At 40.0% G+C, this 43,143-nt stretch carries 42 protein-coding genes and 2 tRNA genes (1 of these 44 cut by a window edge); 15 read left to right on the plus strand and 29 right to left on the minus strand.

The annotated features are described in order from the left end of the window. Positions 1 to 484: the end of an electron transfer flavoprotein-ubiquinone oxidoreductase gene (locus H3T84_RS02515; RefSeq protein WP_198217666.1), read on the plus strand. The gene continues 1,172 nt to the left of window position 1, outside the view; only the last 484 of its 1,656 coding nucleotides appear in the window; the start codon falls outside the window, past its left edge; the stop codon is at positions 482 to 484. A 77-nt stretch (positions 485 to 561) separates the two neighbouring features. Here H3T84_RS02515 and H3T84_RS02520 read toward each other — a convergent pair whose 3' ends face one another. Beyond that, entirely contained in the window at positions 562 to 813 is a 252-nt protein-coding gene (locus tag H3T84_RS02520) for a hypothetical protein (RefSeq protein ID WP_198217669.1), read from the minus strand. A 142-nt stretch (positions 814 to 955) separates the two neighbouring features. Between H3T84_RS02520 and H3T84_RS02525 the strand changes: the two genes are divergently transcribed. Continuing rightward, positions 956 to 1,891, plus strand: coding sequence for a hypothetical protein (locus tag H3T84_RS02525; protein ID WP_198217671.1), 936 nt, complete (start codon positions 956 to 958; stop codon positions 1,889 to 1,891). Between the two features lie 167 nt (positions 1,892 to 2,058). On the opposite strand, the gene H3T84_RS02530 is transcribed toward H3T84_RS02525, so the two are convergent. Together H3T84_RS02530 and H3T84_RS02535 are read right to left on the minus strand one after the other, a co-directional pair. After that, entirely contained in the window at positions 2,059 to 2,391 is a 333-nt protein-coding gene (locus tag H3T84_RS02530) for a carboxymuconolactone decarboxylase family protein (RefSeq protein ID WP_198217673.1), read from the minus strand. Between the two features lie 99 nt (positions 2,392 to 2,490). Continuing rightward, a complete protein-coding gene (locus H3T84_RS02535) occupies positions 2,491 to 3,006 on the minus strand; it encodes an RNA polymerase sigma factor (protein WP_198217675.1) in 516 nt (171 codons plus the stop codon). Positions 3,007 to 3,575: 569 nt separating this feature from the next. Here H3T84_RS02535 and H3T84_RS02540 point away from each other — a divergent pair. After that, positions 3,576 to 3,651 (plus strand) — tRNA-Thr (locus tag H3T84_RS02540). Between the two features lie 290 nt (positions 3,652 to 3,941). On the opposite strand, the gene H3T84_RS02545 is transcribed toward H3T84_RS02540, so the two are convergent. Further along, positions 3,942 to 4,919, minus strand: coding sequence for a bile acid:sodium symporter family protein (locus H3T84_RS02545; protein ID WP_025330957.1), 978 nt, complete (start codon positions 4,917 to 4,919; stop codon positions 3,942 to 3,944). A 301-nt stretch (positions 4,920 to 5,220) separates the two neighbouring features. Then, on the minus strand, positions 5,221 to 6,816 hold the full coding sequence (locus tag H3T84_RS02550) for an inorganic phosphate transporter (protein ID WP_198217676.1): 1,596 nt from the start codon (positions 6,814 to 6,816) through the stop codon (positions 5,221 to 5,223). Positions 6,817 to 6,933: 117 nt separating this feature from the next. Here H3T84_RS02550 and thiE point away from each other — a divergent pair, with 117 nt between their 5' ends. After that, a complete protein-coding gene (gene thiE, locus H3T84_RS02555; protein ID WP_198217678.1) occupies positions 6,934 to 7,560 on the plus strand; it encodes a thiamine phosphate synthase in 627 nt (208 codons plus the stop codon). 214 nt (positions 7,561 to 7,774) lie between these two features. Continuing rightward, a complete protein-coding gene (gene hemH / locus H3T84_RS02560; protein WP_198217680.1) occupies positions 7,775 to 8,782 on the plus strand; it encodes a ferrochelatase in 1,008 nt (335 codons plus the stop codon). A gap of 72 nt (positions 8,783 to 8,854) precedes the next feature. On the opposite strand, the gene yegQ is transcribed toward hemH, so the two are convergent. After that, a complete protein-coding gene (yegQ, locus tag H3T84_RS02565) occupies positions 8,855 to 10,222 on the minus strand; it encodes a tRNA 5-hydroxyuridine modification protein YegQ (RefSeq protein WP_037392134.1) in 1,368 nt (455 codons plus the stop codon). Between the two features lie 179 nt (positions 10,223 to 10,401). Here yegQ and recO point away from each other — a divergent pair, with 179 nt between their 5' ends. From recO to H3T84_RS02580, 3 genes are all read left to right on the plus strand, one after another. Next, on the plus strand, positions 10,402 to 11,133 hold the full coding sequence (gene recO, locus H3T84_RS02570) for a DNA repair protein RecO (RefSeq protein ID WP_198217682.1): 732 nt from the start codon (positions 10,402 to 10,404) through the stop codon (positions 11,131 to 11,133). A 471-nt stretch (positions 11,134 to 11,604) separates the two neighbouring features. Beyond that, positions 11,605 to 12,180: a hypothetical protein gene (locus tag H3T84_RS02575; protein ID WP_198217684.1), complete on the plus strand. Its 576-nt coding sequence runs from the start codon at positions 11,605 to 11,607 to the stop codon at positions 12,178 to 12,180. Positions 12,181 to 12,231: 51 nt separating this feature from the next. Continuing rightward, positions 12,232 to 13,098 (plus strand): reverse transcriptase domain-containing protein, encoded by an 867-nt coding sequence (locus H3T84_RS02580; protein ID WP_198217686.1) that lies wholly within the window; start codon positions 12,232 to 12,234, stop codon positions 13,096 to 13,098. 120 nt (positions 13,099 to 13,218) lie between these two features. On the opposite strand, the gene H3T84_RS02585 is transcribed toward H3T84_RS02580, so the two are convergent. From H3T84_RS02585 to thrS, 9 genes are all read right to left on the minus strand, one after another. Beyond that, positions 13,219 to 13,295: transfer RNA gene (locus H3T84_RS02585), tRNA-Pro, on the minus strand. A gap of 35 nt (positions 13,296 to 13,330) precedes the next feature. Beyond that, positions 13,331 to 13,636: a hypothetical protein gene (locus H3T84_RS02590; protein ID WP_198217688.1), complete on the minus strand. Its 306-nt coding sequence runs from the start codon at positions 13,634 to 13,636 to the stop codon at positions 13,331 to 13,333. A 4-nt stretch (positions 13,637 to 13,640) separates the two neighbouring features. Further along, complete coding sequence (locus tag H3T84_RS02595; protein WP_025330518.1) at positions 13,641 to 13,943, minus strand: integration host factor subunit alpha; 303 nt, start codon at positions 13,941 to 13,943, stop codon at positions 13,641 to 13,643. A gap of 103 nt (positions 13,944 to 14,046) precedes the next feature. Next, positions 14,047 to 16,404 carry a phenylalanine--tRNA ligase subunit beta gene (pheT, locus tag H3T84_RS02600; RefSeq protein WP_198217696.1) on the minus strand — a complete coding sequence of 786 codons (2,358 nt, stop codon included), beginning with the start codon at positions 16,402 to 16,404 and terminating at the stop codon, positions 14,047 to 14,049. Positions 16,405 to 16,745: 341 nt separating this feature from the next. After that, positions 16,746 to 17,735 (minus strand): phenylalanine--tRNA ligase subunit alpha, encoded by a 990-nt coding sequence (gene pheS / locus H3T84_RS02605; RefSeq protein ID WP_037392933.1) that lies wholly within the window; start codon positions 17,733 to 17,735, stop codon positions 16,746 to 16,748. Between the two features lie 276 nt (positions 17,736 to 18,011). Further along, positions 18,012 to 18,368 (minus strand): 50S ribosomal protein L20, encoded by a 357-nt coding sequence (gene rplT / locus H3T84_RS02610; protein WP_025330521.1) that lies wholly within the window; start codon positions 18,366 to 18,368, stop codon positions 18,012 to 18,014. Positions 18,369 to 18,380: 12 nt separating this feature from the next. Next, positions 18,381 to 18,578 carry a 50S ribosomal protein L35 gene (rpmI, locus tag H3T84_RS02615; protein ID WP_025330522.1) on the minus strand — a complete coding sequence of 66 codons (198 nt, stop codon included), beginning with the start codon at positions 18,576 to 18,578 and terminating at the stop codon, positions 18,381 to 18,383. A 287-nt stretch (positions 18,579 to 18,865) separates the two neighbouring features. Further along, complete coding sequence (gene infC / locus H3T84_RS02620; RefSeq protein ID WP_100116503.1) at positions 18,866 to 19,384, minus strand: translation initiation factor IF-3; 519 nt, start codon at positions 19,382 to 19,384, stop codon at positions 18,866 to 18,868. 22 nt (positions 19,385 to 19,406) lie between these two features. Next, positions 19,407 to 21,314 carry a threonine--tRNA ligase gene (gene thrS / locus H3T84_RS02625; RefSeq protein ID WP_198217703.1) on the minus strand — a complete coding sequence of 636 codons (1,908 nt, stop codon included), beginning with the start codon at positions 21,312 to 21,314 and terminating at the stop codon, positions 19,407 to 19,409. A gap of 240 nt (positions 21,315 to 21,554) precedes the next feature. On the opposite strand from thrS, the gene tgt reads away from it, so the two are divergent. Continuing rightward, positions 21,555 to 22,670, plus strand: coding sequence for a tRNA guanosine(34) transglycosylase Tgt (gene tgt, locus H3T84_RS02630; protein ID WP_198217710.1), 1,116 nt, complete (start codon positions 21,555 to 21,557; stop codon positions 22,668 to 22,670). A gap of 123 nt (positions 22,671 to 22,793) precedes the next feature. Further along, positions 22,794 to 24,176: an argininosuccinate lyase gene (argH, locus tag H3T84_RS02635; protein ID WP_174831898.1), complete on the plus strand. Its 1,383-nt coding sequence runs from the start codon at positions 22,794 to 22,796 to the stop codon at positions 24,174 to 24,176. 171 nt (positions 24,177 to 24,347) lie between these two features. Here argH and H3T84_RS02640 read toward each other — a convergent pair whose 3' ends face one another. The 3 genes from H3T84_RS02640 to H3T84_RS02650 all read right to left on the minus strand — a co-directional run bounded on the left by H3T84_RS02640 (position 24,348) and on the right by H3T84_RS02650 (position 28,103). Beyond that, positions 24,348 to 25,079 carry a hypothetical protein gene (locus H3T84_RS02640; protein WP_198217712.1) on the minus strand — a complete coding sequence of 244 codons (732 nt, stop codon included), beginning with the start codon at positions 25,077 to 25,079 and terminating at the stop codon, positions 24,348 to 24,350. A 290-nt stretch (positions 25,080 to 25,369) separates the two neighbouring features. After that, entirely contained in the window at positions 25,370 to 26,596 is a 1,227-nt protein-coding gene (locus tag H3T84_RS02645; RefSeq protein WP_198217714.1) for a hypothetical protein, read from the minus strand. Positions 26,597 to 26,900: 304 nt separating this feature from the next. After that, the gene (locus H3T84_RS02650; protein WP_198217716.1) at positions 26,901 to 28,103 is read right to left on the minus strand and encodes a hypothetical protein; all 1,203 of its coding nucleotides are present in this window, start codon (positions 28,101 to 28,103) and stop codon (positions 26,901 to 26,903) included. 394 nt (positions 28,104 to 28,497) lie between these two features. Between H3T84_RS02650 and H3T84_RS02655 the strand changes: the two genes are divergently transcribed. After that, positions 28,498 to 28,713 (plus strand): DUF4177 domain-containing protein, encoded by a 216-nt coding sequence (locus H3T84_RS02655; protein ID WP_174833649.1) that lies wholly within the window; start codon positions 28,498 to 28,500, stop codon positions 28,711 to 28,713. Next, entirely contained in the window at positions 28,706 to 28,921 is a 216-nt protein-coding gene (locus H3T84_RS02660) for a hypothetical protein (RefSeq protein ID WP_037473124.1), read from the plus strand. Before H3T84_RS02655 ends, H3T84_RS02660 begins: the two co-directional genes overlap by 8 nt. Positions 28,922 to 29,259: 338 nt before the next feature. Here H3T84_RS02660 and xerD read toward each other — a convergent pair whose 3' ends face one another. The 8 genes from xerD to rph form a co-directional block, all read right to left on the minus strand. Next, positions 29,260 to 30,159 (minus strand): site-specific tyrosine recombinase XerD, encoded by a 900-nt coding sequence (gene xerD, locus H3T84_RS02665; RefSeq protein ID WP_198217718.1) that lies wholly within the window; start codon positions 30,157 to 30,159, stop codon positions 29,260 to 29,262. Then, positions 30,153 to 30,611 (minus strand): methylated-DNA--[protein]-cysteine S-methyltransferase, encoded by a 459-nt coding sequence (locus tag H3T84_RS02670; RefSeq protein ID WP_198217720.1) that lies wholly within the window; start codon positions 30,609 to 30,611, stop codon positions 30,153 to 30,155. Before H3T84_RS02670 ends, xerD begins: the two co-directional genes overlap by 7 nt. Then, entirely contained in the window at positions 30,604 to 31,050 is a 447-nt protein-coding gene (locus tag H3T84_RS02675) for a peroxiredoxin (RefSeq protein WP_084550013.1), read from the minus strand. Before H3T84_RS02675 ends, H3T84_RS02670 begins: the two co-directional genes overlap by 8 nt. Before the next feature lie 38 nt (positions 31,051 to 31,088). Then, positions 31,089 to 31,472: a hypothetical protein gene (locus H3T84_RS02680; RefSeq protein ID WP_198217722.1), complete on the minus strand. Its 384-nt coding sequence runs from the start codon at positions 31,470 to 31,472 to the stop codon at positions 31,089 to 31,091. A 70-nt stretch (positions 31,473 to 31,542) separates the two neighbouring features. Continuing rightward, a complete protein-coding gene (locus tag H3T84_RS02685; RefSeq protein ID WP_025330935.1) occupies positions 31,543 to 32,781 on the minus strand; it encodes an MFS transporter in 1,239 nt (412 codons plus the stop codon). Positions 32,782 to 32,792: 11 nt separating this feature from the next. Beyond that, positions 32,793 to 33,722 (minus strand): tRNA 2-thiocytidine(32) synthetase TtcA, encoded by a 930-nt coding sequence (ttcA, locus tag H3T84_RS02690; RefSeq protein WP_198217730.1) that lies wholly within the window; start codon positions 33,720 to 33,722, stop codon positions 32,793 to 32,795. A 109-nt stretch (positions 33,723 to 33,831) separates the two neighbouring features. Beyond that, positions 33,832 to 35,073, minus strand: a complete 1,242-nt coding sequence (locus tag H3T84_RS02695) for an aspartate kinase (protein ID WP_025330933.1) — start codon at positions 35,071 to 35,073, stop codon at positions 33,832 to 33,834. Between the two features lie 203 nt (positions 35,074 to 35,276). Further along, positions 35,277 to 36,014 (minus strand): ribonuclease PH, encoded by a 738-nt coding sequence (gene rph, locus H3T84_RS02700; RefSeq protein WP_198217732.1) that lies wholly within the window; start codon positions 36,012 to 36,014, stop codon positions 35,277 to 35,279. 162 nt (positions 36,015 to 36,176) lie between these two features. On the opposite strand from rph, the gene H3T84_RS02705 reads away from it, so the two are divergent. Next, entirely contained in the window at positions 36,177 to 37,049 is an 873-nt protein-coding gene (locus H3T84_RS02705) for a YicC/YloC family endoribonuclease (RefSeq protein WP_198217739.1), read from the plus strand. A gap of 104 nt (positions 37,050 to 37,153) precedes the next feature. On the opposite strand, the gene dapC is transcribed toward H3T84_RS02705, so the two are convergent. Then, on the minus strand, positions 37,154 to 38,341 hold the full coding sequence (gene dapC, locus H3T84_RS02710) for a succinyldiaminopimelate transaminase (protein ID WP_198217741.1): 1,188 nt from the start codon (positions 38,339 to 38,341) through the stop codon (positions 37,154 to 37,156). A gap of 153 nt (positions 38,342 to 38,494) precedes the next feature. Beyond that, complete coding sequence (locus tag H3T84_RS02715; RefSeq protein WP_025330929.1) at positions 38,495 to 39,664, minus strand: nitronate monooxygenase family protein; 1,170 nt, start codon at positions 39,662 to 39,664, stop codon at positions 38,495 to 38,497. Positions 39,665 to 40,004: 340 nt separating this feature from the next. Here H3T84_RS02715 and H3T84_RS02720 point away from each other — a divergent pair, with 340 nt between their 5' ends. Together H3T84_RS02720 and H3T84_RS02725 are read left to right on the plus strand one after the other, a co-directional pair. After that, on the plus strand, positions 40,005 to 40,535 hold the full coding sequence (locus H3T84_RS02720; protein WP_174833642.1) for a C40 family peptidase: 531 nt from the start codon (positions 40,005 to 40,007) through the stop codon (positions 40,533 to 40,535). Between the two features lie 55 nt (positions 40,536 to 40,590). Further along, positions 40,591 to 41,796, plus strand: a complete 1,206-nt coding sequence (locus tag H3T84_RS02725) for an acetate kinase (RefSeq protein ID WP_025330927.1) — start codon at positions 40,591 to 40,593, stop codon at positions 41,794 to 41,796. 127 nt (positions 41,797 to 41,923) lie between these two features. Here the strand turns inward: H3T84_RS02725 and H3T84_RS02730 are convergent. Continuing rightward, positions 41,924 to 43,143, minus strand: a 1,220-nt coding sequence (locus H3T84_RS02730; RefSeq protein ID WP_304944961.1) for a calcium-binding protein, incomplete at its 5' end; no start/stop codon positions are given.

Here is a 43,143-nt window from a genome sequence, read left to right on the forward strand (position 1 = left end):
CATCCGGCCGTCATTTAAATGGGGGCTGTTTGGTGGTCTGGCCTATAGTGGACTTGAAGAGTATATTTTCAGAGGCAAGGCACCGTGGACGCTACGTCATCAAAGTCCGGATTATGCATCTTTACGCAAAGCGCAAGCATGCCGGCCTATTGATTATCCCAAAGCCGATGGTAAATTAACCTTTGATCGTACGAGTAGTGTTTATCTTGCCAGTATCAGCCATGATGAGAATCAGCCCGTACATTTAAAATTGAATAATCCTGAGCTGGCAATATCCGTTAATTATCGTGAATATGCCAGTCCGGAAACACGCTATTGTCCGGCTGGTGTTTATGAAATTGTAGATCAGGCCGGTGAACCGCATTTACAGATCAATGCGCAAAACTGCGTGCATTGCAAAACCTGTGATATTAAAGACCCTGAGCAGAATATTAACTGGGTTTGTCCTGAGGGTGGATGCGGGCCCAATTATGCAGAGATGTAAGAAAATAATAATTTATTTTATCTGAATCTATCTAATTAAACAGGCTGGCAATTATATTATTGCCAGCCTGTTTAGGTTTAATGTTCACGTTCGTGAAAAAAAGTATAAGTGGCATCGTGAAATAATTCTACTTGCGGATTTTCCTCATACTGTAATTCCGCAATTTCATTATCAAAAGCCGCGCGTATGGATTCAGTAGCCAACTCAGCTATGTCTGCAGGCAGCGCACGCAGCAGACCTTTAATTGCGGTGGCCAGCACCCGGTTTTGCATCATCAGAACCTCGTTGCTTTCTTCCAGAAACTCTATTCGCTGCTCAATGGTACTCATGTGTTATTCCTAATTTAATTGAACACTATGTAGTTTATTTTAGCATTTTAACCTATAAAAGTTGCTATAATTACTCAGATATGGCTTACATAAAAATATGCACAGCCAGTTAAAATATACCGGACTGATCAGAAGTGGGGGCATGGTGAAAAATCAGTATGAACAACAAAATCAATTTGTTTTTACTTTGAGTGATGATCTGCCTGAACAGCAATCTGTCGCTAATTCAACTGTCAGCCCTGCAAAAATGGCTACAGAGACTATGCCCGAATGGGAGCGAAGTCTTGAGCAGTTGCGCCAGCACAAAAAAAAGCAAGATAGCCGGTCAAACAGTCAGGAAGAAGTCATATCAGATGCACCGCCGTTATCTATACCTAAAACCAGAAGACGCTCGCATGATTTCAATGTGCCTCCGATAGTTACCAATACGATAAAAAATCGCAGCAGACAACCTGAGCCAGAGCCTAAAATGGTATCTACATCCCAGCCTGCTGAAGTTTTACTGGATCCAGTACAGCGTGAGCGGGTTTATCGGGCTTATCTGAAACAATGGCAGCAGCAAAGTACACTAGAAGCGCAAAAGCAGGAATCTGCATTAAATGATACAGCCTTGCTTATTCAAGAAGACTGGCTGGCCGCACAAAACTGTTTACAAAGCGCTCCTGTTGATGAAAATCTGCCCTCAAACTATACTATCCAGCTAAAAGGCAAACAGTCTACTGTTATACCAACAGATGTAAGCCGGCAAAATACAGAAGATGAGCTTTCTGCTACCAGCGATAATGGCCAGCCGATCATTCATGTACATATGCATGTCATAGAACCGCGTGGTACAGCTAACAGGGCAGTAACCTGTATTTCCGAGCAGGCTTTACTGCAACAGTTAACTGAAAAATTACGTCCGCATCTTACTGATGTATTAGCCGGTATGGTTCGTGTTGCAATACAAAAGCATACAGCTGGTTTAGTAACCACATTACAGCGTGAATTAATGGCCGAAGTACCCGGAGCAGTAGAGGATGTACTGCAGCATAATCTGACACAGGTTATGAATAATTTTAAGAAAAAACAGCGCTAAATCAGGTCTTGCTTTAATGTAATATTTATAGATAATGCAACTGAGTACACTAGCCATTCGAGTGTACTCAGTTTTATATGCTAGTTAGAAATCCAGAAAATTTAAATAGCTGCACCTACAAAAATATATATATAAATATTTATTACTGTTTTACTATATCAACTATTTTATTGCTCAAATAAACGCATTGCCAGCAAACCATGTGCCATGGTTGCGCCTGCTTTTACAGAAGCTGAAATTGAAATTAATTCTGCTAATTCTTCTTCACTTACTCCTGCTTGTTTTGCTCCTTTAATATGGACATCAATACAATATGAGCATTGTGTAGTGAGTGCTACGGCTAAAGCAATTAACTCTCTTGTTTTTATCGGAATATTTCCTTCTCTGCGTTTGATGGTTTTATGGTCAAAATCTATAAATGCCTGTGTTTCTTCGGGTGCATATTTTAATAATGCAGCCGTGTATTTAAAATCATTGCTTGATTGATATTGATTAGTCATTTTATCTCCCAGTTTAAATTTAAAACTAACATTCCTGATAAATTCTCTGCGAAAAGAACAAAGCTATTATGTTGTCTATAAATTATTGAATTTAAATTTTTATAAATTAATTTTTTCTTTTACCATTAATCTGGCACGGTGTAAGCGACTTTTAACTGTCTCAACTGTGATGCCAAGCTTTTCAGCAACTTCCGGCGTGGAGTACTCCTGAATATCTCGCAAAATCAACACCTGCCGGTAAATCAAAGGTAAAGAAATAATTGCATTAGTTAGATCTATTTTAAGATCGATATCTGCAGAAGATGCAGACAGCTTATCAATATCTGCCCGGGCTTCAATGTTTTTGGATTGTCTGACTTTAAATAAACGATAACATTCTCGTTCTATAATTCGAAATAACCAACTTGTAAAAGAAGAGATAGTTTTCAGCGTACCGATTTTTTTATGTAACTGCCATAATGTGAATTGCACAGCATCTTCAACATCTTCTGTTGTGGAACAAGTTTGTCTGGCAAATCTTCTGATGTCAGGTTGACATACTAACAATAACTGATTAAGTGTATGTGTATCACCCAGACAGGCACATTTAATGAGTTGCTCTCTGTTTTGTTTCATTTTTTATCCACTGTATCCTGCTTAAAATTAATGCTGAATAAGCCTGAATAAATATCTATTTTTATCAACATATCTGTATAGAGTGCTAAATATACAGAATGGATTCAAAAATTTTGATTAAATTTTTAGAACGAAGTTTATTATTCAGACTGAATTGGAAAAATCTAATATTGAATGAACATTGATTATTAAAATTTTTTTATAAATATCTGATTAAAAATAAATCTGAGAGAAGATAATTGATTATGTGGTTTGACCGAAATGCGGCTAATATCAATTTTTAAATATTCTATTAATTTATTGAGATAAAAAAATTAATCTCGAAGAAGAAAATAAAATATAAATTATTTTAGATAAAATCTGAATATTTTTAATATTCAATTCAATTATTAAAAGCCCGATTAAAAATTTCAGGTATAAAGCGCAGAAATAACTTGGGGCTCAATTAAACAGATATTATATTTATGGTCAAAACTATTATATTAACAAATAAATAAAATTGGATAGCAATGGTGAGTATAGAGCGATTATGCTATACTGCGTGCCATTCAGAGTATTCTTAATCGGAAGCCAGTATAGCTCAGTTGGTAGAGCAGCGCACTCGTAACGCGAAGGTCGTAGGTTCGATTCCTATTACTGGCACCATAAGATAAAATTAAATCAATTAGTTACAAATATTTCGTCCCTAATCCGTGACTATTAGTCTATTCACAGCAGCTACTTTTAAACCTAATTGTTCAGCTTATAGTATATCTATATTTTTGATTTATGCCATTGTATCAAAATCAAGTAAATACGATATTTGCAGCATTATTGAGTGATTTGATGCAAATAGATTAAGTGCCAGCAAATCTTATTTCTGGCACTATGATGCAGATATTATAAAAAACAAATAGCAAGCTTTATTAGAAATAAAACCTAAACTCGAAGGTAATCTATTCCGTTTTATTCAAACGTGCATAGCGTTGCGCCAGTACTGCACAGATCATTAGTTGTAACTGATGAAAAATCATCAGTGGTAATAACATAATGCCTACTATGCTGGCAGGAAAGAGTACATTGGCCATGGGTACGCCATTTGCCAGACTTTTCTTAGAGCCACAAAATACAATAGTAATTTCATCAGCACGGTTAAAGCCCAATGAACGGGCAACCAGTGTATTAATGCTGATAACCAGAAACAGAATCAACAGACTCAGAATCACAATCATACCAATTGAGCCTAGATTAACTTTGTGCCATAGTCCTTCAACAACAGCATCACTGAATGCTACATAAACGACTAAAAGAATCGAACCGCGATCAGTCCGGTTTATCCATACTTTATGTTTATGAATCCAATTTGCAATTAATGGTCTGGCCAGATGGCCTAAAACGAACGGCAGCATTAGCTGTAATAAAATCGATTCGATAGCAGCTGTTGTGTCCACGCTGTTGCCACTGGTGGGCATCATTAGACCAACCAGTACAGGTGACAGGAAAACGCCCAGAATACTGGAAGCAGATGCACTGCATACTGCTGCTGCAACATTTCCGCCGGCAACAGAAGTAAAAGCAATTGCGGACTGTACTGTAGCCGGTAATGCGCACAAATACAGAAAGCCCAGATACAGTTCGGGAGAGAGCCAATGGGGAACCAGTATACGCAAACCTAAACCGATTAGCGGAAATAAGATAAATGTGCTGCAAAATACAACTAAATGTAATCGCCAGTGTCTGATACCTTCTGTAATTGCCTGCCGTGACAGCTTTGCGCCATGCATAAAAAATAGTAATGCAATGGCAACTGTGGTCAGATAACTAAAAAATGTTTTTGTGCTGCCTTGACAAGGCAAAACAGTAGCTGTACCTACAACCGTTAACATTGCCAGCAAAAAGGGATCTATATAAAATTTTTTAAGCAGGTTATTCATTGGCAACAACCAGTTTGTGCTGAGTTTGTGACAAAAGTCATCATTTTAGCTTAAATGGTTGAATAAAAAACAGCCGGTGATTAAGTTAAAAAATTTAATTTGATTTTAAAATTACTTTTTAAATTTAAGAAATCTGGAAAAAAGTATTAAACGAAATTTAATAACGACTATTTGTAGTGTCATTCAAAACAGAGTTAAATTTATTCTATAAAATCCGGGAAAATTTACTTTAGACAATCGCTTTAATCATAATAAAACCGGATAAACATACTTATCCGGTTTTATTATGATAACTGTTAATTTAAAAAAATGAGTTAAGTCCCAAAAATATCAATACAGATAAAACTGCAGCAGAGGGCAGGGTAATCACCCAGGCCAGTGCAATTGGTTTCATCAATTTCCAGTTGGCATTACGATTAACCAGTCCGATACCCAGAACGGCACCAACCAAAATATGTGTACTGGATACCGGTAGCCCCATCAGTGTCGCCAGCATTACAATAGCTGCAGAGGAAAGCTCTGCTGTAAAGCCGGATGCTGGATGCATTTTGGCCAGATTTGTACCAACAGTCTGGATGACTTCTTTGCCGATAAACCATAAACCAACAATCAGTGCCACACCAAATGTTATCATCACTGGAGCCGGAATCATGGCATTGGCATCTATACCAATATCACCGGTACGGATAATATCCATAATGGCGGCAAACGGGCCAACCGCATTGGAAATATCATTAGCGCCGTGACTAAAAGCAAAGCCGGCAGCCGTAAATACCTGCATCCAGCTGAACATCAGAAAAGTTGATTTGCTTAAATCTTTGCGCCTTAAGGTTTTGGCGTAAATGAATGTGGCCATCCAGATTAGTGCGCCGATCATGATGATTAACAGGAAATTGGTAATCACAGATAAACCAAGATGCAGATTAGTCAGCCCTTTAAATAACATCATAGCGGTAATCATCATGCCGCCACAGGCCGAAATTAAAGGTACCCAGCTATGCAGTGCTTTAAATGCGTCGATGTTGTTTTTACGGCTTTCGATATTTGCCAGGCCTTTATAGTAATCTGATTCTAGCTCTTCGACACCATAATCAGGATCACTGTAATTTTCGGCATCACGGGCTATAGCAGAGGAAATGCGAATTTTCTCGGTTTCGCTTAGCTTTTCAAACCAGATTTTGTGTTTTTCTTTATATGCTTTTTTTTCCTGCTTAATTTCTTTCAGTGCTATAACCATCCGGTCGTTGTAGTCCAGTACATGCTTTTTTATCTGGCTGAACAGGATATAAGAAAACGCACCTCCTAAAACAGGTGAGATAACCCAGGACAGACCAATTTCTGCCATTTTGTTCCATTGGATTAAATCTAAAGCGCTGCCATTACCCGTTATCAGATATCCTAGACATAATCCGCCACCTACCAGTCCGCCTATCAGAGAGTGCGTCGTTGAAACCGGTAAACCTTTTTTGGAGGCAATTAACAGCCAGATTGCCGCAGCCAGTAATGCTGCCAGCATGACATTAATACATTGTGAAGGTGTTAAATGCATGGCACCAAGGTCTATAATACCGTGACGAATTGTTTTTGTTACTTCGCCACCGGCAATGACTGCACCAGAAACCTCAAAAACAGCCGCTATACCCAATGCTTGCGGTATTGTAAGGGTTCCGGCACCTACACTGGTACCAAAGGAGTTGGCAACGTCATTGCCACCAATGTTAAATGCCATGAAGGCACCAAACAAAGTGGCAATAACAAATAATAATGGAGAATGATGGTTGGTATACCCAAGCCCCCAATAAATAAAGTATGCAATTGTGCCGAATAATAATGCAGCAAAAGTATAATTAACCTGAGTGATCAGGGGAGAGCGAACAGAGGATGTGTCTGAGGCCATAATATATTTTTAAAAGTGGAAAATTCAGTACAGACACTTGCAAACGTTATTGTGTGTATGCAGTGCTGCGTGAAAAAACTATCATTATAAAGATTTTTATTTCAAAAGGAATATTTTATGTATGCAAAATCGTTTTTACCTATAGTTGCTCCGCTGAAATTCTATACTGTTGTTCCTACTGCGGATTGGGTGGCGCGGATGGTCGATGCAGGAGTCAATACTGTACAGCTGCGTAATAAAACTCAGATTGGTTCAGCATTGTACCGTGAAATTCAACGCAGTGTCGCTTATGCAAAAGATACGCATACGCAACTATTTATCAATGATTTCTGGTGGGAAGCTGTAGATTGCGGTGCGTACGGGGTGCATCTTGGACAGGAAGATTTGGACAGTGCTGATTTAGTAATGATTCAGAATTCAGGCTTAAGGCTGGGGGTAAGTACACATTCATCAGCAGAGCTGAGTAAAGCATTAGCAGTAAAGCCAAGCTATGTAGCCTGCGGGGCAATTTTTCCTACTACAACCAAAACTATGCCTACTGAACCTCAGGGACTGGACAAATTAAAGCAATACGTTATTCAAGCCGGAAATACACCTACAGTTGCTATTGGTGGAATTGATTTAAATAATGCACGCGATGTACTGGCTACCGGTGTAAGCTCTCTCGCTGTAGTTCGTGCTGTTACTGAATCATCTGATCCTGAAAAAGTAGTAAAAGCCTTTCAGGCGCTTTGGGATAAATAAAGATTTACCAGTCGGTCTGTAAACTAAAGTAGTTTTATCTGGGTGAGCAGGGATTAGTTAGAGCACAGATAATCGCTGTATTAGGTCTGTTTGTAGAGGTAATGCCTGATGTCAGTAAAGTATTAACTGCCGAAATTGCTAACAAGCAGAGGATATAGGCTATACTCGCAGCACTTTTATCTGATTGACTGATAATCGATTGCTGCCAAAAATTATGTCAAAAATTTTTCTTTCTGAACCAAAAACTTCTAAACCGGCAATTGGTGTTTTATTGCTGAATCTTGGTACACCTGCTGCACCAGAACCTCAGGCTGTACGCCCGTATTTACGCGAATTTTTATCCGACCAGCGTGTAGTCGAATTACCGCGTTTTTTATGGCAGTTAATATTACGCGGGATTATTTTGCCTGTTCGCGGACGTAAAAGTGCCCACGCGTACAGCACCATCTGGCAGGAAGCCGGTTCCCCTTTATTGACTGGAACACAACTACTTAGCGCTTCTTTAGCCAGTACTATGCCAGACGGTGTTATTACTCGTTTTGCTATGACCTACGGACAGCCCAGCGTAATTGATGTTATGCAAGAAATGAAGCAGCTTGGCGTGCAGAATTTACTGGTGTTGCCGTTGTATCCGCAATATGCGGGTTCCAGTAGTGGTGCTGCACTGGATCAGGTTTGGCGGGTAATGCTTAAGCAACGTGTACAAATGGCAGTACGAAGTATCACCGGCTTTTATGCAGATAACAATTATATAAAAACACTGGCCAGACATATTCAGACATACTGGCAAAAGCATGGCAGAGGACAGTGTTTATTAATAAGCTTTCATGGTATACCAGAGGCTCAGCATCAGGCTGGCGATAGTTATGTTGAGCATTGTAAAACCACGACCCGTTTACTTACTGAAGAGCTTGGGCTGCAATCAGATGAATACCGGCTGGCATTTCAGAGCCGTTTTGGCTATGCGCCCTGGGTCGGACCAAGTACTCAGGATTTGCTTATCCAGCTTCCTCAGGCCGGAATCAGCAGACTTGATGTCGTATGTCCGGGTTTTGTTACCGATTGTCTGGAAACACTTGAAGAAATCAATATTCGCGGTAAAGCAGACTTTCTGGCGCATGGCGGAAAACAGTTTCAGTATATTCCCTGTATGAATAGTGAGCATGAATGGGTTGAAATACTGGCTGCGCTTGTGAAGCAGCATTTACAAGGCTGGCTGTAAATTACACAAATATAGAAACGGATAATAAAAAAGCCATAGTGTAGTATCACTATGGCTTTTTCAGCAGCTTATTTAATTGGCCTCTGCCTGGGGAATAATGCGTGCAATCAGTGCATTATCTTTGCCAAGCATCTGTGGAATTTTTACTTCAATTCCGTTTCCGGAAGCCACTTCTACCGGATAGCCCTTACGTGTCATTGCTTCAAGGCGGATAATCTGATTACCGCCCGGATGAATAATTTCCAGCTGGTCACCAAGGCTGAATTTATTTTTTACCTCAATGGTTGCCCATCCTTCAGAATCAACAGCTGTAACTTTGCCTACATACTGACTTTGTTTTGATAAAGAATGTCCGGAAAGGTAATTCTGGTACTCTTGTGTCTGATGCCGTTCCAGAAAACCAGTGGTATAACCCCGGTTGGCCAATCCTTCGAGTTCTGCCAGTAGGCTATAATCAAAAGGTTTACCTGCAACTGCATCATCAATAGCACGTCGGTATACCTGTGCTGCCCGCGCTACATAATAGACTGATTTAGTCCGTCCTTCTACTTTTAAAGAATCTACACCGATTTCTGCCAGTTTGGCGACTTGTTCTACCGCGCGTAAGTCTTTGGAATTCATGATATAGGTGCCATGCTCATCTTCCATTATAGGCATCATATCACCAGGCCGGTTTGCTTCTTCAATCAGATAGACTTTATTTGCCAGCGGGTGACGTTGCTGGTCATTTAAGCCATATAATGCATTATCAGCCAGACTTTTCGCCTGATTAAAGTTAAAATCGGGTAATAATTGAGCATCGCCGCTGTCGCTATCAGCCGTATTGTGTACTTTATAATCCCAGCGGCAAGCATTAGTACAAGTACCCTGATTAGGATCACGATGATTAAAATAACCGGAAAGGAGGCAGCGACCTGAATAGGCAATACACAAAGCTCCGTGAACGAATACTTCCAGCTCAATATCCGGGCATTGCTGCCTGATTTCGGCAATTTCATTAATACTGAGTTCGCGTGACAGAATAATACGTTCTATGCCGATGCTCTGCCAGAACTGTACCCCCCATGCATTGGTGGTATTAGCCTGGACGGATAAATGAATCGGTATTTCCGGCCATTTTTCACGCACTTTCATAATAAGACCCGGATCTGCCATAATCAGCGCGTCTGGCTGCATAGCAATAATCGGTTCCATATCGGCCAGATAAGTTTTCAATTTTGCGTTATGTGGCAAAATATTACTGGCCAGAAAAAATTTTTTTCCGCGTGCATGTGCTTCAGTAATACCCTGTTCCAGTACTGGCAGATGTGCAAATTCATTATTACGTGCGCGCAGAGAATAACGCGGTGTGCCGGCATAAACAGCATCTGCGCCATAATCAAAGGCTGTGCGCATCCGCTCCAGTCCACCAGCGGGCAATAATAATTCTGGTGCTTTCATGGGTATTTAAACTTTCCTGATTATTTCGAACACATTCAGGCAGCCGGCTTTGAAATAGCCGGCTGCCTGAAAAATATAGTCTATATTGTTAATAGAATTATCCGCTTTTTCCTGTATATGGTCAATTGCATGCCATAACCGGCTATAATTGAAAAATCTACATCTGACATAAAACGGCTATGTCTAATAATCGCATCAATCATCAACCTGCTTTCTTGCTTACCTCCCGTCCATGGAGTGAAAGCAGTCTGCAAATTGAAGTATTTTCCCGGGATTATGGCAGAGTAGTGATGCTGGCGCGCAGTGCGAGGCGCCGGCAAAGTGAATTGCGAGGTGTACTTGTTCCTTTTGTGCCGCTACAGCTATCCTGGTATGGGAATAATGAACTGAAAACTCTGCACCGGGCAGAATGGATAGGCGGCTGGCCTCAGCCTCAGAATCAGGCGTTATTCAGTGCCATGTATGTAAATGAGCTGGTACTAAAACTAACAGCCCGGGAGGATCCATTACCTGATATTCACGCGGCACTACATACCGTACTACCACATATTTCAAACGGCGAACACTTATCTGCACTGCGTTATTTTGAGTGGTCATTACTGCGTGCTTTAGGTATTGCTCCTGATATTAGTCAGGATAGTCAGGGGAAGGAGATTATTAATCATGAACGCTACTGGCTGCGCGCCGAACATGCTCCTGTTTTATTGATGCAGGCACAGATGTTAGCGCAGGAAAATGGTATTGTTGTTCACGGACACACTCTGAATGCATTAAATAACCGCTCACTAGCTGAACAGCCTGAATGGCATACCGAGGCCATACGGCTGACACGTATGCTTCTGGACTTTCGTCTGCCTGGAGGTATTCTTAGCCGGCGAGTATTAAAACAATTGCAGCAATATACTGGATAAAATGCAGGTTATAGATGGTTTTGATTTGATCCGCTTATTTCAGATGTGTGGAAATTATAAATTTTTACAAGGGTTTTTGTTATGTTGACAAAAGGGTGGATTTAAAGTTTGAAATAAAAACAACACTAATTAACTGCAAAGCCCGTGTATTATTTTCAAATTATATTAAATCATTTATACTAAATTTAGCTAAATGTTTACATTTATTTGGTTTACTAAAGCTATTTGAGCTTTGGGCATATTGTTTCAATGTCAAGTGGTAACACTACCACTGACAGCAGGGTGAGGGTGATGAAATTCATCGCTTTATCCTGTGTGAACAATATCATAAGGTATATTTCACATAACGTGTGGCTTTTTTATAAATTGCATTCGTGCAATTTCAATGTGGTGGTGGGCAGTATCGATGGGCCACTCTTAGCCCCCATCCCTTGATTTTGAATTTCATTCTGCAGTTTATGTATACCTAAAATGCCAAAAAAACATAATCCATATAATAAAACATTTTTTTCATGGTTTAAAGACAGGTCGTATTTACATTTTGATAAACCTTTAACTAAACCCGTATTGCGAAGAAAAAAAGATGTTTATCAGTTGCAAGAAGGTGTATTAAAAAAGAATAAAAGTATACTTAAAAAAATTTTTAATTCTTATATTGGTGCAGATATATCCACTAGTCAGAATAATTATTCAAAAAAAGTTGCAAAGCATCAATTTCTTCCGTTTATTCAATACGAAACTAAAGTTCGGAAAGCATATTCACTACCTGAGAATAAGTCCGTTATTTGTCGTAAAGACAAAATCAGATATATTGCATACGCATCGCATTTAGATAGTTTTAACTATTCTTATTATGCTGATTTATTGAATAAAAAGTACGAAGATTTCCTCGAAAAAAATAAATTGTCCGAAAACGTATTAGCTTTCAGAAAAATAGAAATAGCTGGTAGTGCAGGTGGTAAATCCAATATTAATTTTGCAAAAGAGGCTTTTGATGTAATTAAGAGCTTTAAAAATTGCTCTTGTTTATGTTTTGATATTAAATGATTTTTTGATAATTTAGATCATGCCAAGCTTAAACGGGCCTGGCAAAAGCTTTTGGGCGGGGAAAATTTACCAGATGACCACTATGCTATTTTTAAAAGTATTACACGTTATTCTTATGTAAAGCTGGATGATGCTTTATCTAATTTAAATATTTCTAAAACTATGTTCAGGAAAAAGAAACGAAAGGTTGAGGGTAAATATACTGATTCCAGATTATTGTCACTTTGTTCAAATATGGCAGAATTCAGAGAAAAAATTGTCAAAAATAATGCAATAAGGGTTAATTATCATAAAGGAATTCCTCAAGGTTCCCCGATAAGCGGAATTGTATCTAATCTTTATATGAGTGATTTCGATCTAGCATGTAAAAATTTTTTGAATGAGAAAGCTAAATATTTTCGATATTGTGATGATATATTAATTATAGCTCCCGAAGATAATTTAGAACTGGTAGAAAATATTGCTAATTTTGTAAAAGAAAAGATTTGGGAACTTAAACTGGAAATTCAGGATAGTAAAACCGAAAAATTGATTTTTAATACTTGTGCAGACGGAACGCTTAAAATTCAGTCTGTTGATAATAGCGGAAAAGGATATCTGCAATATTTAGGATTTATTTTTGATGGACAAAAAACACTAATTCGTCCAAGCTCTATATCAAGATATTATAAAAAACTAAGGAAATCTCGTCGATTAGCTGAAAAATCACAATTAAAAAATAAATCAACGATTTTATTCAGAAAAAAACTATACGAGCGGTATTCACATTTAGGTAAGAAAAATTTTATTTCATATACTTATCGTGCTTCAGAAATAATGGATGAAGCCAGAATTAAAAAGCAGGTGAGAAGACATTTCAAGTATATAAGTAATAAAACCGATATAGAAAAAACTAATATAATAAAAACAAATGATTAAATAAAATGGGTGGATGATATTTTTGATTAAGTAATCAATTGGCAAAAAATTAGAGATAGATCACTGTATTTTTCATGCAAATAAAAAATGCTTAGAAATTTTTCTAAGCCTTGATTTCATTGGTCGGAGTGAAAGGATTCGAACCTTCGACCCCTTGCACCCCATGCAAGTGCGCTACCAGACTGCGCCACACTCCGACTTTGTAAAGGAAGCGATTATAAAAGTAATCGTATTACTTAGCAAGTACACTATTCAGGTTATCTACTACTTTTTCAATTTGCTGACGGGTTTCCAGTGCATTAATGACAGGGTTACCATCAGCATCTACCTGATTACGTGTAAATGGGTCTATATATGGTGTAAAGCTGTCGCGCAATTGTCTGACTTTAATCACATCAGCACGGGTATAGTGCTTACCGCCATAGCCTACAATAATGCCATGTGTCTGTTGCCAGACAGGGAATTGCTCGGCACTGATGTCTGCAAGGCGGCATAGCTCTTCGAGGGTAAAATACCGCTGTGCTGGTATGGGTAACAACTACTTAGGCTTGTTTTCCATTATAGTGATCAACCATACCTTTTAATTTTTGTGATGCGTGGAAAGTAACAACGCGTCTGGCAGAAATAGGTACTTCTTCCCCAGTTTTTGGATTACGTCCCGGGCGTTGCGGTTTATCACGCAACTGGAAATTACCAAAGCCGGAAATTTTAATTTGTTCGCCCTTTTCAAGAGTACTGCGAATTTCTTCAAAGAATAGTTCAACAATTTCTTTGGCATCATGTTTGCTCATGCCGGCAACTTTTTCAACCAGGATATCAGCAAGTTCAGCTTTTGTCAGCGTCATATCAGAATTTCTTTCATTAAAGAGGGCGTTATTATCCCTAAATTAGTTTTTGTTTTCAAGTATGTAAATTTTTTAGCCAGGCAAATTGCCTAGTTTGAATTTTTTAAGTACGTAATTGTGCACCAATTGTGGCTGCTGTATCAATGAGTTTTGTCATTATTTCTTCAACTTCTTCATCAGTTAAGGTTTGTTCTGTACTTTGTAAAATAATTTTGACTGCCAGACTTTTCGTATTTTCCCCCATACCTTTACCGCGATAAACATCAAAAACAGATATTTCCTGAATGGCTGGATGTTTCACAGTAGACAGCACATTGATCAGCTCTTCAGCAGTAGTTTGTTCGGAGATGATAAAGGCCAGATCACGCCGTACTGGTTGGAATTTAGATACTGGCTGATAAGTAATCCTGGCTTGTGCCAGAACAGCACTTAAATCAAGCTCAAATAAAATAGGCGACAAGGGCAGGTCGTATTTTTGTGTCCAGCGCGGATGCAATTCACCAATAACACCAACTACTTTATTATCAATGATAATCTCAGCAGTTCTGCCCGGATGAAGTGCAGGGTGCTGTGCTGCACGATAATTTACTTTATGCGCACTTAACAGGCCTGCAACATCATTTTTGACATCATAGAAATCGGTGTTGCGAGTGGGTACTGCCCATTGCTCAGGATACACAGAACCATAAGCCAGACCGGCAATTTTTGTGGTTTGTGTATATTGCTGGTTTTGTTTTTGAAATACACGGGCTACTTCAAATAATCTTACTCTATTTTGTTTACGGTTCAGATTATTATGTAATATTTCAATCAGACCGCCAAACAAGGTAGATCGCATAACGCTGAGCTGACTGGCTATCGGATTTTGTAAACGAATCGGATCAGTATTACCGGCCAAATCGCGTTCCCATGCTTCTTCTACAAATGCGTAGCTGACTACTTCCTGATAGCCGCTATTAGCCAGTTGATGGTAAACACTAAACAGTGGCTTTTGTGTTTCCGGCAAAGCTACCATGTTCAATTTGCCATTGGTATGATCATTGGGAATATTTTCATAACCATACACACGGCCAATTTCTTCTATCAGGTCGGCTTCGATTTCAATATCAAAACGGAAGCTGGGTGAGGTAACGATAAAGCCATCTTCACAAGCTTGCGGCTCCAGTCCTAAATGCTGCAAGATGATGGCAATTCTGGCTGAATCAATGGCAACGCCTAATACTTTTGCTACTCTTGCTGTACGTACTTTTACCTGTTTAACTGCAGGCAGATTACCGGTTGCTTCTGTAATTGCACCAATTTCACCACCACAGATTTCTTTTATCAGCGTAGTTGCCCGTTCAATAGCTTGTTGTTGTAAATTAAAGTCTACTCCGCGTTCAAAACGGAATGATGAATCTGAACCGAATCCATACTGCCGTGCTTTTCCGGCAATGATATCCGGGGTAAACCATGCGCTTTCAATCGCAACATTACGCGTGCTGCCTGTTACTGAGCTGTCAACACCACCCATTAATCCGGCAATACTCAGAACTTGTTTTTCATCAGCTACTACCAGTGTGTTACTGCTTAGGGTTACGGTTTTATCATTGAGGCATTCCAGTGTTTCACCTTCATGGGCACGCCGCACGATCAGTTTGCCGGAGATTTTATCTTCGTCAAACATATGCATTGGCTGGCCCAGCTCAAGCATGACATAGTTACCTATATCAACCAGAGGATTAATGCTACGCAGGCCACTGCGTTCGAGCCGCTGTTTTAACCATGCAGGTGTTACAGCATTAATATTAATTCCGCGAATTATCCGGCTAATAAAGCGGCCACAGTCTTCTGGTGCTTCGATGATGACAGGCTGGCTGGCATCCAGTGTTGATGGATTAGTAACAATCTCTATTGGATTTTGTGGTTTCTGGGTTAAAGCACCTACCTCACGTGCTATGCCTTTTATACTCAGGCAGTCTGCTCTGTTAGGTGTGATTTTTAAGGTTTGCAGAGCATCATCCAGATTGAGATAATCGCGGATATTATTGCCGACTGGTGCATCGGCAGGTAGAATCAGTAAGCCGTTTACTTCATCTTGTAAACTTAATTCTTTGGCAGAACACAGCATTCCATTAGAGACTTGTCCGCGCATTTTTGTTGGTTTGATTTTGAAATCACCCGGTAAGACAGCACCAGCTAATGCACAAGGTACTTTGATTCCCGGTTGTACATTAGGAGCACCGCAAACGATTTGTATCAGTTCTCCTGTACCGGCATCAACCTGTGTAATATTGAGACGGTCTGCATCCGGATGTTTGATTACAGATTTAACTTCGGCGATGACCACCCCATGAAATGGAGGGGCAGCCAGGGTGGTTTCTTCTACTTCCAGTCCGGCCATGGTTAATAAATGTGCCAGCTCTTGTGCAGATAATTCAGGGTTAATCCATGAATATAACCAATTTTGAGAAAATTGCATGATGCTTCCAGTATATATTCTGTTTCGGTTTAATCCAAAAGTTCGGAGGCTGATTCAGGCATGCTCAGTGACACGATTATAAAGCCTTACAAACGCTTTTTTTACTTTTGGAATTAATATCTTTAATTAATGAAATTAGTTCAGGTTACTTAATTGGACTAAATAATTTTCTGGCAGTTTCCGGTCGGTTAAATCTGAGAAATTCATTTTTAATGCGCTATCCGGTGTTCTGTACAATCAGTAATTGATAACTGGCTGAATGTAAAATCTAACTATTTAATCGCTATATTTACGGGATTTAGTCCGCTCAGTATTACCTGTCAGTTACATGATCAGTAATCTTAATCCTGAAATTGTTTAAGAAAATTCAGGTCATTATCAAAAAACAGGCGTAAATCATTAATGCCATAGCGAAGCATGGCAAAGCGATCCAGACCGATGCCAAAGGCAAAACCTGTATATTTTTCTGCATCTATATTGACATTTTTTAATACATTGGGGTGTACCATGCCGCAGCCGCCTACTTCCAGCCAGCCGCGTTCACCCATGATGTCAATTTCTGCTGAAGGTTCTGTAAACGGAAAGAAGGAAGGGCGAAACCGTACCTGTAAATCATCGCGTTCAAAGAAACGGCGGATAAAGTCTGTAAAGACTGCTTTCAGATCGGCCATAGTAACGCCTTCTTCTATCCATAATCCTTCAGCCTGATGGAACATGGGAGAATGTGTTGCATCTGAATCGACGCGGTATACACGTCCGGGAGCAATAATGCGAATCGGAGGCTCTTTTTTATCCAGCATGTAACGAATCTGGATAGGAGATGTATGGGTGCGCAGTACGTTACCATTTTCTACATAAAAAGTATCCTGCATAGCACGGGCCGGATGATTTGGCGGAATATTTAAAGCCTGAAAGTTATGAAAATCATCTTCTATTTCCGGTCCGTCTGCTACAGTAAAACCCATGCTATGAAACAGTTCTACTATACGTTGCAAAGTAAGAGTAACCGGATGCAATCCCCCGAGATTTTGTCCGCGTCCGGGCAGGGTGACATCCAGCGCCTCTGCCGCCAGTTGCTGCTGAAGTTTTGCTTCATTTAATGCATCACGTTGTCGGTTGTATGCTTCCTGAAATTGGTTTTTACACTCATTGATATGTGCGCCAGTTGTTTTGCGTTCTTCTGGCGACATTTTACCCAATGTTTTTAATAAAGCATTCAGTTCACCTGTTTTACCGAGATAGCGGGCTTTTACTAATTCTAATGCAGGTAAATCAATGGCTGAATTAACAGCAGCGATGCCTTCGGCAACGATGCGGTTGGCATTTTCCATAACAAGATTCTTTACTTAAAATATAATGAAAAAATGTTTTGATGCTCTTTAGTTTTGCTGAATATGGCAGCTGTATTTTATCGATTACCGTATATCAGATCTTAAATGAGCTATATAACAATTTATAATAAAATATGTACTAAAAGATTATTTTAGCGCGAAATTCATCTGTTCAACAATGCTAAATATTGATGGAACAATAATGGAAATTTTTTACTAAAGCAGAAATACAAAAAAAGGAAACCGAAGTTTCCTTTTTGCTAAGCTTTTTGTCTGTTAAGCCAAAGCAGCTTTTGCCTGTGCTGCCAATTGAGCAAATGCAGCCTGATCGAACACAGCCAGATCAGCCAGTACTTTGCGATCAATAACAATGGCAGCTTTTTTCAGGCCATTCATGAATTTGCTGTAAGACAAACCATTCTGACGGGCTGCTGCATTAATACGAACGATCCACAACTGACGGAACTGACGTTTACGCTGACGACGGTCACGGTAAGCATACTGACCGGCTTTCATTACTGCCTGTTTGGCAATACGATAGACGTTTTTACGACGACCACGATAGCCTTTGGCTAACGCTAAAACTTTTTTATGACGTGCACGAGCGGTAACACCACGTTTTACGCGAGGCATAGTTTAAACTCCTTAAGCGTAGGGTAACATTTTATGAACAGAAGCCATATCGCGTTCATTCACCATAGAGGTGCCACGCAATTGACGTTTGTTTTTGGTGGTTTTTTTCGTCAGAATGTGACGTTTGAACGCATGAGCGCGTTTTACACCACCGTTACCCAATACTTTAAAGCGTTTTTTCGCGCTTGATTTGGATTTCATTTTCGGCATGGGAAAACTCCATTGTTGTTTGATCAGGCGAGGGGTGGCTGAATTCAGCACTTTAACCCGCACACCACGGTTTTTGCCGCTTAAAATTTGATTCATGCACAGCGGCGATGCACAAGAAGCGGATTATAATATACCTGTACTGCTAAGACAATATAGCGATAATAACTTATGACCAGATATGCTCGGATTTGTTAAGTTATTATTTGTGTTTTTAATAAAATGAAAAGTCTCATTTTACTGAGATAAAATGAGACTTTTTTAAGACAGGCTGAAATTCCGGTTAATGATTATTTTTTCTTCGCTGCAATAATCATTACCATCTGGCGACCTTCCATTTTTGGAAACTGCTCAACGGTACCAATTTCGATTAAATCAGCCTGAATACGCTTGAGTAGTTCTGCGCCCAGATGCTGATGTGCCATTTCGCGTCCGCGGAAACGTAAGGTAACTTTTACTTTATCGCCGTCAGTCAAAAAGCGAACAATGTTACGCAATTTAATCTGATAGTCACCTTCATCGGTACCAGGCCGGAATTTAATTTCCTTAACCTGTACCTGTTTCTGCTTTTTGCGTTGCTCGTCGCGTTTTTTGGATTGCTCGTATTTGAATTTACCGAAATCCATTAATTTGCAGACGGGCGGTTTGGCGGTGGGGGCAATTTCCACTAGATCCACATCGTGCTCTTCGGCCAGTTTCAGGGCTTGCTGAGTCGATACTACACCCAACTGTTCTCCAGTTGGACCAATCAAACGCACTTCTTTAATGGTGATTTCACCGTTGATGCGTGCTTCGCGTTCTTGAGCGATGGTCGTACTCCTTATTCACGGTTTAATGAAGAGACAAGGCTTCTTGTTTCAGCCGGCTAATGAATGTTTCAATATCCATCTGACCCAGATCTTCCCCGCCGCGTTTGCGAACGGCAACCTTGTTGTCCTGTTTTTCTTTCTCGCCTATAACCAGTTGATAGGGTAGGCGTTGCGTACTGTTATCTCGGATTTTGTATCCAATTTTCTCATTACGCAAGTCTAAATGCACGCGGAATCCTTCTGCGGTTAATCGCGTGGCAAGTTGCTGACAATATTCGGTTTGTGCTTCAGTAATATTCATGATTACCATTTGTACAGGTGCCAGCCACAGTGGAAATGCACCTGCATGATGTTCAATCAGGATGCCGATAAAGCGTTCCAGTGAACCCAGAATGGCGCGATGCAGCATTACCGGACGGGCTCGTCCGTTTTCTTCTGTTACATATTCTGCACCCAGACGCTCCGGAAGAACGAAATCCAGCTGAATGGTACCGCATTGCCATGAGCGGCCTAATGCATCCTTAATATGGTACTCTACTTTAGGTCCGTAGAAAGCGCCTTCTCCAGGCAGCTCTTCCCAGGTTACACCACAGGCTGTCAGTGCATCACGCAGTCCTTGTTCAGCTTTATCCCAGATGACGTCAGAGCCTGCGCGCTTTTCCGGACGCAAGGATAATTTAACCGCTACATCATTGAATTCGAACTGACGGTAAATACGCATTACCAGCTCATTGAATGCTTTTGCTTCACTGACAATCTGATCTTCGGTACAGAATATATGCGCATCATCCTGAGTAAAACCACGTACGCGCATCAGACCATGCAGGGCACCGGAAGGTTCATTACGATGACAAGAGCCAAACTCGGCCAGACGCAGCGGTAAATCACGATATGAGCGCAGCCCCTGATTAAAAATCTGGATGTGACCAGGGCAGTTCATGGGTTTTACAGCATAAACACGTTTTTCTGATTCAGTAATAAACATGTTTTCTTTGTAGTTATCCCAGTGACCGGATTTTTCCCATAATGTACGATCCATAATCATGGGTGTTTTGATTTCCTGATAGCCGGCAGCAGACAGCTCGCGACGCATATGCTGTTCAATAACCTGCCACAGTGACCAGCCTTTGGGATGCCAAAATACCATACCCGGTGCTTCATCCTGCAAATGGAATAAATCCATTTGTTTTGCCAGTTTACGGTGATCGCGTTTTTCTGCTTCTTCAATACGCTGGATGTAAGCATTCAGATCTTCTTTACTGGCCCAGGCTGTGCCGTAAATACGTTGCAGCTGCTCATTTTTAGCATCGCCGCGCCAGTAGGCACCTGAAAGCTTGGTCAGTTTGAAATTTTTGAGGAAGCGAGTATTAGGGACATGTGGTCCGCGACACATATCTACATATTCCTGATGGTAATACAGACCCATAGCTTTTTCATCGGGCATATCTTCAATCAGACGCAGCTTATAATCTTCATGACGCTGCTTAAATACATTAATTACCTCTTCGCGCGGGGTAATTTTTTTAATTACATCATAATTTTGTGCAATCAATTCTTTCATGCGAGTTTCGATTGCAGCAATATCTTCGGGTGTAAACGGACGCTCGTACCAGATATCATAATAGAAGCCATCTTCAATTACCGGCCCGATAACCATTTTGGCTTCCGGATACAATTGTTTAACGGCATGACCAACCAGATGTGCACAGGAGTGACGAATGATTTCGACACCTTCTTTATCTTTGGCTGTAATGATGCTGACTTGAGCATCTTCTGTTACCTGATCACATGTATCTACCAGTTTGCCGTTAATCTTTCCGGCAATTGCGGCTTTGGCTAAGCCTGCACCTATGGAAGCGGCAATGTCAGCTATGCTTAATGGCGCTTCAAACTGACGGACAGAACCGTCAGGCAGGGTGATGTTCAGCATGCATACTCCACAAACAACAGACCAGACTCGCTTAATACAAGTGAGAAAATCAAATGGCTGCTTTTGATTATATTTATAAGGGTAAATAGAAGCCAAAGTTACTTAAGTGCACTTTTGCTTCTGTTAAATAATTTATTTTAGCGATTTGGATTTTGCTTGGCAATGCTTGGTCGGCGAAATGTGGTGGTTTAGGCTATAATGATATATTCTGTCATAATTTTTGCCTTTGAATTATTTAATATGCTGAAATTTTCTTTAAAGCGCACGGATGGCTTTGCGCGTCGTGGTACTCTGGAGTTGAATCATGGTACGGTGGAAACACCAGTATTTATGCCGGTAGGAACATATGGTTCAGTTAAAGCCATGTCGCCGCGTAATCTGGAAGAAATCAAGGCACAGATTATTCTGGGCAATACTTTTCATCTGTGGCTCAGACCCGGACTCGATGTTATCCGTGATTTTGGCGGATTACATGATTTTATTGGCTGGAACCGGCCAATACTGACAGACTCTGGTGGTTTTCAGGTATTTTCACTGGCACAAATGCGTAAGTTAACGGAAGAAGGCTGTACTTTCCGCAGTCCTATTAATGGCGACAAGCTGTTTTTGTCTCCAGAAATTTCTATGCAGATTCAGACGGTACTCAATTCAGATATTGTCATGCAGCTGGATGAATGTCCTGACGGAAATGTAGGTGCCAGAGAAGCTGAAAAATCCCTGCAAATGAGTTTGCGCTGGGCTGAACGCAGTAAAAATGAGTTTGAACGCCTGAATAATCCGAATGCTTTATTCGGTATTGTTCAGGGTGGAATGTACGAGGATCTGCGAGAACAATCACTGGCCGGACTGGAAGAAATTGGTTTCCCCGGATTATCTGTAGGCGGGCTGTCTGTGGGTGAGCCAAAACCTGAAATGTACCGTATTTTGCGTGCTATCGGCCCTAAACTTCCGGCACAAAAACCACATTATCTGATGGGAGTAGGTACACCTGAAGATTTGGTATACGGTGTGGCATGCGGCATTGATATGTTTGATTGTGTTATGCCTACCCGCAATGCGCGCAACGGTTGGCTGTTTACCCGTTTTGGTGATGTAAAAATCCGAAATGCCATATACCGGCATGACCAGCGTCCGCTGGACGAAAGCTGTGACTGTTACACATGTCGCAATTTCAGCAGGGCTTATCTGCATCATTTACAGCGTGTGGGTGAGATTCTGGGTGCACAGTTAAATACGATACATAATTTGCGCTATTATCAGATACTGACTGCAGAAATGCGTCTGGCTATTGAAGCTGGTAAATTCGAAGATTTTCAAACACGCTTTCATGCTGAGCGTGCCCGGGGTGTATTGTGATCAGAAAAAGCACGGTAGCGACTATTGTCTTTAAATGACAGAGGCAAATGATGTCAGGCTAGTGGTTATAATCTGCAGTTAGTATATTTTTTGAATATTGTTGAGTTATAGTGGAGAGCAAGTATGAGTGAAAAAGCCTGGTCAGGCCGTTTTCATGAACCGGTAAGTGAACTGGTTAAACAGTACACAGCATCAATAACTTTTGATAAACGTTTGGCACAGTTTGATATTCAGGGTTCTCTGGCGCATGCACAGATGCTGCATCAGTCTGGGGTGCTTAGTGCAGAAGATCTTGCAGCAATTAAAACCGGTATGCAGGAAATCCTGGCAGAAATTGCTGCCGGTAAAATTGACTGGTCAGTAGATCTGGAAGATGTTCATATGAATGTGGAACATTTACTGACTCAGAAAGTAGGGGATGCCGGTAAACGTTTACATACAGGACGTAGTCGTAATGACCAGGTTGCTACGGATATTCGTTTGTGGTTGCGTGATGAAATAGACAGTATTGTTCTGTTAATTAAAGATTTACAATCTGCTTTGGTTGATCTGGCAGATAAAAATGCAGAAGTGGTGATGCCAGGCTTTACTCATATGCAGGTAGCTCAGCCTGTAAGCTTCGGCCATCATATGCTGGCATATGTGGAAATGCTGGGACGTGATAGTGAACGAATGCTGGACTGCCGTCATCGTGTAAACCGTATGCCATTGGGTGCGGCTGCTCTAGCCGGAACGACATTTCCTATTCAACGCGAGATAACTGCTCAATTACTTGGTTTTGAAGAGATTTGCCAGAATTCTCTGGATGCAGTGTCTGATCGCGATTTTGCCATTGAGTTTACTGCTGCAGCATCCATTCTGATGGTACATCTTTCCCGTCTGAGTGAAGAGTTAATTTACTGGATGAGTCCGCGTTTTGGCTTTATTGACATTGCCGACCGGTTCTGTACAGGTTCCAGTATTATGCCGCAGAAAAAGAATCCCGATGTACCTGAGCTTGTACGTGGAAAAAGCGCAAGAGTTGTAGGACATTTGATGGGGCTGATTACTTTAATGAAATCACAGCCACTGGCATACAACAAAGATAATCAGGAAGATAAGGAGCCGCTTTTTGATACAGTTGATACTTTGACTGATACTTTGCGTATTTACGCAGAGATGATGCGAGGTGTTAGCGTTAAACCTGAAAATATGCGTGCGGCAGTGTTGCAAGGCTTTGCGACAGCAACAGACCTGGCTGATTATCTGGTTAAAAAAGGTTTACCTTTTCGCGATAGTCATGAGGTCGTTGCACGTGCTGTCCGACTGGCAGAAGAGCAGCAAAGGGAATTAAGTGAGTTACCGCTGGATATATTACAGTCTTTCTCCGGCTTGATAGAAGAAGACGTTTATCAGGTACTTTCTCCTGAGGGCAGTCTTCATGCCCGTAATCATATTGGCGGTACTGCGCCGGCTCAGGTACGCGCACAGGTTGCTCGCTGGCGTCAGTATTTGCAGGCGGTTTAGCGTTTGTTAAACCAGCTTAGCTGGTTATGAGGATATTAAAAAAAACGGGTCAGATATTTTTGTCTGATTTATATTATTGGATTTAAATTCAGATTATCTCCTCTGAATAATTTGTCAGGATCAAACAGCCGGTATGCAGTGCATACCGGCTTAAAGTATTAATTCAGATAATTATATTTTTTTGGCTCTGAATACTATTGGTACAATTATTTTTATTGGTTTGTTTATATTTTTGATTTCTATTTGAATCTTAATACGATAGCTTGTACTAATGAATTTTCCGTTTGAATCAAAATAGAAATCGCTTACCATTGGAAGAAATTGATATTCGAATTGATCTGAGTTATTTATAAAAAAATTATTTCTATCAGATAATGAAGCAGCTATATTCTTTACAGCAGCGTCTAACTCAGGTTTATATTTACTATCAGGATATGCTTTGTATAACCTTTCTTTTAATATCGTAGAAATATTCAGGTTATCAAGATATGTAGTATTATGTTTCAAGCTTGCAATATTATCTGTATTCAGCTTGAGCTGATATTTTGCCTTTAGCCTTTTGCCGTACTTGTCAACATTTACCTTTTTGAAAGCATTGGGATTAATTGCTGCATAACTGTCATAAATATTTACTTTTTTGAAGACACCTCGATCGGCGGCGTAGCTATCAGATGTATAATCAGGTAAATTTTTTAATAAATCAGATACAGAGATATCAGATATGGTTTCCTGTGATATTGGTGGTTGAATATCCTTGTTATATATTGCCAGTTTATTGTCAGGTATGGTATCTGACAAATCAGTAGACGGCTTATTATCCGGTGAGTTTTCAGTAAAGTGGCTACAGGCTGTAACAATGGAAACCAAGAAAATTAAAACCATTTTAAAAAATTTAAGCCGCATACAAACCTTTAAATTAAAATTTTATTTTTCTATTTGTATTTTAATTATCACAATACAAACATATGTTTTTAAAATCCGTACATTTATGTATTATCTTGATATTCACAAAATTTTTAAAGTATATTAAATTATATGTTATCACGTAAGATAATGGAATAATCTGCTTAGTACATTTATATATGAATTTATATTTGTACATTATATTCAGTAAAAAATTTATCAATATAAAATAGCCAGTATGCTTTAGTATACTGGCTAAAAATACTTGAAACTGATAAATTGAATTTTAATTAATTGAGTTCAGGTCGAGACACTATATCAATTGAATTCTGCGGCGTAGGTGGCTGCATAGTAAATTTAGGGTTTGTTGTGTATTTTAAGTGGATTTTGGTATCTGTTTTTACTGTTCCAGCTATACTTTCTACCTCCTTAGGAAATGCTAGCTGTTCACGCATACCTATAATTCTTCCTTTTAAATCAAAGTAATAATTATATTGTATAGGAATTTGATTATTTTTGAATTGCTTTATAAGTCCAAAATAGGGATTTTTAAAAACACCGCTGTCATCATCAGAATCATGTTCATCAAAAAAATAAGAATTAAAAGTAGAAGTGAATTCGTCAATTAGATTTTGTAATGCAGCATAATCCTCAGGTTTATATTTACTATTCTGATCAGCTTTGTCTGCAGCCTCTTTTAAAGCCTTTGAAAGGCTTTCAAGCATTGTATTATCAATTTTCTGCATTAGAGCGTAGTCTACATTCAGGTTAACCTGATACTTTGCTTTCAGGGTTTTTCCATACTCATCAACGGTTACTTTTTTGAATGCATCCGGCTCAATTGCTGCATAACCATCATCAATTGATTTTGGTAAGCTTTTTAACAGATCGGATAAAGGCATATTTTTTATTTGAGATTTTGGTACAGCTAATTGTAAATATTTGTCACCAATTACCATTCTAGTATGAGGTATTTTATCTAGCAAATGTGTAATAGCTGAAACATCTGCGTATAGAGATAGATTTTTGAAGTCTATATAGGTAGGAAATTTAAAAGAAATCAGCACATTTTTGTTTTCATAACGAACTTCTGGAATTATTTCCATTTGCCCTTTTCGGATATCTATTGCGCCAGTAAAGGGTACTGAAAATGATTGACTGAATTGCTCAAAAAAAGGTGCCAGAGAATTTTTTGGTTTTGATTCATCATCATCATCATCTGCTTCTGTTTGAGGTAGTGATTTTGATGCAGTATTTAGAAGCTTGTTATGTGTTTCATTAGTTTTGTTTATTTCAGATGTATCGGAAGAAATTTCATCTTCATTGTTTGTATTAGGATTAATATGATATTCTCCTTGAAAAGAACCACTGAAGTTCAAGCGGTTATCTTTTAAAATCATTTGCTGGACACCAGTCCGCACCATTTTATCCGGCGAATTGTCATTTATGTGGCTGCATGCTGAAACTATCCCGGCTACAGTCAATGTTAATATTAATTTTTTAAAATTTAACCGCATAAAACATAAACCCCTTTATAACCAAATTAACAAATCAAATTATTAATTATTGTATTTTAATTGCAAATATATAGATAGTAAAATTAATGGTATCTGTATTTGCAGACAGTTTGGTATATATCAAATGAGTAAAATAGTTGTTATGACAATACTTATAAAAAATCAGCCAGAATATACCTGTTGGGATTAATTCTGTCTGGATTTATGCTTTGAAATAATATGTAATAAATAACCTATTAATGAAAAAAGCCAGTATGTAAAACATACTGGCTGAAAAATCTAAATCAAATAAGAAAATTAATCATTACCAACCAAGACGAGATCCCATATTGATAGAGTTTTGTGGTGTAGGCTTCATGGTAAATTTCGGGCTTCCGGTGTAATCCATCCGAAATTTATAATCTATTCTGATTGTTCCTTTTGGCTCTTCCCTACCTGTTATTGCCATTGGAAGGTCAGTCTTAATGCGAATACCTATAATGCGACCTTTTGAATCAAAGTAGAAATTACTTACTATTAGAAGATTAGATTGATTTTTGAGCTGCTTCATATAAGCACCCATAGGAGTGTCTGCAAGAGCATTATTACTATCAGAATAAATTGAAGCCACACCATCAATTATATTTTCTAGCATAGCGTAATCTTCAGGTTTATATTTATTATTCTGATCAGCCTTGGCTGCTGTCTCTTTTAGAGCCTTAGAAAGACTTTGCAGAATTACAGTATCATATTTAAGGCTTGAAGCATAGTCTGTATTCAGATTAACCTGATATTTTGCTTCCAGCGTTTTTCCGAATTCGTCGACATTTACTTTTTTGAATGCACTGGGATCAATTGATGCATAACCATCATCTATAGATTTAGGTAAGCTTTTTAGTAAATCTGAAACAGGTAAGTGTTGTGCTTTATCCTGCGGTACAGTGAATTGCATATATTTATCACCAACTACCATTTCATTGTAAGGCATAATGTCTGACAAATGGGTAATTGCAGAACCATCGAGATATAAGGACAAATTATTAAAATCTAAATAGGTAGGAAATTTAAAAGAAATCAGTACGTTTTTATCTTCATAACGGACTTCAGGAATAAATTCCATCACCCCTTTTTTCATATCTACTGCACCAGTGAAAGGTACGGAAAAAGATTTACTCAATTGTCCTATAAATTGCCCTAAAGATTTGTTGTACAAATCCATTTCTTTGCGGTGATACTCTGTTAATTCTGGAGTATCATCATACTCTTCTGATACAGAGGCTTCTGATGCAGAAACTTCAGATGCAATTGTTGGTTCAGTTATTTCTGAAGGACTTTTATTCTCATTATTTTGAATAATAAATTCTGCCTGATAAGAACCACTAAAATTAAACTGATTGTCTTCAGTCATAATGCGCTGAATACCAGTTCGCACCATTTTGTCAGGGGATTTTTCGGTTTTATTATTACATGCCGAAACCATACCGGCAACAGCCAGCACTAATATTATTTTTGTAAATTTCAATCGCATAAGAGCCCTTTATTCAATAAGCTAAAGTGTATTGTTAATAATTGTATTTTAATTGTAATAAAATGACCAGAAAAAAATTAACAAATTACAATTCTAATCAGATATTATAAAGAGAACATTATTACTTATTAATATTTAGATTAGACTATGTGAATAATTTATATTACATTTGTTCTATAAAGTTTATAATCTTTTAATCATTGTTTTAGATGATATACTCAGCCTATTTCTAAGTTTTAAGCTGAACATCTGTTAAAATCATTCTAAAAAGCTCATTGCAAAAATAAATTAAATGTATGATAATAAATGTAAATAAAAAATTGTTTTGTTAAAATTAATAATTTATAATTCATTAAAAAAAATTTATAAATTTAATTTAAATTTAGGAGTTTTTATGAAAGAATATAAAGTAGTTATCTATCAGGAAGGTGCTTTGGCAACTATGTTTTTGGGGGCGGCAAATGCAAATCCTATAAAATTTTCAGATTTCTTAAACCGAAATGCTAAAGAAGGCTGGCGTGTAGTGACTATGCAAAAAGATATGCGTCGACTGTTTTTATTTTGGGCAAGAGAAGCTTATGTAGTTATTATGGAGAGAGACGTTGATTAAAAAAGCCGGATTAGGATGCCTTTGCATTTTCATATTCTGGTGTGTTTTACTGATACTGGAATTATGGTGGGACATTTTTTCTGCTGAATTTTTTCTAAAAATATCTATATCTTTAGCAATTTTATTCTTTATATTGTTAGCAGTTGCTGTCGTTTTTGATCAGCTGAACTCAGATAAAAAGCTAAAAGATAAAGATTATTTAGAATAATATTTATTCTGAATGAGGTTATTTTATTCTTGAAAATAAAAATCTAATATTAAATAAATAGTAGTTAAAAATTTAAATGATTTCGAATTTTTTAAATTAAGTATAAGTATTAGGTGATTTATTATTTCATTTAGTTGTTTTTTTTCTAAGTGGTTAATATTTTTATTTTAAAATAAAATAACCTTGTCACATTTAGTTGTTTGAATATATAGTGTTATTTATTTGTCTAGTATATATCAAATTATCATAAATTTTTATTACATCTTCAATAAATAAAAACAAAATTTCTGGATTTATAATCTTTTACTCTATACAAAGCAGAATAAACAAATAATTTTTTATCCACGCGGATGATGCTGATGCACAATCTGTTTTAGGCGTTCATTGGCAACATGTGTGTAAATTTGTGTTGTGCCGATATCAGCGTGTCCCAGAAGCAATTGCACTACACGTAAATCTGCACCATGATTCACAAGATGCGTAGCAAAAGCATGACGCAAACCATGCGGGCTAAGATGATGGATGCCGGCTGCACTAGCATATTTGGTCACAATCATCCAGGCTAGCTGCCGAGTAATGGCTGTTTTTTTCTGACTGACAAATACTGCATCACAAGCACGTCCTTTAAGTAAAGCAGGGCGGGCATCTGTAAAATAATTTTCCAGCCAGTCGGTTGCTTCTTCCCCTAATGGAACCATACGCTGTTTATTTCCTTTTCCGATGGTACTTAACAGGCCGTTTTGTAAATCGATTTCATTGATTCGTAAGTTAACAGCTTCGCTAACCCTCAATCCAGTAGCGTACATAAGTTCCAGTAAGGCTTTATCACGCAGACCCAGAAAGGTTTTGGTATCAGGGGCTGCTAATAGAGCATCTATCTGTGTTTCGGAAATAATATCCGGCAAGTATTGCCCTTTTTTAGGCATTTGCAGCTGTTCGGTAGGTATATCCTGACGGCGGTTATATTCATGCATCCAACTGAACAGACGTTTACAGGCTGATAATGCCCGTGCCTGTGAAGATGGTTTTTCACTAGGAATAAATACAGCAGATGCAAGTGACAAGGGATCTACATTCAGCCAGTTCAGATGTTCGGCTTGTATGCGACGAGCAATTTTATTCAAATCCCGCCGGTAACTTTCCAGTGTATTGAATGCCAGCTGCTCGCTAAGCCAAAGATGTTCGAGCAATGACTCGATTGGTTCGAGTAGTTCTGCCGGTAAAGTATTATTTACCATGTTGCTCCTTCGTGTTTAAGCAGCCAACGCTTTATATTTAGTTCAAAAGCATTGGTACTGAGGCTGAACCCTCCCAGACCACTGGCTGATACAACCCGATGACAAGGAATAATAATTGGTAACGGGTTTTTACCACAGGCCTGACCTACGGCTCTGGGTGAACTGTTTAGCACACGCGCGATATCTCCGTAAGTGGCAATCTGACCATAGGGGATATCGGCAATAACCTGCCAAACTTTTTGCTGAAATGCAGTGCCGTCAGTGGAAGGAGGATAGTTAAATTTTTGCAGGCTGCCATTAAAATAGGAGTCAAGCTGTTTTGCCCAGAATCCAGTCAGGTAAGGTAAGGCTTCGGAAAAGGGTGTTTGCCAATGGATAGCCTTTAATTTTTGCTCAGGACTGAATTCCAGTTTTAATGAGCAGCAGGGCGCTTGATATGAGTAACTAGGCATGCTGTTGCAGTGTATTTAAAACAATTTGGGCGTGACCGGCCGCTTTAACTTTACGCCATTCCTGTGTAATTTGCCCGTCCTGATTCAGGATAAAGGTACTTCTTTCAATACCGAATACCTTTTTACCATACATGTTTTTCTCTTTAAGTACATCAAATTGTCTGCATACTGTTTCTTCACTATCTGAAAGTAGGGTAACGTTAAGTTCATATTTGCAGATAAAATTATGATGGCTTTTCATACTATCACGGGAAATACCAATCACGTTATAGCCCAGTTGTTTGAATTGGGGCAGTAAAGCACTGAATTCTTGTGCTTCGGTTGTACAGCCTGGTGTGCTGTCTTTCGGATAGAAATAAACCACAGCTGGTAAATGTTCTGCAATATTAAAGTTATTGCCTTCGGTATCTGGAAGTGTAAACAGCATAGATTGAGACATTATTTATTTTCCTTTGTATATATAATGATTACTTTGATTTAATCGCGAATAAACGCCGTAATCAGAGGAACATTGCCAATTAGACGGCTGCAGTGTCCATGAATATTTGAGTCGAAGGTAATGCCTTCGGGTAAAGTGTCGGTAGAATAAAAATGTTCTCCAGCACTAAAGCGGCGGATACTACCATCGCGTAGTCCGATTTCCATCACTCCTTGTAATACTATCAGCCATTGCGGTTTACCAGTGCAGTGAAAATCACTTTTAAAACCCACCGGACTGTAACGTAATTGTAACCCTTCTGCATTAAACCAAGGTGATAACTGGCTTTTTTCATTACCTTCGTTTAATTCAATTTTTTCTTCTTTGAAGCGGGCAAAACCATCACTTCCGGTATATAAAATTACTTTAGTGAATGTTGTCATAATTTCTACTCATGGCCTAATGGTAAAAAATCAGTGCAGAGATATATATCTGCACTGAAAGAATAATAAATCACCCTATAACACCAAGATTATCATCATTGGACGGGGTATTATTGTGTTTGGGAAGCAGCCATAAAGTGGCAATGATGTCCAGAAGGTAAATAGATGCCAGCAAACATAAGGCAACATAAAATGACCATTCTTTAACTAGAAAACCGATAACCAGCGGCCCTAGTCCGCCAATGCCACGACCCAGATTAAATAATACATTCTGGGCAGTTGCACGCACATGCGGGGGGAAGTTATCAGAAATCAGTGCTCCATAGCCGCCAATCATGCCATTGACAAATAAGCCCATAATGGCACCGCATATCAGTAATGCAGTGGGGTCCTGCAACTGTGCATATTGTGCCACCATGATAAAAGAACCAATCTGGTAAATCAGAAAGATTTTCCAGCGGGCAAAATGGTCAGCCAGAAAACCGAACAGCCAGATACCGATGATCATGCCAATAACGGTGACCGCAGTCCAGTTGCCGGAATCTGTAAGACTGAATCCGAGTTTTTTGGCAAGATAACTGGGCATCCAAATCATTAAACCGTAATAACCGAAATTTTGTACAGCGCAAAGAATAAATATACCTAGACTGGTTTTAGCTGTCTGACGGTCTTTAACCAGTAATTTAAGACGTGCAGAAAATGACAACTCACCATTTGCTTTATGTTCGCGGGTAAATTGTTCCGGTTCGTTGGTATCATGACGAATAAAATAGGAGACGATAGCCGGAAATAATCCTACGACAAACATGCCGCGCCAGCCAATATGCTGAAGCAGGAATGGTGTAATAAAAGTAGCCGCCAGTACACCTAGCTGCCAGCCGATCCCGACGAAAGCTGATGCGCGATTACGTTTTGATGCAGGCCATACTTCTGCAATCATTGCCATACCGATACCGAACTCTCCGCCCAGCCCCATACCTGCAAGAGCCCGGTAAATAAGCAGGTCGTAATAACCTTGTGCAACCGCACACAGACCAGTAAAAACGGCAAACATGAGAATGGTTAGCGATAACATGCGTATCCGGCCGAAGCGATCACTTAAATGTCCGAAAACGATACCGCCGACAACAGAACCGATTAATGTCCATGTTACTAGTGAACCTGCCTGAGAAGGATTCAGTCCGAGATCAGCACTGATGGCGCTGAGCATAAAACCGAGTATCAGCAGGTCAAAACCATCCATGGCATAGCCACTGATAGCGGCAACCATAGCTTTTGCAGGAGTTAATTTTTTTCTTGGTTGTTTCATAAGGGGACTTACTATCGAGAATCTAAAATGTTAATAACAGTTTTGCCTGCACCGGCAGGCTGATTAATATCACCGGTCTGTGCTGGTGTTGTAATTGGAGAAAAATGTTCACGGTCAAAGGCAATATCGCCACCATGTGACAGTTGTTGTCCACGTTGCAAGCCGGCAAAATTGAATAAATGATAATCAGCCAGATGAGAGGGTACGATGTTTTGCATGGCCGAAAACATGGATTCAATGCGCCCGGGAAACTGTTTGTCCCATTGCTGGAGCATATCTTTGATAACCTGCCGTTGCAGGTTGGGCTGTGAGCCGCACAGGTTGCATGGAATAATTGGAAATTCCAGCATTTGTGCATACCGGATCAGATCTTTTTCTTTAACATAGGCTAATGGTCTGATGATGATATGCTCACCGTTATCTGACAGCAGTTTGGGCGGCATGGCTTTAAGTTTGCCTCCGTAAAACATGTTCAGAAACAGGGTTTCCAGAATATCATCGCGATGGTGACCTAAAGCAATTTTGGTACAGTTATTTTCTTTGGCTACCCGGTATAAAATACCGCGACGCAAACGGCTGCACAGACCACAGGTAGTTTTGCCTTCATCTATTACCCGTTTGACTACGCTATAGGTGTCTTCTTCAATAATTTGAAACGGAACGCCAAGACTTTGCAGGTAATCCGGCAGTATATGTGCAGGAAAACCCGGTTGTTTCTGATCGAGATTAACTGCAAGAATTTCAAATTGTACTGGTGCAGATTTTTGTAATCTGAGCAGAATGTCCAATAATGCATAGCTGTCTTTACCACCGGAAAGGCAAACCATGATTTTGTCGCCGTCTTCAATCATCTGAAAATCATTAATAGCAGCTCCAACCTGATGACGAAATCTTTTAATCAGTTTATTGTTTTCGTATTCGCGTTTTGGTGTATGAGACATGGATACAGCACTAATTTATTCAAATACCTGCAATTGTACAATAATTAAAGGCCGGCTGATGTGACTTAGCCGGCCTGTGTTAATTTTTACATGAATTAAAAAGGAGTTTTCAGCCTTTTTTTACTGGTTCTTTATCTAGCTCAAACACTTGGTGCAGTACACGGGTGGCCAGCTCCAGATATTTTTCATCAATTAACACGGACACTTTGATTTCAGAAGTAGAAATCATCTGGATATTGATATTTTCTTTAGCCAGAGTACGGAACATGGTAGAAGCAATGCCAACATGTGAACGCATGCCCATACCGACTATTGATACTTTACATACGGTATCATCGCCGCAGACTTCACGCGCTCCTATTGTTTTCTGCACTTCATGAAGAATATCCAGCGTATTCTGATAATCACTGCGTGGTACGGTAAAGGAAAAGTCTGTGGTTCCTGCTGAGCCGACATTCTGAATAATCATATCCACTTCAATATTGGCATCGGCGACAGCTCCCAGTATCAGTGAAGCCATTCCCGGCGTATCTGGTACCCCGCGCACATTAATTCGTGCCTGATTTTTATCAAAAGCAATACCGGATACTGCCGCATGTTCCATCATATTCTGATCCTCTTCAAATGTGATTAATGTGCCATTACCGCTGTTTTCCAGACTGCTTAATACGCGCAGCCGCACTTTATATTTACCGGCAAACTCTACTGAGCGGATTTGTAATACTTTACTGCCCAGACTGGCCAGTTCCAGCATTTCTTCAAATGAAATGGTATTGAGACGGCGCGCTTCCGGTACGACACGCGGGTCGGTGGTGTATACGCCATCCACATCAGTATAGATCTGGCATTCGTCTGCTTTCAGTGCTGCTGCCAGTGCTACTGCTGAGGTATCCGAACCGCCGCGACCCAGTGTGGTAATATCATTGTTGGCATTAACACCCTGAAAACCGGCTATGATAACAACTTTACCGGCATTGAGATCTGTGCGGATGCGTATCTCATCAATCGCATCAATGCGTGCTTTGGTATGAGCACAATCGGTTTTAACGGCTACCTGCCAGCCTGTATAGCTCTTTGCGTCTACGCCAATGCTGTGCAAAGCCATGGCAAGCAGACCGATAGTGACCTGTTCACCCGTTGATAAAACAACGTCCAGTTCACGCGGATTGGGCTTTTCCTGAATTTCATGTGCCAGTGCAACCAAACGGTTGGTTTCTCCGCTCATAGCGGATACAACCACTACTACATCATCACCATTGGCTCTGGCTTGTGCTACACGACGAGCTACATTTTTTATACGTTCAACTGTTCCAACTGATGTACCGCCGTATTTCTGTACGATTAACGCCATAATACTGCTTGCTTTCCGGGTTGTTATAATGTCAAAAAAGGACAGGTTGTGTTAACTCTGCCTGCTTAAATATCCTGTCGGGCATTCTTTTTAGCATTTTTATCATGCAAAAACAAGCTGCTGAGTGAGTATTTTGTCAGGTTCAGGCAGCTTGTTTTAAATAATGTTTAAATTCGGAAAATAGGTGATTGTATTTTTGTGAATTAATTTTCAGCCAGTGCTTGTTGCTGAGCAGCAAGAATTTGTTTAATTCCTTTTTGTGCCAATGTGATTAAATCATTTAACTGACCGATACTGAAAGTAGCACCTTCGGCTGTACCCTGAATTTCAACCAGCTGCTGTGAGGCGGTCATCACTACATTAATATCTGCATCACAGGATGAATCTTCCGGATAATCCAAATCGAGCAGGAGATTACCGTCAATCATGCCGACAGAGATGGCAGCTACAGCTTCACGAATCGGATTTTCACTGATCAGGCCTTTTTCCAGTAATTTTCTGACTGCCAGGGCAAGTGCAACATAAGCGCCGCTGATACTGGCGGTGCGTGTGCCTCCGTCGGCCTGTATAACATCACAGTCAATCAGTATCTGGCGGCTGCCCAGTTTTTCTAAATCAACGACTGCCCGTAAGGAGCGGCCAATCAGGCGCTGAATTTCCTGAGTTCTCCCCGATTGCTTTCCTGCTACTGCTTCGCGGCGCATACGGCCATTGGCAGAGGCGGGCAGCATGCCATATTCTGCTGTTATCCAGCCGCGACCCTGATCTTTTAAAAAACCTGGTACATTTTCATCTATAGTTGCTGTGCAAATTACTTTAGTATTACCGCAGCAAATCAGTACAGAACCGTCTGCCTGTGCGAGGAAATCAGGCACGATACTAAGATGACGTGGCTCATCGTCAGCACGTCCGGAACGATTGGATAGAAAGGTGTTTTTCATATTTAGAGACTTTGTCGGGAGATGAATGCAGAATTATATAACCAGTGTGTTGCGATTCATATCAATTAAACCTTTTATGGATTAAGCTGTTTTCGTTATACTTGATTTAATTGCCAGTTTGAATATAACCCGGCAGGAATAAACGGTTTAAGGAAAATATATATGTTATACAGTATGACTGGCTATGCAAATGCTTCAGAACAATGTGGAAATCGTCAAATCAATATTGAGCTCAAAGCAGTTAATCATCGTTATCTGGATATCCAGTTTAAAATTGCAGAAGAATTACGTCCGTTTGAAGGCAAGATGCGTGAATTAATCAGTTCTCAGGTGGCACGGGGTAAACTGGAATGCCGTATTCAGATTCAAACTCTGCCCAGCGAAAGTACCGATGATTTACCGGTTAATCATAAGCTGGTAGAACAACTGGCATCATTTAATCAACAGTTGCGTCGCAAGTATAAAGATTTAGGTAAATTAACTGTTGCAGATATTTTGCATTTCCCCGGTGTTATTGTGGCGACAGCGGAAGACGAGGAAATATTACATAACGGTGTACAGACTTTACTGGGACAAGTACTCACCGAATTTAAAGCAGCGCGGGCTCGTGAGGGTGAAAAACTGCAGCAGCATTTGCTGGATCGTCTGAATGATATGACAGATATCGTGGCAGCTATGCAGCAGTTGTTCCCGCAATTATTGCAGGACTATATGAATAAGGCTGAAGCCCGTTTGCGCGAGGCAGTGGCTCAGGTAGATGCAGAGCGCCTGAAACAGGAATTCACATTGTTTATGCAAAAAGCTGATGTAGATGAAGAACTGAATCGTTTAAATACGCACATTGCCGAAGCACGACGTCTGATAAAAGAACATCGCGGCAGCGTGGGTAAACGTCTGGATTTTCTGATGCAGGAACTAAATCGCGAAGCCAATACGCTTGGCAGTAAAGCAATCGCCATTGAATGTACACAGGCATCAGTAGGGCTTAAAGTATTGATTGAGCAAATGCGCGAACAGGTACAGAACGTAGAATAAACAATAGCTGTTTATGCCATACTATTAAAAACCAGAATTGCTTTTAAAATTGAAACTGGCAATTCTGGTTTTATTTTAATTCCAGTATCTGTTTGAAACCAATTCTAAAAAGCCAGTTTGACCATACGATTAGCGGCTTCAACACATTCTTCGACACTGGATACAAGTGCGATCCGCACAAAGCCTGCTCCGGAGTTACCGTATGGTGTATTACGGGCAAGATAACGTCCCGGTAGTACACGAATCGCTGCTTTTTGCCATAATTTCTGTGTAAAGGCCAAATCATCACAATCGGGAACATTCAGCCACAGATAGAATGAAGCATCAGGTTTATGCAGGGCAAATTTTTGCTGTAATATCGGAATTACTTTATCAAATTTTTCCCGATACAGATTACGATTGGCAATGACGTGTTCTTCATCATTCCATGCTGCAATACTGGCGTATTGTGTGGGCAGACTCATGGCACTGCCATGATAGGTGCGGTAGAGCAGAAAATCAGCCAGAAGTTTACTGTCACCTGCTACAAAACCGGAACGCAGACCGGGTGCATTAGAACGTTTTGACAGGCTGGTAAACATAATCAGACGGTCGAATGTCCGGCCTAATTGACTAGCCGCCTGTAATGCACCCAGAGGCTTATTATCATCATCAAAGTAAATTTCTGAATAGCATTCATCTGACGTAATCACAAATCCGTATTTATCCTGTAAGGCAAATAGTTTTTTCCATTCGTCCAGATTCATTACCGCGCCACTGGGGTTGCCCGGAGAACAAACGAAAACCAATTGTACTTTTGGCCATGTATTCTGATCGATTTCCTGCCATTGCGGCATAAAATGCGGAGCGCGGCAATTGACATATTCTACCCGCGCACCAGCCAGCAAGGCTGAACCTTCATATATCTGATAAAAGGGATTCGGGCTGACAACTACGGGCTGATATTCAGTACTGCTGTCAATGATGGTTTGAGTAAATGCAAATAATGCTTCTCGGCTGCCCAACACGGGTAATACTTCAGTATCAGGATTAATTTTTACTCCTGAGTAGCGGCGCATAAGCCATTGAGCACAAGCCTGACGAAGCTCAGGAATGCCGGCAGTAACCGGATAGGCTGCAAGTCCGTCCAGATGCTGAATCAGTGCATCAGTTAAAACCGACGGGGTAGGGTGTTTGGGTTCACCAATATGTAATGATATAGGCTGGAGATCAGCCGGTGGTTCCAGACCATCCATTAATTTACGTAATCTGGCAAAAGGATAGGGCTGTAACAATTCCAGTTTCGGATTCATAATCGTAAATACAAATTATTGTAAATGCTTTGATACTACCACCAATCAAATTACTGCGGCAGTAAGTATTCATCTTTAGCTCCAGAAAATACCGGTTACAGACAAATAAAAAGCCACATGCATGCATGTGGCTTATGAAATTATTCAGCAATTTCAGGCAGATTTCTGGACAGCCTGAATTTCGCCGGTCAGTAAATATTCAATGGTTTCTTTAACAGTGCGCATCGCTGAACCGAATGGCAGTGGATCTTTACCACGGAAAAATAAACCTTTGTCAGTTTCTCCGCGCCAGGCTGCAGCAAGTTTCAGATCAATACAGAATTGTCCGACTTTTTCCAGACCATCACGTAAGCCGCAAACGGACAAACAGTTAATCCCCTGCGTACAGCGCCGCGGGTCTGCTTTGGCATTAGCCTGTAATACGCTTTCACGTTTCAGATAGCTATCCAGAAATTTAGTTTTAACGCCACGTGCCGGCAAGCCGGCTACCGACATGAATTCTACAATTTGTTCGCCTTCGGCACCGGCGAGAGTTTTTTTGAAATTGATATGTGCATCACCTTCCTGAGTCACAGCAAATGCTGTACCAATTTGTACAGCAGCTGCCCCCCATTCTTGTAAGGCTACGGTGATTTTCTGAAAATTAGCCATCCCGCCAGCAATGATCAAAGGAATTTTTTCCCGTTCCAGATCAAGTTTTTTAAATAATTCGAATGTTTCAGTCAGTACCCGTTTAAATTCAAAACGTTCATCATTAACACCGGCAACAGTAGCTGCACCAAGATGCCCGGCAGCATGGGCGGGATGTTCGATTACAATTGCGTCAGGCAGACGGTTCTTTTTCATCCAGCGTTTAAGCACAATGCCAATACCGCGTGATTCCGACAAAATAGGCAGCAAAGCAACATCAGGAAAATTTTCAGTCATATCCGGTAAGTCCAGCGGCAGACCGGCTCCCATTACAATTGCGTGTGCACCGGATTCACAAGCCTGCTGTACCATCGCATGATGGTCTTTAACCGCTTTCATTACATTAACTGCGATCATTCCGCGCCCCTCAGACTGGGCAAGTGCGGATTTGATTTCACGATCAAGTGCAATCCTGTTTAAGGTATCGTATTTTTCCTGTGTAGGATTTTCTTTGGACTGTTCAAGTAGATCGGGATGCAAATGACGTAAATCCACGCTGGCAATCGTTCCTACCCCATTTTCTCGTGCTACTGCACTGGCCAGACTTGAGGCGGAAACACCTACGCCCATACCGCCCTGAACAATCGGAATGAGATGATGATTGCGAATAACTAGTGGTGCAAATTCCTGCATATTGCTTCCTGTATTTTGTTTAGTAAGCGATGCTTTAAAGTATTGCTTATAATAAAAGCCTGTAATTACAGTAAAAAAATCTGGAAAGCACTTTCATTCGGCTGGCTTTTATCAATTAGTGCTTCTACTCTATTCTTGCACAAGGACACTGTCAAGAGATTAAAACTTCTCAGAGCGATATAGCTTTCACAAAGTGGTAAAATTTGTATGATTTGTACGACAAGGTTAGTTAATGTAATGATTGTCATTTAAGCCTTAATGCTTAGAGAAATTATTACCAACTCATGTTATATTCACTCAGTAAGCATGATTCAGGTAATCACAACAGGGTAAATAACTAATGGTTACATGTAATGCACAGCGGCGTGCTGTTTTAGGTGCGCTTGTTTTATTTCTTTCTGCCTGCAGAATTAGTAGTCGAAAAATAATAGTACAGTCTGGTACCCAACCCCGTCTGGCTCCTATTCGGATTACTAAAGTCAGTCATCAGGTAGGGAGTCAGGAATTGCTGTTGCATAGCATGAGTCTGATAGGTACACCCTACCGTTATGGCGGCAGTAGCCGGGGTAGCGGATTTGATTGCAGTGGTATGGTGCAATACGTTTACCAGCAGGCATTGCAGGTAAATCTGCCTCGTACCGCACGTGATATAGCAGCTGTTTCCGCCCCGATCCGCACAAAAGATTTGCAGGTTGGGGATTTGGTGTTTTTCAACACTTCGGGACAGGCTTATTCACATATGGGGCTGTATATTGGCAACGGTGAATTTATTCATGCGCCTTCCAGCAGCGGTGTTATTCGCACGGCCAGACTGGACCAGCCCTATTTTAGCCAGCGTTTTACAGGTGCACGCACGCTGTTTGCCCGCTGAATAAAATTAATTATTCATTTTGAATTTAATAATCACGATATAACAGGACAACAACATGAGTGAGCAGGATTTAGTATTGGTACTTAACTGTGGCAGTTCTTCAGTAAAAGCCGCAGTCATGGATTTAGCCGAAAAAGAAGTTTTAATGAGCTGTTTGGCTGAAAAAGTAGGTAATACTGATGCTTTTATCACCTTTAAAATCAATGGTGAAAAACATAAACACGCCTTAACCGGCAATCATGATCACGTTGCAGCTGTAATGGCTTTACTGGAACAGTTAAAAGATCTGGGTTTATATGACCGTGTCAAAGCTATCGGCCATCGTGTCGTACATGGTGGCGAACGATTTACCCAGTCTACAGTGATTACTCCTGAAGTAATGCGTGATATTGAAGCCTGTATTGTACTGGCTCCATTGCATAATCCTGCTCATATTCTGGGTATTCAGGCAGCACAGCAGGCGTTTCCCGAGCTGCCGCAGGTAGCAGTATTTGATACAGCATTCCATCAGACTATGCCTCCGCATGCTTATCATTATGCTATTCCGTCAACACTGTATACCCGTTACGGTGTACGCCGTTATGGTGCGCATGGTACCAGCTACCGTTATGTTGCTCAGGAAACCGCAGCATTTTTGCGCCGTGATATTAATGAAATGAGCATGGTGATTGCTCATCTGGGTAATGGCGCCTCTATCACCGCGGTTAAAAACGGTCGTTCACAGGATACCAGCATGGGGCTGACTCCGCTGGAAGGTCTGGTAATGGGTACCCGTTGCGGCGATATCGATCCGAGTATTTTCTCTTTCCTGGCCGCGAATGCCAAAATGAGCATTGATGAAATTACCGAAATGCTGAACAAAGAAAGCGGTATGCTGGGTTTATCCAATCTTTCCAACGATTGCCGTATGCTGGAAGAAGCTGCTGCTAACGGACACAAAGGTGCCGAGCTGGCTCTGGATGTATTTGCCTATCGTCTGGCTAAATATGTGGGCGGTATGATGGTTGCCTGCGGCAGTCTCGATGCATTGGTATTTACCGGTGGTATTGGTGAAAACTCAACTACAATGCGCGAAAAAGTAGTTAATTATCTGAATGTATTTGGCATGATTCTGGATCATGATGCCAATATGGAAGCCTGCTTCGGTACACCGGGTGTGATTAGCACAAAAGATAGTAAAGCAGCAGTTTTGGTTATTCCGACTAATGAAGAGCTGATGATTGCTCAGGATACTGCCCGTTTAACAGGGATGCATGTTTAAATAGGTGATTCAGAATAGTGAAAAACTGGTTTTGTATTATTACAAAGCCAGTTTTTGATATTAAACATTATCTGATGTATGAATAATAAATAGACATAACCTTATCTTTTTCAGTTGCCGAATATTATTACTGTTTGCTGATAATATTACGCACATCTTTTAGAGTAATGGTTTGATCCTTAAAGACAAAATTTTCTATTGTATAGGAACTACTATAGAAGAAGTCCTGGACCAGAATAGAATCATCTTCGTTATAGCCGTAAATAATTAAATTATCTCCGTCTTTACGGAATTTCACTTCAGAGAAGTCAACATCGGTAAACTGAATGGTATCATTATTACCATCATTGTCTTTAATAGTGTCCTGTCCATGGCCTTTGGCAAAAACATAAGTATCATTACCAGACCCGCCTTCCATGTAATCATTACCTTCACCGCCAATCAGGATATCATCACCTTGATAACCATATAATTTATCATTACCGGCGCCACCATCGATAATTTCATTATTTGAAGAACCTGTAATCACATTATCATTATCATCGCCATTTAAAATAAGCATGAGGTTATTTATAATATCTTTTTCATCAGCAGTTTTATCTTCAAAAATAAAGTTGAATCCACGGCTGTTAACATTGTTAACGTTAAAATAGTCAGGCAGAGTTACAGAATCTGAATTGCCATAAGCTTTAATAATAAGATCATTACCGGAACGGATGAACTGAGCATCAGCAAAACGGGCATCTTTAAATACAACATCATTAAATGTATTTTTTTCACTTGAAGAGGCTGCATCATTAATAATATCCTGTCCATGGCCGGCTTCAAATTCATAGCGGTCTTTTTCATAATCGCCGCCATAAAGCTGATCATTACCGGGACCGCCAATCAGGATATCGTAGCCGGGGCCGCCAATCAGAATATCATTATCATCACCGCCGTCTAGTGTATCGTCTCCTTCATCGCCATTCAGGATATCATTGCCAGCATTGCCATATAAGGTGTCATTACCTTTACCTCCGTTGATAATTTCGTGCTTTGAAGAGCCGGTAATCACATTATCATCATCATCGCCATTTAAAATTGGCGTAAGATTATTTTTAATATCCTCTTCGCCAGCAATCTTATCTTCGAAAATAAAGTTAAATCCACGGCGGATATTTTCCTTAAAATAATCAGGCAAGGTTACAGAGTCTGAAATTCCATAAGCTTTAATAATCAAATCATTACCGGAACGGATGAACTGAGTATCAGCAAAACGGGCGCCTTTGAACACAACATCATCATGTCGATTTGTCTCATATGAGTATGCTCCATCATCAATAGTGTCCTGCCCATGGCCGGCTG

The sequence above is a fragment of the Snodgrassella sp. M0110 genome (assembly GCF_016101465.1).
Lineage (GTDB): Bacteria > Pseudomonadota > Gammaproteobacteria > Burkholderiales > Neisseriaceae > Snodgrassella > Snodgrassella alvi.

Excerpts from the sequence above, each read along its gene's own strand:
- H3T84_RS02680 (WP_198217722.1), bottom strand. The coding sequence starts at position 31,472 with ATGACAACATTCACTAAAGTAATTTTATATACCGGAAGTGATGGTTTT.
- H3T84_RS02535 (WP_198217675.1), bottom strand. The coding sequence starts at position 3,006 with ATGAAACAAAACAGAGAGCAACTCATTAAATGTGCCTGTCTGGGTGAT.
- H3T84_RS02545 (WP_025330957.1), bottom strand. The coding sequence starts at position 4,919 with ATGAATAACCTGCTTAAAAAATTTTATATAGATCCCTTTTTGCTGGCA.
- H3T84_RS02720 (WP_174833642.1), top strand. The coding sequence starts at position 40,005 with ATGGTTACATGTAATGCACAGCGGCGTGCTGTTTTAGGTGCGCTTGTT.
- dapC (WP_198217741.1), bottom strand. The coding sequence starts at position 38,341 with ATGAATCCGAAACTGGAATTGTTACAGCCCTATCCTTTTGCCAGATTA.
- xerD (WP_198217718.1), bottom strand. The coding sequence starts at position 30,159 with ATGGTAAATAATACTTTACCGGCAGAACTACTCGAACCAATCGAGTCA.
- rph (WP_198217732.1), bottom strand. The coding sequence starts at position 36,014 with ATGAAAAACACCTTTCTATCCAATCGTTCCGGACGTGCTGACGATGAG.
- pheS (WP_037392933.1), bottom strand. The coding sequence starts at position 17,735 with ATGGAAAATGCCAACCGCATCGTTGCCGAAGGCATCGCTGCTGTTAAT.
- tgt (WP_198217710.1), top strand. The coding sequence starts at position 21,555 with ATGCTGAAATTTTCTTTAAAGCGCACGGATGGCTTTGCGCGTCGTGGT.
- H3T84_RS02685 (WP_025330935.1), bottom strand. The coding sequence starts at position 32,781 with ATGAAACAACCAAGAAAAAAATTAACTCCTGCAAAAGCTATGGTTGCC.
- H3T84_RS02650 (WP_198217716.1), bottom strand. The coding sequence starts at position 28,103 with ATGCGATTGAAATTTACAAAAATAATATTAGTGCTGGCTGTTGCCGGT.
- rpmI (WP_025330522.1), bottom strand. The coding sequence starts at position 18,578 with ATGCCGAAAATGAAATCCAAATCAAGCGCGAAAAAACGCTTTAAAGTA.
- H3T84_RS02550 (WP_198217676.1), bottom strand. The coding sequence starts at position 6,816 with ATGGCCTCAGACACATCCTCTGTTCGCTCTCCCCTGATCACTCAGGTT.
- H3T84_RS02525 (WP_198217671.1), top strand. The coding sequence starts at position 956 with ATGGTGAAAAATCAGTATGAACAACAAAATCAATTTGTTTTTACTTTG.
- pheT (WP_198217696.1), bottom strand. The coding sequence starts at position 16,404 with ATGCAATTTTCTCAAAATTGGTTATATTCATGGATTAACCCTGAATTA.
- thiE (WP_198217678.1), top strand. The coding sequence starts at position 6,934 with ATGTATGCAAAATCGTTTTTACCTATAGTTGCTCCGCTGAAATTCTAT.
- H3T84_RS02595 (WP_025330518.1), bottom strand. The coding sequence starts at position 13,943 with ATGACGCTGACAAAAGCTGAACTTGCTGATATCCTGGTTGAAAAAGTT.
- thrS (WP_198217703.1), bottom strand. The coding sequence starts at position 21,314 with ATGCTGAACATCACCCTGCCTGACGGTTCTGTCCGTCAGTTTGAAGCG.
- H3T84_RS02725 (WP_025330927.1), top strand. The coding sequence starts at position 40,591 with ATGAGTGAGCAGGATTTAGTATTGGTACTTAACTGTGGCAGTTCTTCA.
- H3T84_RS02715 (WP_025330929.1), bottom strand. The coding sequence starts at position 39,664 with ATGCAGGAATTTGCACCACTAGTTATTCGCAATCATCATCTCATTCCG.
- yegQ (WP_037392134.1), bottom strand. The coding sequence starts at position 10,222 with ATGAAAGCACCAGAATTATTATTGCCCGCTGGTGGACTGGAGCGGATG.
- argH (WP_174831898.1), top strand. The coding sequence starts at position 22,794 with ATGAGTGAAAAAGCCTGGTCAGGCCGTTTTCATGAACCGGTAAGTGAA.
- hemH (WP_198217680.1), top strand. The coding sequence starts at position 7,775 with ATGTCAAAAATTTTTCTTTCTGAACCAAAAACTTCTAAACCGGCAATT.
- H3T84_RS02645 (WP_198217714.1), bottom strand. The coding sequence starts at position 26,596 with ATGCGGTTAAATTTTAAAAAATTAATATTAACATTGACTGTAGCCGGG.
- ttcA (WP_198217730.1), bottom strand. The coding sequence starts at position 33,722 with ATGTCTCATACACCAAAACGCGAATACGAAAACAATAAACTGATTAAA.
- H3T84_RS02520 (WP_198217669.1), bottom strand. The coding sequence starts at position 813 with ATGAGTACCATTGAGCAGCGAATAGAGTTTCTGGAAGAAAGCAACGAG.
- H3T84_RS02655 (WP_174833649.1), top strand. The coding sequence starts at position 28,498 with ATGAAAGAATATAAAGTAGTTATCTATCAGGAAGGTGCTTTGGCAACT.
- H3T84_RS02705 (WP_198217739.1), top strand. The coding sequence starts at position 36,177 with ATGTTATACAGTATGACTGGCTATGCAAATGCTTCAGAACAATGTGGA.
- H3T84_RS02640 (WP_198217712.1), bottom strand. The coding sequence starts at position 25,079 with ATGCGGCTTAAATTTTTTAAAATGGTTTTAATTTTCTTGGTTTCCATT.
- H3T84_RS02530 (WP_198217673.1), bottom strand. The coding sequence starts at position 2,391 with ATGACTAATCAATATCAATCAAGCAATGATTTTAAATACACGGCTGCA.
- H3T84_RS02670 (WP_198217720.1), bottom strand. The coding sequence starts at position 30,611 with ATGCCTAGTTACTCATATCAAGCGCCCTGCTGCTCATTAAAACTGGAA.
- H3T84_RS02675 (WP_084550013.1), bottom strand. The coding sequence starts at position 31,050 with ATGTCTCAATCTATGCTGTTTACACTTCCAGATACCGAAGGCAATAAC.
- H3T84_RS02575 (WP_198217684.1), top strand. The coding sequence starts at position 11,605 with ATGCCAAAAAAACATAATCCATATAATAAAACATTTTTTTCATGGTTT.
- rplT (WP_025330521.1), bottom strand. The coding sequence starts at position 18,368 with ATGCCTCGCGTAAAACGTGGTGTTACCGCTCGTGCACGTCATAAAAAA.
- recO (WP_198217682.1), top strand. The coding sequence starts at position 10,402 with ATGTCTAATAATCGCATCAATCATCAACCTGCTTTCTTGCTTACCTCC.
- H3T84_RS02695 (WP_025330933.1), bottom strand. The coding sequence starts at position 35,073 with ATGGCGTTAATCGTACAGAAATACGGCGGTACATCAGTTGGAACAGTT.